Raw genomic sequence first — 57,671 nt, 5'->3', positions numbered from 1 at the left:
CAGATTCGTATGCTAAACCAATCTTTTCTAGCTCTTCTTTAATTCGCGCAATGGTTTTATATTCCTTTAAGCTTGCTTCAGGGTACTGATGGAAGTGTCTACGTAAAATAATGACTTCCTCTTTCACCGCGTCCAATTCCTCTTCCACTCGTTGGTTATCTATCTTCACTGCTGTTGTCATCCTTCATTCCTCCTATTTTGTCCCAAATTCTGTCCAGGCTGGGATATTCGATCCCTTAGATGTTTCTTCAATCACCTTTTCTGTTTCTTCTGTTTGATATGTGGCAACAATTTTCTGATAGACTTTATTTTCTTGGTCCTCTTTACGCGCCACGATAATATTGACATATGGTCGAGCGTTATCATCCACCGGTTCTAAATAAATAGCATCCTTTTTAGGGACGAATCCAGCATCAACTGCTACTCCACTGTTGATGACTGCCAGTGCTACATCATCTAGACTTCTGGCAGTTTGAGAGGCATCGAGTTCATTTATTTTGATATTTTTCTTATTTTCGACAATATCTGAAACAGTTGGCGCTTGTCCGCTATCCTCAGATAAGGTAATAATTCCCGCCGTTTGTAATAAGCGCAATGCTCGTCCACCATTTGTCACATCATTAGGTATCGCCACATTGGCACCTTCCTTCAATTCTGCAACATCTTTCAACTTATTTGAATAGATTCCTAAAGGTGCATTAACGGTATTTCCGATTGAAATGAGATCCGTTCCATGTTCTTCATTATAATTATCTAAGAAAAATTGATGTTGGAATGAGTTTAAGTCAATTGATCCATCAGCTAAGGCCGCATTCGGTTGATTATAATCGCTAAACTGAACGTATTCTAAATCAATTCCTTCAGTTGCCAAACGTTCTTTTACGCTGTCCCAGATATCTGTATCCGCACCAACCACACCTAATTTCACAACTTTGTTTTCCTCTGTTTGTTTTTCTGCCTTAGTATTACTGCTACATCCTGTAAATAATAGCACTGCTAATGCACCAATAATAATTTTCCCTATTTTTTTCATCCTTCATTTCCCCTTTTCGATTTTCTCAGTTGGTATTTTTAGTGCGTTGTCTTTTTAATAAGTAGATTACTGATAAATTGACTAATAAATACTAGCAATAGAATAAGCAGTGTCGCCACAATGGTGACATCCGTTTGAAATCGATTGTAGCCTCTCGTGATGGCCAGATTTCCAAGCCCTCCAGCACCAACAGCACCCGCCATCGCTGTCAATCCAATCACGTTAATAATCGTCACCGCTGAGACTCGAATGATACTAGAGAGACCTTCCACCAGATAAATTCGGAAAATAATGCCAATTGGACTGGTACCCATCGCTTGTGCCGCTTCAATCACGCCAGGGTCCACCTCAAGTAACGCATTCTCAATTTGGCGCGCATAAAACGGGATGATCCCAATCACCAACGGTACTAGGGCCGCATTCACACCAATAATCGTGCCCACTAAAAATCTGGTAAATACGACAAATAGCGGAATCATAATAATGAACGGAATCGAACGTATCGTGTTGATTAATTTATCTAATACGTTATAAATCACGAGATTTTGAAGAATTCCACGTGGCCCAATCGCAACCAACAGGACACCCAATAAGATCCCTAGCACGCCCGCTATCAAAGCCGTCCAGGCTGACATATATAACGTTTCCCCGGTCGCTTTTATAAATTCATCCGGTATCTCACTGACATTTGGTAAATACGTTTTAATAAATTGATCCATTATTTTTCCCTCCTACTAGGTGAATAATTTCAGTCGGCTCATTACGCTTAATAATATTGGTCTTGACCTGTTGACTATGCAAGTAGTCTAGCGCTTTTTTACGCTGATGTGCTTCTCCCTTTAAAATAACAATTAAACTACCAATCGGGGTATTTTGAATAATTTCTACATTGCCGTATAGAATATTGGTCGTCACTTGATACTGGCTATATAATTTTGAAATCAGTGGCTCACTTGTCTGCTCACCGACATAAGAAAATTCCACCAACAGCTCATTTGAATCTAATTCCGCCAAAGTCGGATGACTTAAAATGGTTTCCAACGTCTGGTCAACATGTGTGGCAGTTCGGATAAAATCCTTTGTTAATTCTTCCTGAGGATTACTGAAGATTGAGATACTGGCGCCTTTTTCAATAATTTGCCCACTCTCCATAACAGCCACTTTATTACAAATCTCTTTTACGACTTGCATCTCATGCGTAATTAAGACGATGGTCAAGTCTAATTCTTGATTTAATTTTCGTAATAAATTTAAAATCTGAATCGTCGTTTTTGGATCTAATGCACTGGTTGCTTCATCACATAATAATATTTCTGGATCATTGGCTAACGCTCTAGCAATTGCCACTCGCTGTTTTTGCCCACCAGATAATTGGCTAGGATAGGCTGCTTTTTTGTCACTTAAACCGACTAGCTCTAACAGCTGATTGACTTTCTCAGTTCGTTCCTTCTTTGATTTCCCTGAATATTTTAATGAGAAATCGACATTATCAAAAATTGTTCTTGCATTCATTAAATTAAAATGTTGGAAAATCATGCCAATTTTCTTTCGTTCTCGCCTTAATTCTTTTGCCGTCAATTGACCTAGATCCACTCCGTTGATGACGACCGTTCCATTGGTTGGCTTTTGCAAATAATTAATCACTCGAACTAACGAACTTTTTCCAGCTCCAGAATAACCAACAATGCCATAGACATCTTTCTTATCAATCGTTAATGAAACATTTTTTACTGCGTCTATTTTTTCTTTTTTCTGCTGAAAGACAATATCAATATTTGTTAATTCGATCATGTTCTTCACTCCCGTTTGTTATTCTTTCTATAAAAACAAAAAGCGTCCTCAAGCCGATGATTCTTCATCAGCTTGAGGACGCTTTTCGCGTGTTACCACCTCTATTTAGATACTCCCTCACAGAAATATCCCTCTTCAAGTACTTCATACTCTAGCATGTTAACGAATGCACTCGTCACCGCCTCACAATCAGCTTGCTCGGGATGAATACTCAACGGCCATTTTCCTTAGCGAAAGAAGTACCCATTTGCAGCAAACAGGGCTCTCTTTGAAATCTTTACGCTAAGTACTTTTCCGTATCTACGTATATTATATAAAAATTTGAATAAAAAAAGCCCTTCTATCAGACTGAACTGATAAAAGGACGATTGCTCGCGGTACCACCTTTTTTCGAAAGCCATGGCTTTCCTTAAACCCAACTAACTCATTGGTGCTCTTGATAACGGAGAGCTACCCGAAACTTGCCTACTTATCGACAATTACCCTCAAAGGCCATTTTCCATCTTATCTCAATAACTCTTCTCACCAACCAGAGTCTCTCTTTAAAATTAATAAAATGTACTTTCCTTCTCATCGGAATGTTATATTTCTTATTGTTTTATAATTTACATGAAATGCCGATGCTTGTCAAACATTTTTTTGCATAACTTGAAAAAAATTGGAAATTTAAACTATGAATGATGGACTATATGTATTTGTCGGTTCACTTCAATAGCTGGGAAATCTGATAACTTTTAATTCGTTATTTAAAACAGAATAAAAGAGCATAAAAAAGTCTACTTTTTAAATAGTTGTGGCTAGTTGCGTATCATTTGTTGTAAAAACCGGGGTAAAAAAGGGTTTTTTAAAGGGAAAAGCCACTAGCCAGTGGATTCTTACTATTTTTGTTTCTATTAAAATACGTAAAAACACCGCAACTAGCCACAAGTTGAAAAAAACGCAAAAGACTCTAATTTTCAGAAAAATATGAATTTAACTCAGATGACTTTGATAAATATTCATCATAGAATCCCAATTTCACAAGGTTTCTAGCATTTATATTCTTCAATCTTATGATTTAATGAAGAGAAAACTAACCTCTTTCTATATAGTTGTGGCTAGTTGCGTATTTTGTGAAATAAAAAGCAAAGTAAAATGGCATAGCACCGATTTTGGATAGATGAAAAGTGCTAGGAAGCTTATTAAGAAAAGCTTCCTAGCACTTGTGATAGTTATACACCCTGATATGGAAATAAAAGACTGGCTAAATTAGTCTTTATCACGGGTAATAAAACGAATTTGTCGTTTTTCATCTCTTTTAAGAATCGTTTCTTCATGTAAATATTGGAATTTCAATTCATCCAATGATGGATTTTCTAGCATTGTTTCATAACCGATAAAAATGTCTCGAATATATTTTTTATACGCTTGTTTCTTTTTTAACCGTTTATTCATTAGGCACCTTCCTTTACAGTTTTAATAATAGCAATTGTTGTTGCCTGAGACAACCTCAATTCGAACTTTTTTTCATTCATTCAATTTATTTAACCTTTTATTTGATTGAGCTTCAGCTCAGTAGATAACTTGTGTAATAGTCAGAGACAACCAACCTGTCATTCACATCGTCTAATCCACTAAATTACTCATTCGTTTATTTTGGTTCTAATAAAAAAGTCTGCCACTGATCGGCAGACTTTACTTTTCAATGAAATAAATTGATTTATTTTGGTGCGATGTAATCTACTGAATCTGATTTAGCAAGAGACATTGGAATTACTCGGTAAGAAACAACATCCGGACTTACGACATTTCCTTCAGAAATCAGGATGCCATCTGGTCCAATAGCTTCAACAAATGCTACGTGGCCATAAATAGCACTTGAGCCAGCAACACCTGGGTGGAAGCTAATCGCGTAACCAACTGTTGGTTCACTTGTCACTTCATAACCTAATGCAGCACCTTTAGCGCCCCATTCTCCTCCGTTACCCATATATTCATCAACGGTTTTACGTAATTGTGCAAAACGATTGTAAACATACCAAGTACATTGTCCGACTGGATAAGAGCCAGAAGTATTGTAATTTACCCCATCAAAATCAGCATAAATCATTTTTTCTCTGTAAGCAGTTGGAATTTGATCACGTGCTTGAATAATCATACTTGTCTGCGTACCAGTCTTAGTCGATTCATCCGGTTCATCAAAACGAGTTAGGTTATAAGCAGCAATAATTGAGTTTAGTTTATTGCTATACTGTGTATCTGTCGCATACTTCCCAGTCAAAGCTTCTGTCGCTTGCAAGTAATTTTTAGCCTCTGAGCGCCATACGCCTTTATAGAATTGGCTATTTCCAGAAATACCGCCACGAAGTAATTTGACATAGTCTGAGAGTGAATCACGGTAACTAGAATAACTTCTGAACGCAGATTTAATCTCGTATAAGTTTCCATTTCCATCATCTTCATTTGTCGTATAGACAGCAGATTTCCCATTAAATGAACCTTTAATTCCAAATAAATTGTAATGAGGTGCACTAGCTAATCCACTACTGCCTGAACCACTCTCTAAAATCGCTTGCGCAATCATGACAGAAGCAAAGACATCATATTCAAGACCCAATTTTCTAGCATCTTCGCCAATCACTTCGACAAAGTTCTCAGTCGTTGGATTTTTAGCAAAATTCAAGGTTGCTGCATATGTTTTAACTACTTTTTCACCATAAGTATTTAGACTTAAATTTTTGAGTACATCCACTGCATAAGCAGGCAATGCTTCGCCTTTAGTTTCTTCATCAGTGATGACAACTGTCGCGATTTTTACTTTGTTATCTTCTTCTTTAGCAGCTTCAGTTCCCACAAAAATCACTTTTTGCTCACCAAGATAGATGCCGACTTTAGTGATTTCGCCATCAGATTCCCAGAATAATAAATCGCCTGGTTTCGCTGTAGCTGCAGCAATTTTAGTCCCAAATTCAACTTGTTCTTCAAATGTTTTACCGATTGAAGTTGTAAATAATTCACTATAGATGTAGTCAGTGAATAAAACATTGTCAAATGAGTCTGGTCCTTGCGCATCTTTTTCATAAGGTTTATTCAGCTGTTTTAATGACTCAGCAATAACTGCAGCCATTTTTGTATTATCTAATGAGCTCAATAGAGGTAATTCATAACCATTTAAATCAGAATCAGTTAAGCTATCAACCTGTAACGAACGATCTAATATAGAATTTGTGTCTGAGCCAGTTGCTGTTCCTGATGGATTCGCAGGTGTCTCTTTACTACTACTAGGTGTCGTTGTTGCAGAAGAACTAGGTGTTGTTGTATTCCCCGTTGAACTTGATCCGACCGAGCTTGATTCTGTTGAACTAGAGTTAGTTGAACTAGAACTTGAATCTGTTGTGCTTGATTCAGTCGAGCTTGTATCTGACGAACTAGTTGAGTCTGTAGTTGTGCTTGATTCTGTGCTAGAGTCTGTTGAAGAAGATGAATCAGTCGTTGACGATTCAGTCGTCTCTGTTGATTGCTCAGGCTCACTTGAATTTTCGACGGGCGCTTCAGGTTCTGTTGAAGGATCCTCCGCTGGTACCTCTGGCGCTTCTGATACTGCTGGTGTTTCTGGTACTTCTGGCGTTTCTGGCACAACCGGTTCTGTTGGTTCTACCGGTTCAACTGGATCTACTGCAACCACTTCAGGATCCGCTGGCACTTCAACGTTTGCTGGTACTTCAGCTTGAACCTCAGTTACTGGCTCAGCTTCTGGTGATTCAATTTGTTCTACGCTTGTCGCGTTTATATTATCAGTTATATTCTCAACATTGGCAAAAGCTGGTGCCGATTGAGTAAAAATGATTGCTGCTACACTAAAGACAGCAATGGATTGTTTAAATTTTAGGCTATTTCGCTTACTCATTTAGATAATTCCTCCTTTTTAAAGATACTTCTCCTTTATATATAATAACACAATTTATCCTATCGGAAATAGTTTTTTGTCAAAATCTACAATTTTTCTTTCATAATAATTAAAAACTAGATTTATTACTCATATTAATGATTAGAACACCTAATCCGAGTAATTTTAGTACCTTATAGCACCAATTTAGCGCTCTTTCGCTCCACCCAATACTCTTATTTGCGGAACCATTAGTCACTTATTTTTAGTATCGATTTTGACTTCTCAACTGAGTCAGCCCAATCTTATCTGCCTTTCAAAATAGAATACGCAGAGCGAACTATTTATTCTGAAAAAAACTAGAAAATTGCTTTAAGTGAAAGCGACCTTCTAGTTCCTTACTGTTTATTAATTCTTTATTCGGATAGGACTGATTAATTTATTGTACCGTGCCAAGTTATTATATTTTTCATCAACAGACATAGATTACTCAAAATTCTGTTAACCAACTACAAAAATTCATCAGTAATTTTAGACGAGTTGTGCTTCTTTGTCGTTATTTTTTTCAGCAAGAATTGTATTTAATAATAGAAACTGATCACATTCAAATTGTGTTTTTGAATCAATAAAAGCCAAATAATCCATATAATCTTTTTCAATCCGCTGCTCCAGCTCATTCAACTGACTATGATCGTTATCAAAGGCTTCTTCTGTGAGATAAAATAAACACAGATTTAATTTTCCTTCTTCTTTGATGATCGTCTTCAAACTATCAACGCAATTGCTTGGTGTAATTGCCGACATGAGTCGCTTGATTCTTTTGGCAATGTTCGTGAACTTTTCGACTAAAAAAATTTCTCGTTCAGATGATACCTCACGTGCTCTCTTCTTAAAAAAATAACCTTCTACTTCTAATTCCCATAAATACATGTAGTCACGCTCCCCATAGTAACGACCTCTACGCCTGGCAATGGATCGGATTTCCATCAAATACTTGAAAGCTTATACCCCTATAAGCTGACAATCGATTACAATGCCAAGAAGCTCGCTCATTTTTCTAAAAATTTCAAGTGCTAATCATCCCCAATCATCACTTAAAACAACTTTAGATATCTTAATAGTAGCTGATAAACACTGACTTTGTAAATCTTTTTTTCAATTTAATTGAAAGTATTTTTTTTAATAAACAAATAGAAATAACGGGCTTTTATTGTAAAGAACTATAAAGAGGCCTCAAGACTTGCCTCGACTACTTGTGAGAGCATTTCCCTTCAGACGAAACCGCTAACAAATCACCTCAACTGAAAGAAACCTTCATCGCCACATCACACACACTTTTTTCGGTTGGTTCTACTTAAGAAGATACGTTATACTGAATAACAAACAGTCCAGCTTATTTTAGACTTATTTAAGGAGAGATTTCGATGCAACATCATTGCTACCTATTCATCGGCCCTAGTGGCTCCGGAAAAACAACCTTGGCCAATGCGCTATTTGCAAAGGACCAGAAAATTATATCTTATACGACACGACCTATTCGTCCGGGCGAACAGGAAGGTGTTGATTATTATTTTGTTACAAATGATTGCTTCACCCAGATGATCGCTGATCAAAAATTTGCCGAATATGATTGTTATGGCACGTCCTATTATGGGGTTGCAAAAGAAACCTTAGAAGAAAAGTTAGCCGAAGCTGATTGCTATGATGCATTAACTCCCACTGGTTTCTGGAACTTACGAAAAAAATATGGTTCTTCTGTGATTCCTGTATTTTTAACAGTCTCAAAAGAAACCATAATTGAACGGCTACATTTACGTGAAGAGTCTCGAACAGAGATCGATAAGCGCGTCCTTCTCTTTGAAAATGATTTGAAAGAAAAAGAAGCCATCAAATCGATTCCTGAAGCCATCTTCTTAGATGCTGAGAAGCCTGTCGAAGAATTAAAGAATGACTTCCTAAATCAACTCCCTAAACAATCAAAAATTTAATAAAAAAATGAAGTGCCCGTTACTCCATATGGGAAAATGTCTACAATTGCGCTTTTCCCTTCCATTGAGTAACGGACACTATTTTTTTATACAAGGTATTGATAGGCTTTTCTCTCCCCGTGAGGAATCGGAAATTCTACTTCTCCTTGATACGTAAAACCACTCGCAAAGATTGCTTTTTCCATTGGTTCATTTTTTGGATAGGTGTCAATCCTGATATCGTGGATGCCCATAGCGCTGGCTTCCTGGATCAAACCTGTCAATAACTCTTTGGCTAATCCTCTACCACGGATTGTGCCATCAATTGCCACTCGATGGATGGACAAATAGGCAGTATCTGTGGTCTGCCAGTTTCCTTCAGTAATCGCCGTATAGACTGGATCGATTCCTGAAACTAACGCAGCTGTGCCGACAATCTGGTTATCGACTACCAAGACGTAGCTCTCACCTTTCTCGATATCTTTTAGAATCGCCTCTTCTGTTGGTCCGTAGCCGTTTTGCCATTGCGGTGACCCTTGATGCGCTAAAAATGCCTTTGCTTGCTGAATTATTTTCATTATTTCTGGACAATCTGCTTTTTCTGCTCGTCTCAATGTGATTTCCATCATAAACACCTCTTAGACTAATTTTAGAAAAGTATACCAAATACTCCTATTGAAATATAGAATTTAGTTATTATTCAGCGAGAGAAAATTGGTTTTTTGACCGCTTTTTCCATTTTCGACCCTCTTCTAAATACGCACTTACTAATTCTAAGTGATGCAACAAGCTCCACTTTTTAATGCTTCCTAAGCCAGGGAATTTTCTCATTGTTTGATAGTATAATAGTTCTTGCAAACCTTCAGTAATCAGTAATTGGTCCGCATTTCGTCTAGTCCAAAGTACTAATTTGTCCAGAGCTTCAAAAAACTTGTCTGCTTGATTACCCCAGCCATCATTACTCTCAGAGAAAAAATGCTTTACCCGAATATTTCCGTACGCATCAAAATAGGTTAGATGTATCGTAATAGCTTTACTCGGGAACCCTTTATCGGAATAAATCTGGTCATCAATTGTAAAATCAGCAAATCCAGCATAGCCATCTTCTTTGTAATATAGATGATGATCCGAGTAAAAATCATCCGACTTAACCCAATAATCACTACTACTTGGCAAATGGAAGGCGTCATGTAAAATGATTTTATTTTCTGGAAACCAAATGCGGAAGCGACTCTGATCAGGAATCAACTTTACCCCATCTAGTTCAGCAAATTTCTGGAGCATACTTGGTTGTCGTAACGGCTGATCACTATCAAACACATAGCACGGCATCGCCAATCCGAGAGATTCATAGGCATTCTCGGCGGTAACAATACGTGCTGGCTTGACGGCATTGTCTTGTATGAAATCCCAGGTATGAACAGGCTTTTCAAACCGCTTATACTGACCGACTTGGGGATTTTGAATAACATACAGCGGATGATTCTTTTCTTGAAATAAACGGATCGTCTTCTTGATTGTTGCTGAATCTTTGACCGGTTCAATAATTGGTTGTATTTTTTCTGACAGTACATTTCGGTTTAAGGCTTCATTTAATGCCAATAAATCAAATTGTTTGCCACGTATATAAGGGTAATACATCATCGCTCACTCCAAAGGTTCAGTCGCGCGCCGGCGAACTGTATGTTGGTTTCTCAAAAGTTCATACTCTTTTTGCAAGGCAGATAATTCTTCAGTCAACTCGACAATTGTTTGATTTTCAATCTCAGCTAAAAATGTTTCATACACCGAAGCCTCGCCAGTCACATCTAGATAGGTCGTCCGTACTTTTAATTCTTCATAAATTTCTTCGGTGGAAAAATATCGAGTCCCCTTCTCCATCCGTTTCGCCTTCCTGACTTCTCTAAATAAAGAGGCCATAAACCGATTGGTCAGTGATTCTTCAGCTACTTCCAACTCTTTTCTCTGGGGCTTTTTGGCCACAATAAACGTCCCTGGTGCATCAATTGCTTCTTCAGCGACAAAAGGTTGATACACTAGGACGCCAATCTCGCTAGGAATCTCTAACTTAACCTGCTCATATAACTCTTTCGGTAAGACATAATAATTATAATGTCCCACAAAGGATAATTTTGCTTTTGAACGAAAATCAGCTTTAGAAACTTTCAGCTCATAGCATCGCCATTCCCTTGTTCCATCTGGTTTCATGAAACAGCTCAGTGTGTCCACAATCCCTCTGTCGTCTGGCATAGTCACTTCTTCAACCACAACTGCTCCTAATTCTAGACAATATTCATACAAAGAAATCTCCATCTCACTAGTCAGCTTAGTTTTCATCGCCTTCACCTCGCATACGAACATACTTTCGTTTTTACTGTATCACACTCTGACAAAAAAATACAGGATTCGCTTGTTTCTGATTAATAATTCTAATTATCGTTCCACTTATTCCCTTAATCACTACTCATACTATGCGCTCTCCGATAACAAAAAAAGCTTAGTGATGAGCGAATCTTACGCCTTTCCCTAAGCCTGCTTTCATTCGTCTTTGTATATAGAACTAAGTGTGTACCCCAGCTTACTCTTCAGCCATGTCCATCAGTTGAATTTGTGACCATCTAGCTTGCCAGTTTTTTTGCTGAACACGTTCTTGATAGATTTTCTTGCGTGTCGTGCTAGTTTTAAAATGAGGCGTCGCCGCCACGATAAACTGAAGCAAGTCCGCCACGCCATGTGGTGCAATCAGCTCCACTTGCCCATCCTTCAATCGAATCGCAATAGCTGTGCAAGTTTCCGGAAATTTTGCTAGCGCATCATAGGTACTTTTGTATGGTGCAGTATCGGGATTATGCATATGCATGTAAACTTCATTTTTTAATTCCCAATTAAATTGAGGATGAGCTTTCTTCAACTCACGCTCGAGTTGACTCGTTTCTTCATAACTAATCATGGGATCAAAGAAAATGACATCTACGTCATTCGATTGATCCAACTCCTCTTTCCCTGACAAATAATTCCAAATAAAATTGCGAATCGTCCCCGCACATAACCAGCAATCGGCTAACTGCAACTCTTCGATAATCCCCAATATTTGTTTGAAATGAGGATTCGCCAGCACAAGCTGCTTGATTTCCTCTTCATTTGTAACCAACTTCATTTCTAGATTCCTCTCCAAATCTCAATCATTCACTCATCGTGATTGTTTATCGTTTTTGGTTATGGCCAGCTTATCTAATTCAATAAACGACTAACTGATTTATAAGCCAAATGAAGGCCAAGATTACGCCAAGTTTTTTTAAATTATCCTATTACTGTTCAATTTGTGGTGTTCGAGATTTAGCGACAAACAAATTAATAATCGCACCAATTGTTGCAATGACAGCAATAACGATTAATTTGAGCATACCCGGTTCATCTTCAAAAAAGTACAGATAAGTAGTCAGACCTGTCATATAGAGAAAAGTCACAAGTGCCATACCATTTGCAATTGCAACTCGTGGCTTACTTTGATTCTCCTTAACAACGAATAGATAGGCTTGATGCGAGTAAAGGATCCCTGTAAAACCAAAGAGCAGAGTAAAACTGAAGACAAAAACTGGCGCCCACAACCCATACAAGAATGAACCAATGATAACCATAATTGACAATACGAATAGCGCCAATGAGAGACCAAAAATGATCCTCACTGCTAATTTTTTTAAGGAAAGATCTTTATTATTTATGTTCAACTTCACGCACTCCTAACTTGTTGTAGCACACTTAAGTGCTCGGATAGATTAAAAAATAAATTCTGACGAATCATTTAATTTCTCTATAAAGTATACGTCACTTTTTTTGAATATACATCTGCTCACACAATTCTTTATCAACTTTTAAGATAAAGTGTCGGATATTTGGACCATATTCAATTACGCAGTTGCGGAATTATTCTTAATTATTATAAATCAACAATAAGTCTTAGAACAGTCTCTTTGCTTTTGCGCCATGGGACATTTATCCTCTGTATGAAAAAAACTCCTTTACCAACTTATTCTAAAAGTTGATAAAAGAGTTTCAGTCATTTGTATATGTGACAATCCCCTAAAAATTCTTAACGAATTCCCAAGGCAATTCGTGCATAACGGCTCATTTTGTCAGTTGTCCATGCTGGATACCAAACCAACTTAACTTCCGCTTTTGTGACTTCTGGGACTTCTTTCAATGCATCGTGAATAGATTCTGTCAATATATCTGCTAGTGGACAACCCATTGTCGTCAAGGTCATTTTCACGACCGTTTCACCAGTTTGTTCGAACTCAATTTCATAAATTAAGCCAAGATTCACTATGTCAATCCCTAATTCAGGGTCAATAACTGTTTCTAATGCCATTAAAATACGTTCTTTAATCGCTTCAATTTCGGCTGGACTCCACTCTTGATTTGCTTCGCTCATATTTTCACACTCCTTACCAAGATTCTTACTTATAATACTCTTTTTTCCCCTATTTGTAAATGAGAATATCCTCCGTTTGATTCTCGTTGAGAAAAGTGAGCAGTCACCCATAAAGACTTGTTTTTCAAAACCAACAATTGATTCAAATGAGCAAAAAAGAACAAGCCTCTGACAGAAAGAATAAGAATCCTTCCTCAAAGTTAGGCTTGTTCCACTCTAATCGTTAAATTTTACTTTATAATTATTCTTATCAGTCATCCCTTAGTCAACTGGACAATCCAAATGAATCAAATCGTCAAAGGTTTCTCTGCGAACGACTAATTTTTCCTGGCCATTTTCAACAAAAACGACTGCTGGCTTCGGATTTCGATTATAGTTGCTGGCCATCGAGTAGCCATACGCCCCAGTACTCGTCAGCGCAATAATATCTGCATCTGTCACCTTTGGGAAATCAATTTCTCGTATCAAAACATCGCCTGATTCGCAATATTTCCCAACAATGCTGATTAATTCGGTTGTTTCTGCTGCATCAATTTGACGATTAGCCACCAATGCATCATAGGTAGCATCATATAAGGCCGGACGAATATTGTCGCCCATACCGCCATCGACAGAAACAAACTTGCGGACACCAGGAACTTCCTTTTGAGAGCCAACACTATACAGCGTCATACCCGCTTCAGCAACAATACTGCGGCCGGGCTCGATCCAAATCTCAGGAAGTGGATAGTCTCTTTTCTGACAATTCTCTTTGACTTGATGAATGATTGTTTTAACAAATTCGGCAGGCGAAACAGGTGTATCTGAGTCGGTGTACTGGATACCGAATCCACCCCCGATGTTGAAGACCGATACTGTATAATTAAACGCTGTCTTCCACGTATTCAATAAATCAAAAATAATATCTGTAGCCGCGATGAAGCCTTCCGGTGAAAAAATCTGCGAGCCAATATGACAATGAACTCCTTTTACAATAAAGACATCGTCTGCTAAAAGTTGTTGTAACGCTACTTCCGCTTGGCCACTAGCAACATCAAAGCCAAATTTAGAATCAACCTGCCCAGTCAAAATGTAATCATGCGTTTCCGCGCTAATTCCTGGTGTTACGCGAAAAAGGATTTCCTGCGTTTTTTTCTCAGCATGTAAAATTTCACTCAACAGTTGGATTTCATAAAAATTATCGACAATAATCGTTCCGACACCTTCATCGATAGCCATCTGCAATTCACTCTTTGTTTTGTTGTTTCCATGAAAAGCAATCTCTTTAGGATCCATCCCGCCTTTAATCGCAGTATACAATTCACCACCTGAAACAACATCACAGCTTAATGATTCTTCTTGCAATAGTTTGTAGACGGCTAAACAGCTAAACGCTTTACTCGCGTAGACGACTTTATTCTTAATACCCTCTTCCTTAAATGTTTGTTTAAAGCCTCGAGCCATCTCTCTTATGTGTTGAACATCATAGACAAATAAAGGCGTTCCATATTTTTTTGCTAACTCAACCGTATCAACCCCACCTATTTCTAAATGGTCTTCCCGATTCCATTTTGCTGTCCCAAATAACATACCTTCACTCCTCGCTGTAATTATTTAGCAATAATAGCATATTAATGAAAATTTGACTAGATTTTACTCATTATTAGCGTGTGCGCTTGAGATAGATGGAAGTACGATGAAATAATCAGGTTTCTTATGTTCATCTGATTGCGCGGATCTTCTTAATTTTAAAAAGTTTAAAAAAATTTGCGGCAAATAAAAAATAATCAACTTAGAATAGCGTATCTAGTTTTGAATAGCTCAATTGACACACTAATTTCCACCCCCACGCTGTTAAATTTTGAATTTAAATAGTAAAAACAACTTTATTAACACACAAACTGATGATAGGATAATTTATGTAAGAGAAGTAATGAATAGGAACCTTTAGCCACTAAAAATAGGACAGGAGTTTATTTATGACAATCAAAGCAATTGTATTAGATATTGACGGCACCCTACTAACATCAGAAAAAAAGATTGCTCAATCCACCAAAGATGCGCTAATCAACGCTCAGAAAAAGGGTGTGACGGTCATTCTTGCTTCCGGGCGCCCAACTTCAGGGATGTTCAACTTAGCCAAAGAATTACAAATGGATACGTATGAAGGCTATCTCGTTTCCTACAATGGCGCTATGGCGCTGGATTGCCTGACAAACCAACCCATCTTCAGTCAGCCAATTCCTGACGATTTAGCGAAAGCGATATTGGAACATCTGAAACAGTTTGAATTGATTCCAATGATTAACGATGACACCTATATGTACGTGAATGACGTCTATCAGAACAAGATTACTTTACCTGAGGGACCTTTCAATATCATCGAATATGAATCTAGAGGCGGTCAATTTAAGTTATGTGAAATCAGTGATTTGGCAACATTTCTCGACTTTCCACTCTATAAGATTTTAATTGCTGGTGAAGCAGATTACCTTCAGAAAAATTATCAAGCGATTGAAGAACCTTTTCTAGATACAGCAACAGCAGCTTTCTCTGCACCCTTTTATTTTGAATTTACAATGAAAGGCATCGATAAAGCCAAAGCTTTGAGTGAAGTTGCCAAAAAGCTTTCTATCACCGCTGCAGAAGTGATTGCTTTTGGCGATGGACAAAATGACCGTTCAATCATCGAATATGCTGGAATCGGTGTGGCTATGGGAAATGCAGTTGAAGAGATTAAAGAATTAGCTGATGCAGTCACTTTGTCAAACGATGACGATGGCATAGCTGTCGCTTTGGAAAAATATTTATAAGAATTTAACTACTCACTGGATATTGGTGTAATTGTCTAGATGAATACCTAGCCAGGTAGTCAAACATAACGAAAAAGACAAGCAAGCCTTAAAAATACTAACGAATGGTTTCCTGTCCATTCGTATCTCTCATGCCTCTTGTCTTTTAACTGTACTAAACTTGTTTGATCGGTGTGTCCATTTTTATTTTTGTCTTGCTTCTTACAAAATTCACTGCGTTTGTTCGAAAAATCTACCTGTGATAAATAACTTGGAACTCATTTTTGACGGATCTAGAAAAATTGACTTGGTGAAGGTAAACTTCGTCTCATCATCTCCCGTCTAATTGAAAACAACTTCTAATCAATGAAAAATAGCAATAAATCCATCAAGCCTGATAAGTAGACCCATCCAACAGCTTGGAAGGAGAATGAATGCGTCCACTTACCATTGCAATTTACTGAATCGATCTTATTACGTACACTCATCGTTCAACAGGTATTCCCGCTAGAAAACACCTATTGAACAGCAAAAAAGCATCGTTCAGCGTATGTCTGATCGATACTTGTCATAGCAAAAAGAAGCGTCTTTTCTCCTATATTTTACCTATCCTGAGAAAAGAGTAGAAATCTTCCCTTTTCTTAGGTACAATATAGGAGGTCAATGCTTGCATTGGCTAGGGCAAAATTGATGATCAGTTAGAGCTGATTATTCAAACTTCATTCAATGACCGTGAATCGTTGAATGAGGTGCCTTTTTTTATTTGGATTTATTACTATACCCCTCATTCTAATGAATGAAGACTATAAGTCAAGAACAAAAAGTTAGTGAAATTCAACATTCGTGTTTTCTACCACGCAATTCATTCCATTATTAAAAGTAAATCAAACAAAAAATGAAAAATATGATTCATCAAAGCTGATAGGTACGGTAAAGTTACAAAAAAAAAGAAATTCTTCTATTCAGGAGAATTTCTTTTTTATATTTATTTTCTTTTATTAAATTTCAACTCAGGAAACTGACCTGTTGTGCGATATGTTTTTTGTTCAGCTTCATTTGCAAATCTGCCGATGACGGAATGTGTCGGTAAAATATTAATAAAGGCATACTCATCGATTTCGATAACTATCTGCTCCAAATCATAAAGTTCATAACGTGTCACAACCATCATAATCATTTTTCCTTCAATTTTTGCGTAGCCACCGATTGATGGTAGCAAGGTCATTCCTCGAACCAATTTTTTCGAAATAGCATTAGCTACCTCTTCTGGTTTGACGGTGACAATCATTGCCGTTACTTTTTGATGGCTCGTGTGAATCATATCAACCACTTGTGTCATGCAATAAATCGAGATGATTGTAAATAAGGCACTTTCCCAATTAAATAAGAAGCCTGCTAACATCACGATTAATCCGTTCAATAGGAACATATACTTCCCGACGGTTTTCCCTGTAACTTGTGATAAAATCACTGAAATAATATCCATTCCGCCAGTTGTGAAGCCGTATTTTAAAGATAAGCCTGCACCAAATCCAACGAAGACACCTCCAACAATAGCATTCATTAAGATGTTGTCCGTTACTTGACCGATGGGTACAATGACAGTCATTACTGAAATGCATAGCACATTCACAAAACTTAAGAGTGTCGAAGATTTGCCTAACTTCAGATATCCCAAAATAAAAACAGGTATGTTGAGTAACAGAATGAAAATTCCTGTGTCAAATTGCAGATTCAAATAGGTCTTTAGTAAAGAGGCGATAATCTGTGCGACGCCATTCATTCCAGCCGAAAATACATGAGCTGGGATTAAAAAATAGTTCAACCCGATGGCTGCTGTAATTCCGGTTAGTAAAATAACACATATTTTCTTAATGATTTCATTTTTTTGATAGGTTCCAATTAATTTACTCACTCGCCACACTCCTCAAATAATCCATTGTCAGAATAACAAATTCCCTCATAAATTGGAATAGGAATGCCTTAAATGAGAAGAATCTTAACTTTGAAAATCAACTGGTGGTCTAAAGCCTTTCATGGTATGCTTAATCTAATGAAATTGAATGAATTGGAGGAATTATTTATGGCAAAAGATGCAAGTTTTGATGTCGTTTCCGAAGTAAACGTCGAAGAAGTAAAAAATGCAATACAGATTACTCTAAAAGAATTAACAAATCGGTTTGATTTTAAAGGTTCAACTGTTGAAATCACCTTAGATGGCAACAAGATAACGGTTGTCGGCGATGATGATTTTAAGCTGGAACAAATTAAAGATATTTTGTTTAGCAAGCTCATGAAACGTGGGGTTCCCATCAAGAATATCCACTTCTCAGAAACCGTAAAATCTTTAGGTGGCAAAGCACGTCAAACCGCTGACCTAGTATCAGGAATTGACAAAGATAACGCAAAAAAAATAAATAACAAAATCAAAGATGCAAAACTTAAAGTAAAAACTCAAATACAAGATGATCAAATTCGTGTAACTGGAAAAAACAGAGATGATTTACAAGAAGTTATCCAAACACTAAGAAAGTTAGATTTACCTATCGAATTGCAGTTTACAAACTACAGATAAAAACACAAGTGCTGAGCTTTTCACTCAGTACTTGTGTTTTTTGTTTATTTACAGTTCCCTCTCAAAAAGAGCATTGCTAGCAACAAATATCGAGGAGTTCCTGCATTCAGTCATAAGTTATTGATTTATCCTTTGACTGTCTTGTTTTTGCCAAAAGCTATCGATCGTTTTTTTCAATTGATCCGCAGTAAAAGCCGTTTCGTATTGTCTCCAATGAGGTGGAAATAGTTCTTGGTAACGAGGTGTTTTGAATCGTCGATCGAGTAACAGCACTACCCCAACATCAGTCGCATCACGTATGACACGTCCGGCTGCTTGAAGAACTTTATTCATGCCTGGTAGCTGGTAAGCATAGGAAAAACCATTACTTTCGGTCTCGTCATAATATTCTTTAATCAATTCTTGTTCATGGTTCATTTGTGGCAAACCGACTCCAACAATGGCTGAACCAATCAAACGAGTCCCTTTTAAATCAATTCCTTCAGAGAATATCCCGCCTAATACACAAAACCCGATAAGTGTTTTTTCAGGATTCATTTTGAATTTATTCAGAAATGCTTCTCGTTCTTGTTCATTCATATTAGTATCTTGAATAACTAGTTGAACATCTGGATAAGCCTGTCTAAAGCCTTCTGCAATTGTATCTAGGTACTGATATGAAGGGAAAAAAGCAAAATAATTACCTGTCTTCGCTTGAACCAAATCACCAATTGCAGCAATCACCGCTGCTTCACTTGACTGCCTTTTTTGATAAGTGGTTTCGATATAATTGGCAACCACAATTTGTTGGTTTTCCTCTGGAAAGGGACTCGGCAAGCGATACGCTAAGCTTTCTTTTCCGCCTAATACCCTTTGATAATAAGGCAGTGGTGAAAAACTTGCTGAAAACAATAGACTGGCCTTTCCTTTATTTAATGAAGACTCTAAAAAGTCTGAGGGATCAATACAAAATTGGCGTACGTATAAATCGCCTTGTTTTCTTTCAATCGTTGTTTCGTAATGGTCGTCATAATATTCGCTCATTTTAAGAAAACCTAACACATCAAAGTAAAAAGACAAGACTTTAGGCTGAGCACTATCTTCAGGGAATTCAGCGAGCCACTCTTTCATCTTTTCGCTCAGCTTATAGAGTTGATTAATCAAACTCTCAGCGGGTTGCTTTTGATGATGGTAGGTCCAATTATCCTCTTCAGCAATTTTCTCAATCGCCAAAAACTCTTTAGAGACTTTTTTTAATGCACGCTGAATTTTTTTGTGTTCTTTTCCCAGTTCTCGCATCACTTCTTGACAGTGATTTTTAGTAATCGTCGCAGAGTACATTTCACGAGAACGATTAACTAAGTTATGGGCTTCATCAATCAGAAAAATATTTTCTTCATTCTCTTCTTGCTCAAAGAAGCGTCGTAAGTAGACTTTCGGATCGAATAAATAATTATAGTCCCCAATAATCACGTCACACCATAGACTGATGTCCAACGAAAGTTCAAATGGACACAAGGTATGTTTTTTGGCATACGCTTCGATTATCTCGCGATTCATCTGGTTTTCATGATTCAAGATATCCCAAAGCCCTTCATTTAGGCGGTCGTAGTAGCCATTCGCATAAATACAATGTTCGGGAGTGCAATTGCGTTCAGTCAAAAAACAAATTTTGTCTTTTGCAGTCAGGGTGACACTCTTAGTCTCGGCGCCAACCTCGCTGAGTGCAACTAGCGCATCTTCCGCTACTTGTCTTGTAATTGTTTTGGCAGTTAGATAAAAGACGCGTTCCCCTTCCTCCTCGCCGATTGCTTTAAGCGTAGGAAAAAGCGTCGAGATTGTCTTCCCTGTACCTGTCGGCGCTTCAGCAAATAATTTCTGTTTGGTGCGAATCGTCTTATAGGCCGCTACCGCTAATTCTCGCTGTCCTGTCCGATATTGATCATAAGGGAATTTTAATGCCATCAAAGAAGCATTTCTGACTGTCCGCCAGTTTTCCCGAAAAATCATCCATTCTTTATATTCGGAAACTAATTGATCAAAAAACTCTTTTAAGTCTTCTGCCGTAAAATGTCTGGTTGTTCGTGTTACTTTTTCTTCTATTGTTTGAAAATAAGTCAATTGTACGGTTAGCTCATCCAATTCGTTTTGACTCATATAAATATGCCCATAAACCATTGCTTGGTAATAAAATAAGTCGATTTGTTCAGGCTCTAAATCTTCAAATCTCGGCTCTGACGTTTTTATTTCGTCGATATACCACTGACCCTCTTGTTCAAAAATGCCATCTGCTCGACCTTCAATTGTTAAGGTTAGATCATCAAAAATGACTTCCGTCTTTAAAAAGACTTCTTTTTGGTAGGCCTCACCTGCTTCTTTTTGCAGTTTACGATGAATTCTGGCTCCTTCAAGGGCTGTATGATTGCTGTTGTTTTTTCCAGAATCGATACTGCCTTTTCTTAGAATGAATTCAACTAACTGTCTGACTGCAATTTTTGATTGTTTCATGGGGCCTCCTTCCTAACAAACGAACGTTCGCCTTCACTAAAGTTTAATTATAGAACAGTTACTAGAGATTTAAAAGAAGGAAGCGTCCTTTTTCTCATTGAAAAAGTCGGCTCCCTGTTGTGGTATATAAGTAGTAGCTAATAGAACAAAAAAAATTCCCTGCGGATAAACAGGGAAAAAGGATAAAGAATTAGGATTTCTTTGGATAAGTTCACTATAGACTAGTTTTCTTAGAAACTCATGAAAACCTGATAGTCTTCTGTTTAGAATTCCCTCCATATTTTCATAGAATTTGATTATTCAGAAAATTCCCCGCTTTCTTTGTTCCAGCCTATTTATTGAGGTATACTATAGTAGTAAAGAAATTTTGAGTTACGTTTAAGGAGGACCTTTATGAATATCAAACGAATAATGACCGGACCTATCCAAGAAAACTGTTACCTCATTTCAAATGAGCAAGCAGTCTTAATTATTGACCCAGGCGAGGACGCCCAAAAGATTATTTCTGAAATCACGACTATTGGTCAACAGCCAGTCGCCATTTTATTAACACATACCCACTATGACCATATAGGAGCTGTTGAAGAATTGCGTCACCATTATCAGGTGCCCGTATATGTTAGTCCTTTAGAACAAGCTTGGCTAGGCGACCCAATGATGAATCTTTCTGGCTTAGGCAGACATGACGATATCAATAATATTATTGTCCAACCTGCGGAATATGAGTTTGAGCTGAAGGACTATCTACTTGGAAATATGCGTTTTACAGTAGTCCCAACACCAGGGCATTCTATTGGCAGTGTCAGCTTTATTTTTGATGACTTTGTTGTTTCTGGCGATGCTTTATTTAGAGGCAGCATCGGACGCACAGATCTTCCTACTGGTAATCTGGAACAGCTACTGACAAGTATTCAAACACAGCTCTTCCCTCTTCCTGATGAATTCCCAGTCTATCCAGGTCACGGAGATGCAACAACGATTGAACGGGAACGAAACACCAATCCCTTTTTTAACTAAATTATTTTTTGAGGAGTGTAGCAAATGACAGAAACAACTTTATACGTCGTCAGACATGGCAAAACAATGTTTAATACCATTGAAAGAGTTCAAGGTTGGTGTGATACACCATTAACTAAAGAAGGCCAAGAGGGTATTCATTTTTTAGGTTTAGGCCTACGAGAAGTCCCTTTTGCTGAAGCCTATTCCAGTGATAGTGGTCGAGCAATTGAAACAAGCCGTATTATCTTGGGGGAACATGCCAATGGACGTGAGATTCCTTATTCAATTGATAATCGCATTCGCGAATGGTGTTTTGGTTCCTTAGAAGGTGGCTACGACAAGGAAATGTGGGGTGTTGTTCCCCGTGTACTTAATTTTCAAAACTACGATGATATGATTGCAACTGACGTGACCTTCAAGCAGATTGCTGAGGCTATTCTAGCTGTCGACACTGCTGAATGGGCAGAACCCTATGATGTCTTGAAGAATCGTGTCTGGTCTGGTTTTGAAGATATTGCGCATCGTAGAGAAAAAGAAGGCGGCGGGAATGTATTAGTCGTTTCCCATGGTCTCACAATTGCCTTCTTATTAAACCTTATTGACGCGAAACAACCCATTCGTGCCGGCTTACAAAACGGTAGTGTCACGAAACTTACTTATAAAGAAGGTAAATTCTCTATACAAGAGATTAATAATGTTGACTACATTGAAAATGGGAAACAATTATCAAAAACAATTCTAAGTTAGTCTCAATATTCTAGTGAACTTGTCTAAATCCCCTTTCTAGGAAGCAAGTGTTTCTTAGAAAACGTGTCATTTAGGCAAGTTTTTTATGTGTCTGATAATAAATGATTCATTGTGTAAAAAATTTCAAGTTTTTTATAAAGAATCGCGGTCATATCAAAAATAGTTTGGTTTTCCTTTTAATAACAGGTATACTAAACTTGTATTTTTTTGTCTGAAAGGAATGAAATTATGTTACTAGAAAATATTTGGAAAGCAATTGTTTTAGGGATTGTTGAAGGAATCACCGAGTGGCTACCAATCAGTAGTACAGGCCACCTAATTTTAGTCGATGAATTTATTAAGATGAATGTCAGTGCTGATTTTACCAAGATGTTTAATGTCGTCGTTCAGCTGGGGGCTATCATGGCCGTTGTTGTGTTATATTTCGACAAATTGAACCCCTTCTCTCCTAAGAAATCAACCATCGAAAAAAATGATACATGGACCTTGTGGTTTAAAGTCGTTGTTGCCTGTGTGCCAGCGATTATTATCGGACTTCCCTTGGATGATTTTTTAGAAGCACATTTCCATAAATTTTTACCAGTTTCACTGATGCTAATTATTTATGGGGTTGCCTTTATCGTTGTTGAAAGAAGAAACAAAAATGCTGCACCGAAATGTACGTCACTGAATGATTTTACTTATAAAGCTGCTTTGGTTGTTGGGTTCTTCCAAGTTTTAGCTCTTATTCCTGGGACTTCTCGCTCTGGGGCAACGATTCTAGGAGCAATTTTGATTGGTGCTTCTCGTTTTGTGGCAACCGAGTTCTCTTTCTTCCTAGGGATTCCAGTGATGTTTGGTGCTAGCGCTCTTAAAATTTTCAAATTCATTAAAGCCGGAAATTCATTTGATTTTCAGCAGGTATTCTTGTTATTACTAGGAATGATTGTTGCTTTTGTCGTTTCGATTATAGCCATTAAATTCTTATTGAACTATCTTAAACGAAATGATTTCACTGTATTTGGGTGGTATCGAATTATTTTAGGTGTGATTCTTATCGGTTATTGGCTAATTACTTTATAATTAATTTAAATGGAGTACAGAGTAAAATCTGTACTTCTTTTTTTGCACTTTTATTGATAATGACTATCATTAGTATTTATCGAATTACTCAGAAAAATCAATTGATAATCACTATCGTTCTCAATTAGAATATTTCATTATCATTTAGATTTACAATATGCTATGCTTACTTCATAAGGAGTGATTCCCATGAGTAAATCTGAAAAACAAGCTTTGTTCTCGACCTTATCGTGCTTATTATTTATGATTCTAGCCTTCATTTTTGAAAAAAACAATTTCTTCATTTATCCCCTTATCTACGGTTTTGCTATTTTTTCTGGTGGTTGGAAACAAACATTTGAAGGATTATCTGAACTATTTACTGAGCGGACATTGAGTGTTGACTTATTAATGGCTCTGGCTGCAATCGGCGCTTGCTTAATTGGCAATTGGTTTGAAGGTGCGATGCTGACCTTTATCTTTTGTCTCAGTGGTGCATTAGAAGAATATACAACGAATAAAAGTCGCAAAGAAATTACTTCTTTGATGCAAATGAAACCAACTGTTGCTCAAAAGTTACTTCCCGACGGGCAAACAATTGAAGTTGAAGTTTCTGAGCTCGCTATTATGGATAAAGTCCTCGTTCCCAAAGGAGCCACGATCCCGATCGATGGAGTGATTCATAGTGGTCAGAGTAGTATCGATGAAGCTGCCATCAGTGGCGAGTCGATTCCTGTCGAAAAATCAATCGGTGCCGAAGTCTTTGGCGGAACACTAAACACAGGAAATCCCCTCGTTGTCGAGGTAACGAAGACAAGTGAAGATACCCTTTTCGCCAAAATTATCCAACTGGTAGAAGAAGCGCAAGCTATCCCTACTAAAACGGCCTCATTTATCGAAAAAATTGAAAATGTCTATGTAAAAATTGTGCTAATAGTCGTTCCTTTATCAATTCTGATCCCCTTTTATTTTTTAGATTGGACTTGGGCAGAGAGTTTTTATCGCGGGATGGTCTTACTAGTCGTCGCTTCTCCTTGCGCGCTTGTAGCATCGGCTACGCCTGCAACGCTTGCGGCAATCTCGAATGGGGCTAGAAATGGCGTCTTATTTAAAGGGGGCAGTTTCTTAGAAAATCTTGCTCAATTAAAAGCAATTGCCTTTGACAAAACTGGCACTTTAACCGAAGGAAAACCGGTTGTGACGAACAGTCACTTCCTTCAGGACGAAGAAGCGTGTATCGCGATGGTGGTTGCTATGGAAAAAAATAGCAGCCATCCTTTAGCGGAAGCCTTGACTCGACAGTTCAGAGTTGATTTGTCGCAAGAATTAGCTTCACTGGAGATTGAAGAAATTGCTGGATTTGGTTTACAAGCAACGGTTAATAATCATTGTTGGAAAATTGGAAAACATGCCTATAGCCCAACGGATACCTCTGTAACAGCTGAGACAAAACAGCACATTAAACAATTAGAAGCAGAAGGAAAAACTGTTATTTTCTTAGCAAAAGATGATCAATTAATGGCATTTTTTGGCTTACTGGATGTCGCAAAACCCGAAGCAGCGTCTGTCATTGCTTATTTTAACAGCCAAGGGGTTCATACAACCATGATGACAGGCGATCATAAAGGTACAGCACAAGCGATTGCCAAAGAAACCGGGATCGAGACTTATTATGCAGATTGCCTACCCCAAGAAAAAACACAGCGAATCCAAGCTGAAAAAGAAATCTATTCGGTTAATGCGATGGTTGGCGATGGCATCAATGATGCACCAGCTCTCGCTACCGCTTCAATCGGTATTGCGATGGGTGAAGGCACGGATATTGCGATGGATGTTGCTGATATCGTGCTAATCAATAATGATTTATCTAAGCTTCAGATGAGCCACATGCTCTCGCTCAAACTAAAAAGAGTCGTCACTCAAAATATTATCTTCTCCGTCGGTGTGATTATTCTACTAATTTTTTCTAACTTTTTTCAATTTATTAACTTACCGATGGGCGTCATTGGTCATGAAGGCAGCACCATTTTAGTTATTTTAAATGGCTTGCGGTTATTGATAACACTTCCTGTTGAGACGGATCAAAAACGAAAATCACCAAAAGATAAACTTCCGACTGATTGTAGCACCTGCCCTCTCTATCAAGTGGCTCATAGTTAATAGATGAAATAGAAAGACAAGTCTCCTGGAACCTTGATTAACGGATTTTAGGAGACTTGTCTTTCTATTTTGGTTCAATCCACACAAAAGCCAGCGTCGTTAGACGCTGGCTTTTTGTTGGGCATGTACCCAGATTCACTCAGTCTTTTCAGACGAGTTGCTTATTTTTTAGCTCTTCTACGTTGTTCTAAAAGTGCCACTAACGCGATCAAGCTAACACCTAGATAGCTGACGAATGGGTTAATTTCTTCCCCAGTCTTCGGCAATTTCTTCTTAGGCTGTTCTTTCTTCGGTGCTTTTGGTGTTGCCGGTGTTACTGGTTTCGCTGGTGCTTTTGGTTCTGTTGGATCTTTTGGATCAGGTTGCTTGATTTCAGGTGTATGTTTATTCGTGATTGTCTGGTTAGTTTCATCCAGTTTTGTCACAGTTGCCACATAGCCTTTGACTTCGCTAATTTCTTCAACGGTGTACTCGATTACTTTACCGTCTGCTTCTTTAGCTAATTCAGTCCAGCTTGCTGTCCAATTATTTTCTTCAGACAAGGTCACGATTGGTTCAACTGGTTGCCCATTTGCGAGTAATTGAACCTCAATACTCTTCGCACGTAGCTTGTCTTGGTCGTTGCTATCATCCCAAACTTTGTTGACAGTCAGACTCGTTGTTTCTGGTGTGTAGTGGTTAACTACATCAAAACCATCATAAGTTGGTGTATAGTTTTCGACGGTTTCTTCACTGATTGTATAGACGATTGGTCGTTCATCAGCTAATTCTTGTAGATTGTCAAAGCTGTAAGCCCAGTCAGTTTCTGCTGTTACTTCACGGCTATCAACTTTCACGCCATCTGCTAACAGATTAATCGTGATGCTCGCTGGACGAGCGCCCGCTTTGTTGTCTTCATCATCCCACGTTTTTTGACCGATAATTTGAATCACACGATCATCCACTTTTGGTGTGTGGTGGTTAGTAATTACAACATTCGCTGGATCACTGGCATCAACAGTTGCCGTGTAACCTTCTACTTCGCTGACTTCTTCTACTGTGTAAGCAATCGCTTTGCCGTCTGCTTTTTCAGCTAATTCAGTCCATGTGTGCTTCCAATTCATTTCGGCATCAAGCGTTACTGGCTCGCCAGTTGCTTTGCCATCTGCGAACAATTGAACCTGAATCGTTGTTGGACGTAAACCATCTTTGTCCTCGCCATCCGCCCAGACTTTATTTACAGTCACGCCAGTTTGACCTGGTGTGTAGCTATTTGTGATATCAAAGCCTTCGTAAGTTGTCGTGTAATTTGCCACGGCTTCTTCAGAAACTGTGTAGACAATTGCTTGTCCTTTCGCAAATCCTGGAAGGTCTGTGAAGCTATAGTTCCAGTTTCCTTCTTTATCAGCTTTGACTTCTTGGCTTGCGACTTTCTCGCCATCCGCCAATAAGTTCACAGTGATTGCTTCTGGGCGAACGCCGTCTTGATTGTCAGCGTCGTTCCAAGTTTTAGAACCTGTTACTTCAGTTGTTGCTGGTGTGTGACTGTTCGTAATCACTACGTTCGTTGGATTACTTGCATCAATCGCCTTCTTATAACCTGTCACATTTCCAACTTCTTCGACTGTGTAAACAATCGCTTTTCCATCAGCTTTTTCAGCTAAGTCAGTCCATGTATGTGTCCAGCTGTTGGCTGCATTCAAGATAACTGCTTCTCCCTGTTTTTCACCGTCTGCGAACAATTGAACTGAGATGTTCTCAGGACGTAAACCGTCTTGATTGTTTTCATCAGCCCAGACTTTATTTACAGTTACGCCAGTTTGACCTGGTGTATAGCTGTTTGTGATATCAAAGCCTGCGTAAGTTGTCGTGTAATTTGCCACGGCTTCTTCAGAAACGCTGTAGACAATTGCTTGTCCATTGGCAAATTTCGGAAGATTAGTGAAGCTATAGTTCCAATTGCCTTCTTTATCAGCTTTGACTTCTTGGCTTGCGACTTTCTCGCCATCCGCCAATAAGTTCACAGTGATTGCTTCTGGGCGAACGCCGTCTTGATTATCAGCGTCGTTCCAAGTTTTAGAACCTGTTACTTCAGTTGTTGCTGGTGTGTGACTGTTCGTAATCACTACGTTTGCTGGATCTTTTGCATCAACTGTTGTTGTGTAGCCTGTAACATTGGCGACTTCTTCAACTGTGTAAGCAATCGTTTGACCATCGGCTTTCACAGCCAAACCAGTCCATTCATGCTGCCATAAGTTTCCTTCATTCAAGGTAACTGCTTCGCCTTTTTCAGCTCCATCAGCGAATAATTGAACTTGGATACTTGCTGGACGTAGACCGTCTTGGTTATTGTTATCTGCCCAAGCTTTTGTAACAGAAATACTTGTTTTTCCTGGTGTATAGCTATTCTTAATATCATTTCCAGTGTAACTTGTTGAGTAATTCGGTACCGCTTCTTCAGTAATTGTATAGTTAATTTCTTGACCTGCTTTAAATTTATCTAGATTTGTAAATTCATAGCGCCAATTACCTGCTTCATCAGCGGTTACTTCTTTACTAGCGACTTTCTCGCCGTCAGCAAGTAAATTCACGGTAATGCTATTTGGACGAACGCCATCTTGATTATCCGCGTCATCCCAAGTTTTCACACCATCTACAGCAACTTTTTCTGGTGTATGCGTATTAGTAATCACAACATTGCCAGGGCCAGTCACTTGAGACGTTGTATAACCTGCGACAGTGCCAACTTCCTTGACCGTATAGTCAATCGTTTGTCCGCTAGCTTTGACAGCCAAGTTAGCCCAAGTGTGTGCCCATAAATTATCTTCATTCAACGTAATTGGTGCACCGGTTGCAACGCCATCCGCATACAATTGAACGTTAATACTTGCTGGACGTAAGCCATCTTGGTCATCGCCATCTGCCCAAACTTTATTGACAGTAATAGCTGTTTGACCCGGTGTATAGCTATTCGTAATGTCAGTGCCGGTATAGCTAGTTGAGTAGTTAGCTACCGCATCTTCGGTAATGGTGTACGTAATTTCTTGGCCAGCTTCAAACTTATCTAAACCAGTAAATTCGTAATTCCACTCCCCGTTTTCATCTGCAGTCACTTCTTGACTAGTTACCAGTTCACCATTTGCAAATAGATTCACTTGAATGTTATCTGGACGAACGCCATCTTGATTGTCCGCGTCATTCCAAATTTTCTTACCAGTTACTTCTGTTTGTTCTGGTGTGTGACTGTTCGTAATCACTACATTCGCTGGATCATTTGCATCAACAGTTGTTGTGTAACCAGCTACTGTGCCAACTTCTCTGACAGTATAAACAATTGTTTGACCATTCGATTTTTCATCCAAATTAGTCCAATCATGATGCCATGAGTTATCGTCACTCAATGTAACTGGTACGCCGGTTGCGACGTCATCTGCATACAATTGAACATCAATACTTGTTGGACGTAACCCATCTTGATTATCATTATCTGCCCAAGCCTTGGTCACAGAAAGACTTGTTTGGCCTGGTGTATAACTATTTTCAATAGTATAACCTGTGTAGCTAGTTGAGTACCCTGGTACCGCATCTTCAGTAATGGTGTAGTTAATTTCTTGACCATTATTAAATTTCGGTAAGTCTTTAAATTGGTAAGCCCAGCTAGTTGCTTCTGATACGACTTTATCAGCAATCTTCAACCCATCAGCTAATAAATTCACGGTGATACTGTCTGGTCTTACGCCATCTTGATTATCAGCGTCAGTCCAAGTTTTCGATCCATCAACATCGACTTCTTCCGGTGTGTGCGTATTCGTAATCACTACGCTTCCAGGATTAGTTGCTGTCGTAGTCGTATACCCTGGTACTTCACCGACTTCTTCGACTGTATAAACAATCGGTTGACCGGCTGCTTTTTCATCCAGAGTATCCCATGTGTATGTCCAAGTAGGTGCCGTTAATGTTTCTGGCGCGCCTTGAGCTACGCCGTTCGCATACAATTGAACCTGAATACTTGTTGGACGAAGCCCATCCTGGTTATCCATATCTGCCCAAACTTTTTCGACAGTCACAGCCGTTTTACCAGGCGTATAACTGTTTTTAATATTCGTACCATTGTAGCTAGTTGAGTAATCTGGTACTGCTGTTTCGGTAATTGTATAGTTAATTTCTTGGCCATTTTTAAATTTATCTAGATCTGTAAATTCATAGGTCCAATTACCCTCATTATCTGCTTCCACCACTTGACTACCAGCTGGTGCGCCATTTGCAAATAAATTCACGGTAATACTTGTCGGACGTTTGCCATCTTGATCGTTGGCATCATCCCATGTTTTCGTTCCACTAACAGTCGTTTTAGCTGGTGTATGGCTATTAGTAATCTTCACATCAGCCAGATTATTTTGATCAATTGATGTGGTATAACCTGTTACACTATCCACTTCTTTGACTGTATAAACGATTGGTTGACCCGCCGATTTTTCAGCAAGATGTTCCCATTTGTTTGTCCAATTTGGTGCCGCTAAAGTAATAGGTGCCCCCTTAGCTACGCCATCCGCATACAATTGAACCTCAATGCTGGTTGGACGAAGGCCATCCTGATTCTCATTATCATCCCAGACTTTACTTACAATAACTGCCGTTTCACCCGGTGTATAGCTATTGGTAATATCAAATCCAGTGTAATTCACTGAGTAATCTGGCACAGCTTCTTCACTAATTGTATAAGTGATTTCTGTCCCATTCTTGAATTTTGGTAAGTTTGTAAATTCATATTTCCATTCACCAGACTGATTAGCTGACACTACTTTACTTTTTTCTATAACTCCATCAGCTAATAAATTAACGGTAATACTTGTTGGACGTTTGCCATCTTGATCGTCAGCATCGTTCCACGTTTTCTTACCTGAGACAGTTATTTCCGCCGGTGTATGGCTATTAGTAATCTTCACCTCAGCTGGATTTGTTGCATCCGTTAATGAAGTATAGCCAGTTACGCTACCCACTTCTTTAACGGTATAGTCAATCGTTTGACCCGCTGCTTTTTCATCCAAGTTCTCCCAGGTATGTTTCCATAAACCAGCTTCAGTTAACGTTACTGGCGCATCTTTTGCTACGCCATTCGCAAATAATTGAACATCGATACTTGACGGACGCAGACCATCTTGATCATTCGCGTCATCCCATAACTTAGTCACTTGAACATTCGTTTGCCCTGGCGTATAACTGTTCGTAATATTATAGCCATTGTAAGTCACGGAATAATTTGGTACCGCCACTTCACTAATTGTATAAGCAATTTCTTGACCATTTTTATATTTTGGTAGGTTAGTAAATGAGTACTGCCAATTTTCTTCTGCAGTTACGTTTTTACTCGTCTCTTCCACACCATCAGCTAATAATTTAACTGTAATGCTAGTTGGTCGCACGCCATCTTGATCATTGGCATCTACCCACGTTTTCGTTCCAGTTACGCTAGTTTGTTCAGGAGTATGACTGTTAGTAATCGTAAATTTACCTGGATCACCTTCAGTAACCACCGTCGTGTACCCTGTGATGCTGCCAACTTCGGCAACTGTATAAGTAATCGTTTGGCCAGCTGCTTTTTCTGGTAAATTATCCCAAGAAGCTTTCCAGTGATTACCTTCATTTAAGGTAAGTGGTGTACCTGTAGCCGTGCCGTTCGCATATAACTGAACCGCAATGCTGTTTGGACGCAAGCCATCTTGATTATTGCCGTCATTCCAAACCTTCTTCACTTCAACCTTCGTTTGTTTCGGTGTATAGCTATTGGTAATATTGTAACCATTCATTGTCGTTGTGTAGCTTGGTACTGCGTCTTCAGTAACTGTGTAATCAATTACTCGACCATTTTTATATTTTGGCAGATTGGTAAATGAGTACGCCCAATTACCATCGCCATCAGCAGTAACTTCTTGATCCTTAACCTTTTCATCATCCGCAAATAGATTCACCATAATGCTATCTGGGCGAATGTTGTCCTGGTTATTGCCGTCGTTCCATGTTTTCGTACCACTGACAGAGATAGTCTCTGGCGTATGCGTATTTGTTACCGTCGCATCGCCAGTCTGATTATCTGTCGTGATCGCACTCGTGTAGCCTGCGACTGTACCAACTTCTTCGACAGTATAATTAATCGCAGTACCCTGATTGGCTTCAGGTAATTCTTTCCATGTATGTGACCAATTGTTTCCATCATTCAAGGTTACTGACGAACCTTTCAAAACTCCATCCGCATACAATTGAACTTGGACACTAGTTGGGCGTAAACCATCTTGATTGTTTCCATCGTTCCAAACCTTGGTCACCGTTTTCTGTAGTTGACGATGATTCACGACATTCGCAACAAATCCTTTGGAGTCAGACTCTTTGATTTCAAATTCATCCGTTGTTGTTGTCGCCCCAATCGGTGTCGTAACTTTGGTAGTTGCTTGATAGAATTCACTATCTGGGTCAGTAAAATCAACTAACTCGACTAAGCGATAGATGCCCGGATTTAATTTCTTGTATTCGACTAATCCTGAGCTATCTGTTGCTCGAATAGCTGTACCGCCATCAATCGGTGTGTAGTCAACAAAAACCCCCGCACCATTTTTTACTTGTAGTTTAAATTCGATACCAGGTAAGATTGTGCCTAATGCATCTTTTTTAAGAATCCGGATACTGCCTTTTTCACCTGTTTGAACGCCGGCAGTTACATCTTCATAACGAACACCTGCATCATTTGATTTAACGTCGCCGCCATTCCACTCAAATTCAGCTATATTCTTATAAATGTCGGTGCCGCCTTTAACGTCCACTCGGAAATTCAAGCGGAAGGCTGGTGCTTGAAAATCAATCGCCTCTAGGAATTCAAGCAATCGCTCTCTTCCAGCAACTGTTAATTTCCCATCATTATATAACTTATCGATTCCCGTTAAAGCCACATCTTTTTTATACTTAATTTGATTTGAAGTAGATGGCAGTGAACCAAAGTTCAAGATTATTGTTTCGATTCCCGCACTATCTTTATAAATTCCATAAGTAAGCTGTGGACTTGCTTGCACACGTCCTTTGAACGCCTCTTTTGATTCGCCAACATTCTGGTTAATTTTCGAGAAGCCTGGGTGCGTAATCGGTGCACTCGTGCCCATTTGAATTTGCCCCATTGTGAATGTACCGTCTCCGTTATCATACATCGTCTTGATACTCGAAGTGAGGACAAAAGACCCTTCTACAAATGACGTTCCCTCAGCTAATTCATCGACAAGCAATAAATTATCTTTAGCTGGAAAAATTCCCGTCTCATAATATTCTCTCATCGATTTATAGTTGATGTCTAAGTTCCAACCAAGTTGATTCAAGCTACCACCAGAAACGAGTCCACCCTTCATGGCATCGGAAGCAACTGGCCAAGGATCATCTGGAATTTCAACAACTGGTGATGGCACGATATCAACTTCCATCATATCCTCACCATTAATAATGATATGTGAATTATCGCCAACTTTATTGGCTGCACCAATCGCTTCAACTGTTCCGTTTTTCAATAAATCCTTAGATTCAATTTTGTCATTAAAGATGACCTTAAAACGATTATCATCAATTTGCCATTGACCAATAACCACGCCATCTGAAATCAAATCTTGAAGATTGGTATTTTTAAACGAAAAGTTTTCAATGGATAACGGAATTTTTATAATATCGCCCGCAACCGCATTTAATTCAGGAATTGACCAGTCTACTTCAAACTTAACTGAATCCCCCAACATGATTGATCCGCCCGCAGGAACTGGTGTCCAATCGTTTTGTCCGATAGGTTTCTTATAAACCTTCAAGCCTTCAATTGAAACACTAGAAGTCAAATCTGCAGCAAATGTCGCTTTGCCATTCTTTGTTTCTTTTTTCGTTTCTTTCTCTTCCTTAGACTCTTCAGTTGAATTCTCAGTAGAAGATTTCGTAGTTTTTTCTACTGTAGCTTCTGTGGATGCTACCGGTGCTTCTTCTGAAGAAACTGCTGGCGCACTTGATTCCACTGTTGGTTGCTCATAGAAGAGTGTCCGTGTTAATTGGTCCTCAAAGGAAATTGTCTCTTGGTTCGCATTGTTTGGATTCACCGTTTGAGCATCTAGTTTTAGTGTGCCACTAAAGTTTTTAATTTCAACCTTATCGCTACTAGTCAGCTCCTCATTATTCTCAGTGTAACCAGCAAATGTAAATATCAACTGCTTGTTTCTAACCTGATATGTACCTAAATCATTTCCCAGATTTCCTGCTTGGTCCGGAATAGCCAGGTTAGCAGGTAATTGTTTCGAAACGATCAATTGTTGACTGACTTTACTCGATGTGGCTAGTTCCCAATCTAGCACAATCTTTATATTGTCATTTTGTTTGATCGTATTTGCTTCTGTAACCTCATTTCCTGTATTATCAACTAATTTGACATTCTTATACCTCACGCCGTTATCATTTACTACAGCGAAAGCATTGACAGGAACTACACTTGACAAAATACCCAGCAAGCCTATAATAGTCAAAATTTTTCTCAATCTATCCATTCATTCTCCTCCTATCACTATAAACAGAAAAAGATGTTAGAAAGCTGCTATAAAATCGACTATAGAACAAGAAAATGAGATTTATTGCTGAATAAAATTTCGAAAATCATTCATCACACTGGTATTCAGCAATAAATAATTTTTTCTGTATAGCATTTAAGCACTTTCATTTCCTCCTAATATTATTAACTTTAAAATTGATCCCCTGACAAATCCAATTTATCCATATCTTGAATTTCTCACAATTTGCAAGCGTTACATAACGTAGCTTATTTTAAAAGCTAACGTCTACAATTAGAAGGACACCTAACTTCTTTTATGTGACTTTTCAAATCTTTTGCACGTAGCCAAAAGCATCTCAAAGCCGTCCTTCATTCTTCTATTACTGATAAACTCAATACTATGTATCGCGAATTTACGCTATGTTAAATCTACCTAATCATTATCAGATATATTCGCTTATCAAAGGCAATAGAATAGCCATCCCATTCCTACTTGCTCTAATCATCCCACTATATTTATAAATCTTGGGCCACCTCCTTACCGGATTGAAAGACACATCATCCTCTAGCAAACTCCCCGTCTGTTCACTAGTCTTTGTTCAAATTGTTCATCGGGTTAAATAACGTACGAGATTTTAAAAGCAATACAGAAAAATCAAAAAAATTCGAAAGTACCAATTTCGAAACACTTAAAAAAACCCGCGTAAAATAACTGTATTTCTATTATGAACAAAGAAAAAAATATGCATCTATCACCTATTATGTTACGTTTTTTATGTGTTTCTGTCAAGAATAATAACTGGCTTTATATAACATAAAATAACAGGTGTAACTTTTTGAATTTTTATTCTATCCAGCTTTAGATATACACATTGGTTCACGCCCACTTCAACAATTATAAAACAACTTGAGTGAAACAAATACACGAATTTTCAGCTTGCTAGACTAAGCCCTTGATAATAAAGATTATTCTTTATGGGGACATTTTAATTGGCAGGTTCACTTCTTGCTGTGCTTATACAATCGACCTTTTTATTTCCCTTGTACAAGAAGTCGAGCCTTTAATCCACTCTTCATTTTTCGGTATAAAAATTCAGCAACAACTGCTACCTAACAGAAAGAATTTCAAATATGCTCATCTAGCTCAAAGCTCGCACAATAAATTAAATAGCTCTTGCGAAAATAAGTCTTTAAAAAAACTGATGGATTACTTTTTCCTTCTATAGCAACGATTCCCTCTCATTCATTTCCTTGTGGTTTCTAATTTTCACTTACCAATTATTCTTTAGACAGATAGCCTATGATTAGCTTCATCAAGAATAGAAAAAGCCTCCATTAAAACTTCGATTCCAACCACTTTAAAAAAACTCTTTAAAAACTTTTTTGATTCTCCTATTCAACACTAGCAGTAGTCGCTTTAGCAAACATCTGTTTTCGATATAATAGCTCCCAGTCTATATTCACGACAAAAAGAGTGATGAACAAGCTAAAATCTAGCTTCTTCATCACTCAAAAATATCCGGTTTTTTAAAAGTCTCAAAAGTTGAACTAGGTGTTTTTGATAACAAGACCATCAATCAAATCTACCACTAGCTCGCTACGGTTCATCGTCAACTCTAGTTGGTCATACACGTTCTTCCATTTAATAATTTCGATAGGATTTGTTTCAGTGGTAAACAGCGTTCTTAGTAGTTCACTATACAAATGATCTGCCTTAGCTTCGACATCGTTGACTTCTTGAATCATTTTTTTGAGCGTCTTAGAATTTTTGAACTTCGCAAATTCTTTTGTTGCAGTTAATACACCTTCTGTGGCATCTACAACTAAATGAACAAATTTGTCCGTTTCTGGGCGCATTTCAGTTATCGCCAAATTACCGAATAAATAGCATAAGCCATTGATTCCATCTAAAATATCATCTAACTTATCTGTCACTTCAACAATATCTTCGCGGTCAATCGGTGTAATAAAGGCATCATATAACTCATTCATTACATCACGAACCAATTGATCGCCCTCTTTTTCCAGCATATGTATCTTTTCAGCTTGTTCGATCGCATGTGCTTCCGTGTAATTCTCTACCAACTGTAATAAATACGTACTCGCTTTATGGGTATTAGCTGCAATGTGCTCTAATGCAACAAAATAATCGTATTGTTTTTTTCTAGCCATGTTCTCTTCCTCCTAAAATAGGGCAATAAATAGTTTTGCCATTATGAATGCAATAAGTCCGCAGCCGGGAAATGTCATTACCCAAGCGAACATCATTTCCTTAACAATTCGCCAATCAACGCTCGATAAACGGCGAGAAGCGCCAACACCCATGATAGCCGTTGTTTTTGTATGGGTTGTAGAAACTGGGATCCCGAATACTGAAGCTAAAAACAAACAAATTGCTGCACTCAAATCCGCAGAAAATCCTTGATATTTCTCTAGCTTAACCATGTCCATCCCCACAGATTTAATGATTTTCATTCCGCCAACTGAGGTACCAAAGCCCATCGTCAAGGAACATAGAGCCATCACCCAAATAGGGATAACAAACCCATTACCTGTTTTTTCCGCGAGATCATTATAAAATAAGCCTAACATGAAGACACCCATGAATTTTTGCCCATCTTGTGCACCATGTAAAAAGGCATTTGCTCCAGCAGCGATTGCTTGACCTATCGTAAAGAATTTATTCGCTTTTCTTCTAGGAGTAGATTTAAATATAGCTACCAGTAGTTTTGTAATGAGGTAGCCACCGCCAAAGCCCATGATAGTTGATACAACAAGCCCTATAAGGACTTTCAACCATTCACCACCATTTACCGCACCAATACCCCCTAAGGCCATAGCTGAGCCTGTAAGCCCGGCAATTAATGCATGTGACTCACTTGTCGGTATTCCAAAGTACCATGCTGCTACAGACCAAACCACAATGGAAAATAAGGCAGAAGCTAATGCTACCTGGGCAGAATCTCCTTCAAATCGAACAATATTTGAAATAGTTTCAGCCACCTGCGCATTAAATACAGTCATTACTAGCGCGCCAAGGAAATTCATCACTACCGCCATACCAATCGCGACATTCGGTCGTAAGACTCTTGTTGAGACGGCGGTAGCGATTGCATTTGGTGCGTCCGTCCAACCATTTACAAAAATCACACCCATAACGAGTGTAACGGTTACTACTAAAGCAATACTCACAAAAAAACTCCCTCCAATCTATTTTTTCCATTTCATCATAACATAATTTCAAATTTATGAATTCTGTTTCACTCTCATTCTAGCAAATTTTATCCGTTAATTTCTAACTTTTCACGACTAAATCCCCCTTAATTCAAATTAATTCGTGTTAAGGAAAAAAACTTGTCATCTTTTATTGCAAACACCGCGTGCTTTAGGTATAATAATTACTGTTGAATTATGTGCCCAGGTACATAAGAACTTAAGCTATCGGAGGTGAAATAAATGCCAAATATTGAATCTGCAATCAAACGCGTTCGTACTAACGAAACTGCAAATGCTAAAAATTCATCTCAATCAAGCTCTATGCGTACTGCTATCAAAAAATTTGAAGAAGCAGTTGCTGCTGGTGCTGAAAACGTAGATGCGTTATATAAAGAAGCTTCTAAAGCAATCGATATGGCTGAGTCAAAAGGATTAATCCATAAAAACAAAGCTAATCGCGACAAATCTCGTTTAAGCAAAAAAATCGCTAAATAATAAAGGAGTCGGCTATTGTTAGCCGATTTTTTTATACCCTTTTTTTAGCTACTCGTCCTTGTTCCCCGCTATATTCTCAGATTTGTAGCTATTTGGAGTTAATTTTGCTCAAATAAAAAAAGACCGAATAAAACATGACTGATTTATCGGCCTTTACACATTGATTTCCTTTAAATTTGGTGAGATCTTATCTTACGTCACGACTGAGGACTAGCGGTTCAAGTGACTCGCTGTCTTAAGGACAAATAATTGGAATAACAACTCTTTATCCATTTTTCCGCTCTTAATTTGATAATCCATCTCTACTAACTCATCAAACAACGTAACCATCGTCCTTAAATCAAATGATCGAACCTGTTGCATGGCTAATTTTACACGATAAGAGTGAATGTTTAATGTCTCGGCGATATTTGCTTGTTGGTACCCAATCTTCATTAAGAGCTTCGCTTGTAATAATAAGCGCAGTTGGCTTAATAATATGGCGTTAATCTTGATAGTTTCTTCCCCTTGCAAATGGAGATCGTCGTACAATCGGAGAGCTGCATCCGCTTGCCCCTTTAAAACATAATTGGTCATATCGAATATATTATGTTCCAGACTCTTAGGGACCAAGGCGTTGACAGTTTGTACAGTGACCACTTTCTCGCCATCAAAAAACAGTAATAACTTCTCTAATTCGCGCATCATTTTCGAAAGATCAATATCTGTTAAACGTAAAAATAAATCAAATGCATCTTTTTCTATCTTAACACCCGCTAGCTCTACTTGTTGTTGGATATATCTTCTAGCAGCTTGCTCTGATAAAGGTTTTGCTTCAATCAATGTAGCCACTTTTTTCAACTGCTTAGTTACTTTTTTTCGTTCATCTAGCTTTTCATAATTAGCGAAAAAAACAAGTACCGTTGATTCAACAGGATTTTTCAAATATTCGATTAATAAGTCAGTATTTTGTTCGATTGAATTGGCTTTTTTTTCTCCTGTCAAAAAATACGGCGTTTCAACAAAAATCAAACGATAATCACCAAAAAAAGGCACTGTTTCAGCTTCGCCAACTACTTCTTCTAACGAGCTTGTTGCCATATCAAAATTCATAAAGTTTAAATCATCATCTGCTTCAACTTTGAATTTATTTAAAAATTCTTGTCGAACTTGTCTCTGCAGAAAGTCTTCTGTTCCTAAGACCAGATAAACTGGCTTGAACTCTTGCTGTCTGAGGGTTTGTATAGCTGTTTGTACATCCATTGTGCTACCTCACTTTCTCCATAATCCTATCATGTGCAGTTGAGAAAATCTAGTCCTCATTGATTAAGTGACGAAATTCTTCTCGCTTCACTCCCGTCCACCATTGATAATAAATCATTCCTTGTAGATCCGTTCGAAAAATAGTCGTTGATTGTGTGGCTAAGCGTGTCAAGACCTCTTGATTTGGATGGCCAAATCGATTATCCTTACCGCAAGAAATGACACCAATTTTCGGTTGAATTTGTTGAATAAACGCTTCACTCGAAGAATTCTTACTTCCGTGATGACCGACTTTTAACACATCAATTTTGAGCGTAGGATAATTCGACAATAGCTCCTGCTCCCCTGTTTTTCCTAGATCACCTGTGAACAAAAAGCGGTGATGATTTAATTGTAGGCCTAAGACAAGTGAATTTTCATTCCCACCATCTGTCGCAACAGCTGGTGATAACACTGAGAAATCAAAATCCCCTTCAATTTTCTGACCCATTTTCAGTTCTGTAATTTTTGTCCCAGCTTTTTTGAATAATTCCACTCCACGTTTTATTTTAGGTTTTATTTGAATGCCAATTGGAATAACCAACTCTTTAATTTTAAATTTTTGAGCAATCACTAGCCATTCCCCCATGTGATCTTCATCGCCATGGGTTAAAATTAATTTATCAATCGTTGATACTCCTTGGCTTTTTAAGAAGGGAATCACATTATATTCTGAAGAACTTTTTTGCGGCCGTTCTTGCCAAGCTTCTTTTTTAAAACCTAACTTTCCCCCGGTATCTAATAAAATAATTTCTTCATGAAAAGGGGATTGAAAATAAATACTATCCCCTTGTCCAACATCTACAAAAGCAATCATCCCTTGAGGGTTCAGATATTTTGCAAAAAACGGCGTTAGAAAAATAAAAAAGCATAAAATGAACGGTCGCCAATTCTTTTGGCAGAAGAACTGCCATGAAAAGAGACCCACAAGTATCAATGGAATAATCTGCCATAATTGTAATTTCCCACTACGGATGGTCTCGTTTCCGACAAATTTAATGCCTGTTTCAAGCAACGTCAGACTGTGCTCAAATAATAGCAATGGTATCGTGAACCATTTGGGAACAAAACTAGCACAAAAAGCTAATACTACACTGGGTAGTAAGTACCATTTGAAGATTGGACTTATAAAATAAGTAAGCACCCCAGAAAGAAGTGGAATTTCATAAAAAGTGCCTAGAACGATAGGCAGACTTAAGAAACCAATACCCATAGAGGAAATAAGTTTTTTGGCGGATATCCACTTGGCGGGAAAATCTTCCATTATTGTCATAATAAAAGTAACGCCCATTGTCAACTGACCCGCTGTTTGAAAAAATAGATACGGCTGAAGAATTAATAGGAATAAACAAGTCAAACTCCAATAGTCCAAATTTGAAAGTCTGATTTGTTGTTTTTTCATAAAAAATTTTAGCATAAATGTTGTAATTGCTCGCAAAACACTTAAGCCAAAACCAGAAAGAATTAATAGAAAAAAACTGGCTATCATTAGTAGACTAAAGCTTTGATTAGGGACTAAGCCACCTCTTCTAAGGAGAAAATAGAGACAGCCTAGGTACACTTGAACATGCATTCCTGATAAACTAAATAAGTGAAGTAAGCCACTCGTAGAAAAAATGGTTTGTATTTCTTGAAATTGCTCATTTTTATAATTAAATAGTAGTGCATTAACGTAACTTGCCACTTTTTTTGATAAACCACCAGCTGCTTGTTGAATGCCAGTCGCTCTGAAATAGCGGAACCAGTCATTGAACGTTCTTTTAATCGTTTGTCGCTTATAAGTAGTGATTTGGAGCTTTCCTGAAAGCCCTGTAATCTGCTGGAAACGACGCTCGTCAAAGCCATTTAAGTTTCTCTGCGGTTCTCCTTCAGTCAGCTCACCGGAGACCAGTAAGCCAGTATAATCTTTCCCGTGGTCGAGCCAAGTCTCCTTCTCTTCAACGGATTCGAGAAAATAACTCACTTTAACTCGACTCCCTTGGCTACTGGCCTCAAAGCTCACAAGATCTCCGCTGATTTTCAATGTATCTGGCAATAATTTAATTAGTAGCTCTTGCTCCCCGAATCTGAGCTTCGGCTGTTGAGCGATTCTTTGACCGGCGATGAGAAATGAGAAAAAGCCGCAAAAAAGACAAAGCAGAACAAGTTTTGAGTCTTTTTTGCAGCTTAAAATAAAGATAATTAGTCCACTAAATAGGCGAATATTGATACTTGTCGTCAAGACAAAGATACCTGAGAAACTGGCAACACCTGCCGGAAAAATCCAACGATTTCGGACAGACAGCCCATACGCTCTAAAGATTTTCAGTCAGAGCCTCACCTAATTGGAGTTTAGAAAAATATTTTTCATCTAACTTCACTTGATGGACGTTAGCCCCCACCTGCTTGATCAGACTTATCGCATACTCATTATTATGATAATCATGAAGATAATGAATCGTTTTAACCCCTGCTTGTAAAATGGCCTTTGTACAAGCAAGACAAGGAAAATGGGTAACATAAATTTCAGAGCCATCTGTTGGAATGCCAAATTTTGCGCATTGCAATAACGCATTCATCTCAGCATGAATCGTGCGCAAACAATGACCATCCACTACATAACAATCTTCATCGATACAATGAACATCGCCCGATACTGAGCCATTATAGCCACCAGCTATAATCCGTTTATCTCTTACTAAGGTGGCACCCACCTCTAATCTCGTACACGTGCTTCTCAAAGATAGTAGTACAGCTTGTGCCATAAAATATTGATTCCAAGGGATTCTGTCCATCATAATTCTCCTTATTCTCCTTTTTTAAACGTTTCTTATATTGTAATCGAGTTTGCTAATTTTTCAACTGTCTTTTCACCAATTCCTGAAACTTTTGTTAATTCATTAATTGTTTTAAAATGGCCATTTTCTTCACGATAGCTAATAATTTCATCCGCTTTCTTCTCGCCAATTCCAGTAAGCGTCTGTAATTGAGTCCGATCTGCTGTATTTAGATTGACTTTTTCTCCTGTATCCTTCGTTCTATCCTCTGCTGTTTTTCCGCTAGCTGTCGCAGAGTCACTGGTTTCTTGTGCAACTTGTTCGCCTTTTTTGGGAATATAAATTAACTGTTGATCGGTTACTTTAGCCGATAAATTAATTTGTCGATCATCCGCTTCTTTTGTATAGCCACCCGCCTGCCCTACGACATCTTGTAATCGATCCCCCTCAGTAATTTGATAGACGCCAGGCATCTGTACCGCTCCCTTAATATTGACATAGGAAGGCCCCATTGATGTCTCTGACGTTTTCTCAGCCTCCTGTATTGTTTCTTCAGCCGTGGGACTCGATTGGAAGCTTTCTTGACTAAATGGATCCTCAGTTTTATCTTGTAAATTTTGCGTTAGTAGATGGTACACTCCTCCTCCAATGATTAGCACTATAATAATTGAAATAACCAGTAAACGATAATTTTCGACAAGTCGTTTTTTCATGTTTTTTTACTCCTCTAAAATAAACTACGCAAAACTTTTGTTTTTCTGTCAGAATAATTTGTTTTCCATCGTATAATTAATAAAAAGGGCGGTGAGAAGATGTCTGATGAAGAAATAATTAGTTTGCTTCAACAAAAAGAGTATTCAGGATTAGAGAATTTAATCGATGTCTATGGCTATTCGATTATTACGACGATTCGAGCAATCTTGAATCAGTCCATCGAACGAAATCATTTAAAAGATGTTGAAAATGAAGTGTTCTATAAAATATGGACAAATGCGCAACGCTTCGATCCCACTAAGAGTTCGTTAAAAACTTGGCTTTTAACGATTACTAAACATTGTAGCATCGATAAAAAAAGAGAAATTGTGCGTACTTCTCGAATACAACCAGTGGAACGTTTACCTGAGCAAGCTAAGACTTTTAATCCGTTCGAAAAAGAACACTTTCTAGATTTAGTTTCGTCATTAAACCCAGAGGATCAGCTTATTTTTCTGAAATATTATTATTATCAAGAATCTCCTGAGGAAATTGCGCAAGAATTTCATCTCACCAAAGAGACGATTTATGCTCGGCTTTCTCGCGGTAGGAAAAAGATTAAACAGACGATAGGAGGAGAAAACACATGAATTCAACTTTCAAAGATATTTTTTACCACTTAGATGACCAACTAACAAATACAGCAGACGATTTATCCGACCAATCGAAAAAGCAATTGTTTAATCAAGTAAAATTTTACATTTTCATACAAGAGTTTTTAGAAAAAATAACCCCTTTACTTGAAGAGGAGGAAGAAATTAAAGGCTATCTCCCCTTCTCTCCAGGACCAAATTCTTCTATAGGAAATGTTGGCTTCATGGGGATGGCCTATGCACGAACAGAAGAAGCGCGCAATTATGTAAAAACATTCAATGATGTTCGGGGAAATCGCTTAATGATTTTTACCGACAAACGAATGATTTTCATGACAATTGTTGAATTTTTAGAGGATCAAACCTATTATAGCTATCCCTATGAAGCGATTGAATCCATTCGTATCAAACAACACACGGTGAGCTATTTTGATTGGGAAAAACGCTTTGCTCCCAAGCGCGTGAAAATTCATTGGTATACCTTTGATTTCCAATCTGGAACGAATATTTTTACAGAAACACTCGATGAAAAAGACTATCAGTTATTGATGGAAAAGATTAAAACGATTGAACCACTTCAAAAAATTCTAATCACAGATAAAGTTCAACGTTCCTCGACTTTTGACTATCTATTTAGCAACATCAATTTACAGTTGAAACTTTTTATCGCAGTCTTAATTTTAGCTGGATTGCTCCTACTTATCATCGGCTGGATATTGCCGCTCTTGAGTTTTGCAAGTGCTCCGATTTTTGAAAGTAGTCAACATTTTGCTCGGCTCCTACTCCACTCAGTCACCATCATATAAATAAAAAAGACGATCAGACTGTTGTGACTGTCAAAAGTTAGCCTAAAATGGTTACCTTTTGATGTTCTACAGAAATGATCGTCTTTCTTTGATTAATTGCTCTTTATCATGCGCAATACTCCCTGTTATTCTAGTTTCTTCCAACATAAGCGTACTACTATGCAACCAATTATTTTACTCCTTGATTGGTTGATTATAACCTTTTTCACCATAAGGCTGTAGCTTTTCTAACCATTCTTTTTTGATCTTTTTTAATTCCTCTTTCATATTTTTGACCTCATCTGTTTTCTTTTCCCACAAGACTTCATAGGAGAAATTTTCCTCTTTATAATTGAGCCAGTCTTCTTGCAACGGTGTGTTTCGATAAAAATTATTGTCTAAATTTAATTTGTAAAAATGCCAGCGATTTTTGATATTTGGCACAGCTTCAATGAATATTTTTCCATTCTTTTCATTTTTTATTTGGATAATCCCGTAATAGGTTGGCATTGTTTTGTATTCTTCCAATAGTTGTTTTTTTCGTTCTTGATTCATCTTGCATTCTCCTTAATCTAGTCGGTAATAATCCGCGCCATCTGGTGTTCTTGTGAAAAATCCATAGTCTATTAAATATCGTTTAATTAATAAGTAATCAAAATAGATTGCTTTTAATTGTTCGTCAACTTCTTTTCCTGAATAATGGGTATGCATTGTAAATTCTTCTACTATTCGATTAAGAATACCAATAATATTTTTTTGCCCTTTAGGGAAGACAGTCAAAACCAGAGCTCCAGTTGAAAATTCAAAATATTTACGAACAATTTCAGCATACTCTGTTTCTGTTAGCAAAAAGCGATCGTCGACAATGCCAGCTGCATCTGGTACTGGCAACAAATTATCCTCTGGTAGGGATTTTTCTGAAAAAATTGCCTCGAATTGGGCTAAATAGACCTTGGCTTGTTTGGCTTTTTCCCGAAAGGTAAACTTTTGGTGTCGGATCGTTGAAGGGCTCACTTCAAATTTCTCAGCAATTTCTTGATCCTTTTCTCCGGAACCAAAGTGTAATAAAAGTTCTTTCTGCTTAGTAGTTAGTGTATTATACTTACTATCTAATGCCACTAAGGCTTGTTGGCTTCCCTTATGAACAGTCACTAAATGTTCCTTCATACGAGCAATCGCCTCGTTAGGTTGTTTTTCATAAGGGTATTCTGTCTGACAATAATTGCAAGCTATTAGATTGGGGCTTATCTGATAGCCTTGACCTAATTCATTTAATCCTATCTGCAAAAGATCCATTTCTTCACCTCGTATTCATTATAATGTGTTTATCGAAATTGTCAACAACTCTGATTAACGTTTGCTAAATTAATAAACATTATTTCTTCAAATCATTAAAAAAACACTCAAACTGAATATCATCAGATTGAGTGTTTATCTATTTATAGATTTATCTAAGCATCATTATTTTTTTGTTCAGCTAAGTAATCTAAGGCATCTTGAACTGTTTTTACTGGGACAATTTTCATCTTAGTGTCTAATTTTTTTGCTGCAGCTTTTGCTTCTTCATAATTCGTACGAATCGTTGGGTCTATTTTCTTCATTTCAGCCGTAATTTCATCGTCAGGGGCAAAAAAGATTTCTACGCCACTTTCATCTGCCGTCGCAACCTTTTTGTCGATACCACCAATTCGGCCGACTATACCTTCTGAATTAATCGTCCCTGTTCCAGCAATTGATTTTCCTAAACGTAGATTTTTTCCCGTAAGCTGTTCGTAGATTTCCAATGTAAACATTAAGCCGGCAGAAGGACCGCCAATGGAGCCTGAATCAATCGTCACTTTTGTATCCGAAGAAATTTCTGTATGATCGACTAAACCAATCCCAATCCCCGCTTTTTTATCCGCTTTTAGCTCTATCAGCTTTCCTGAAGCTGTTTTTTCTTTTCCTTCATGCAAGTATGTGACAGTCATTTTTTGACCCACCTTTTGACTTTTCACATATTTCATAAATTCTTCACTACTCTCAAAACGTTGCCCATCCGCTTGGGTTACTGTATCACCCACAGCTATTTTCCCGTAAAAGCTTGAATTTTCTTCAACAGAGAGAACATAAACACCTTTGTAGACCATCTCATATGGCTTATCCGCTAACTTCATAGCTTGTTCGATTGCAGCATTTTGCGACGATTGCATATAATATAGCTGCATTTGATTGTATTCTTCATCTGTCGAATTTCCATACAATTCTTGTTTGCTGACCAAATCTTGAAAAGGCGATATCTTTGACTTGAGCGCAGTGAAGACTGTTGCTTGTCGAATGCCCACTGCTGTTAATGAAAATGAACCAGATTTTAGATCTTTCCGTCCATCCACTGAAATCAATTCTTTTAAATCAATCGTCGAACCAGGCGCCTCAATATAATATGGAATAGGAACAACAATAGCCGCAGCAAATAAAATCACTAGTAAAAATGCGAGCAAAGAACGAATTGATGCTCGTTTATCTTGTTTGCCCTTTTTTATTTGTCTATTCATTTTGCATCACGCTTTTCGAGAATTGCTTGATTAATAACCGGCGGCAAATAGCTTTCTACATCGCCACCAAATTGAATAACTTCCTTTAATATACTTGAACTAATATGATTATACTCTGGGGAAGCCAATAAAAAAACGGTTTCTAATTCAGCATTAAGATGGCGGTTCATTTGAGCAATATCCTTCTCGTACTCATAATCCTTAACACTTCGAATTCCTCTTAAAAGAAATTTTGCGCCTAAAGAACGGGCCACATCCGCTGTTAATTCATGCTCTTGGACAAGGACACGGACATTTGTTAAATGAGCTACTGCGGTTTCAATCAGCTGAACTTTTTCTTCCGCAGAGAAAAAGCTTTTCTTACTAGTATTGACGAAAACGCCCACGATGACCTCGTCAAAAAGTGCCGCTCCACGTGTAATGGTATCTAGATGTCCATTGGTGAGCGGATCAAAGCTTCCTGGAAACAATGCAATCTTTTTCATGCTTCAGCCTCATTTCTATAAATAGTTACAGCGGTAATTCCGTAGGTTTGACGGCGAATCTGCTTCAGCGTCCCTAGCTCTTCTGATAAACTAACTGCTTTATCTGCTTCACAAATAATCTCACAAGCCGGATTCAGTAACCCGAGTTGGAGCATTTTCAGAATCTGTTCCTCTATTTTTTGTTGTGCATACGGTGGATCTAAGAAGACATAATCGAACGTATAATTATTTTCTTTTAACCAACCTAATGCTTTATCAGCATCCATTTTTACCGTCAAAAAACGGTTGGGTTCTTTAGTAATCTCGATATTGTCTTTGATTATTTTCATGGCTTGAAAGTTTCGCTCTACACAAACAGCCAAATCGATCCCTCGAGAAACGGACTCAATCGCTAAGCCACCACTACCTGAAAATAAATCCAGAGCTTGTCCCCCATCAAAATAGGGTCCAATCATATTAAACATGGATTCTTTGACTTTATCTGTAGTCGGTCGTGTATTTTCACCCTCTAAGCTTTTTAATCGTCGGCCACGATACTCACCAGAAATTACTCGCATAAAATCCCTTCTTTCCCTTATCGTCAGTTAAGTATACCAAAAAGCACAAAGAAAAAGATGAAAAATGTTTGAAAAAATCAGACATTTTTCATCTTATTTAAACATCTTCTGCCAAACGGATATCAGGTGTTAAGTCCTCTTCTTCCTCTTCGACAAGTTGATAGGCTGCTCTCGTCCCTATTCTATCGGCAAAATTCATTTCAACATCTGGACGATAAGAACGTTCAACTTTTCTGACGAAATGAAGTTTTTTGATTTTTTCTTCGGAATAATCAAATGTTTCTTCATTTAAATAAAGAACCACATATTTCATTTTCCGAGACACATAATGAACCAGCCCAAAACGTTTTAAATTTTTTAACTGTTTCAAACTATATACCCAAACAATAATGCCTCGCCGTTTCTGTACAGTAAATTGATTTTCTTCAGCTTGCATGACAACTTCCTCCGCAACCAGAATGTCCACCTGTTAGGAAAAATGGATTTCCAGCATCTACTTTAATTTCTTCTGAGACTGTATTGGCTACAGTCAAGCCAATACTATCTAAAATATCTTGAAGCTGTGTCTCAGCTACTCGATAAGCAGCTACCTGTTCATTTATATCTAATTCTCGTTTGCTTTTTCTTAGAGCTCTCTGCGTTTCTCGATAGCCAGGGGCATGTAGTCCATAATCAGCGATACGTTCAAATGCTTCTTTGTTCTTTAAAAAATCTTTTTGAAGTCTCATAGCTTCTTGACTAGTAGCTAGCGCTTGTTTTGCTTCAAAAAAATTTTTACATGTTTGACTTTGTAGCAATTGCGCGACAATCTCTTCACATTGATCCTCCAGAGCAAACAATTGTTCATTTATAATCATTCAGAAACCACTATCCTTTGTGTCATTTTCATCTAGTCTTTGCATTAAGACTACCATATTTTCTTTTGAAAAGGAAATCCCTAATTGTTCCGTCTCTGTATGCATAAATCTCGTATGCAGAAATGGATCACTATACCAGTACAATAATGAAAATGTCGGATCAAAGATAGGCGCAGATAAAATTCCCGTCTGAGGGTTATCAGTCGTTCGTTTTACGAGTGTCGCTAATTCTTCACTACTCATTGAAAATGCAATCTGACTACTCTCTCCTGACTCTATCTGTTGCCAATAATGGACTCTTTGCTCATCTAAAATTTCATCTATGTGTGCTAAAAAATCTGTTTGGACTGCTTTTACTAGTTGTTGTTGTTGAAAGGCTGACTCATACGCGGGCAATTGGTCTAGCTTGCGTAAAAAATTGATTGTTTCAAAGCTCTCTGCTTCTTTTCTATCATTTATCGCTTGCCAGTCTGTATCATCGCCTTGAGCTGTCAATCTTGGTGGGGTATTCATTTCAATCTGATAAGGTCGTAAGGTTAATAGCTCCTGCTGACTCAAATAAGTGACACCAAATAATTCACCATCATTTTGATCAAAAAATAAAATAGCAAATGTTTGATTATCAAAAGCAATTAATGGGCGGTAATTCATATCTTCCTCCATCAATTCAATGTTTACTGTATCATCTTTATAATCAAAACTGAAATTAGGATAAATCATGGTCAATTCAGAAAGCTTGCCCATCGTCATTTTATAGGAAAAAGGACGAATATTTTCTTTTGTATCGCCAATTGCTTTGATAGCTGAAACTTTACCGTCTGTAATATTTGCTTCAATAATGGCTGTTTGTTTCTCTGACTTATATCGACGAACTTCATAGTGAAAACCTGTTGAGTAAGTCCCTTCTGGTTGTCCTAGGACTTTCTCTAACTCACTTACTTCTTTATTTATGTACGAAGAAAAGCCCTCAGCGGGCAATTCTTCGTACTTTAAAGTTGTATTATGAAGTGGGGTCACTGTTTCACTACCTGTTCGGACCGCTTTTTCCGAATTATTCTTAAAAACGATCGGTTCAAAATAGAAAACTAATAAGACAGTCATGAAGATACTCATAAATAATCCGACTCGTTTCATGTATCATTCCCACCTATAGTGCATCCTTATTTTTCTTTCACTTCAATTAATAAATCGCCTGATTGAATAGCTTCGCCTTCTGTCACGTAAATATGGTCGACAACACCCTCAAAACGGGCCTCCACAGAGGTTTCCATCTTCATGGCCTCTGTCACAAGTAAAGTATCTCCACGTTGCACACGGTCGCCTTTATTCACAAGCACTTGTAGAACAGATCCAGACATTGTGGCACCAATTTGTTCTTTATTGGTTGGTTCTGCTTTGCGTTTCGTTTTCACAGAACTGATAATTGAATTGTCTTTAACGACGATTTCTCGACGTTGCCCATTCAAGTTAAAGAAGAGCACACGATTGCCCTCAATATCCGGCTCGCCAATTTCATCTAAACGTAAAATCAAGATTTTTCCGCGTTCAATCTGCACATTGATAGACTCACCTAAGCGAATGCCTTGGAAGAAGGTTGGCGTATCCAATAAAGTCACGTCGCCAAATTGATCATAGGCTTTTTGATAATCTAAAAATACTTGTGGGTACATTAGATAACTTAGGACTTCTTCTTTTTTCGGTTCAAAACCGATCAGTTCAGCTAACTCTTGTTTGACTTTTTCAAAGTCAACAGGCTCAGCTAATTCACCTGGGCGATTTGTAAAGGCCGTTCTGCCCTTCAAGATAATGCGTTGTAATTCTTCTGGGAAGCCACCAACTGGTTGCCCCAATTCTCCTTGGAAGAAAGTCACAACAGATTCAGGGAAGCTTAGGTGTTCACCTTTTTCAAAAATATCGGCTTCTGTCAGCTCATTTTGTACCATGAAGAGCGCCATGTCACCGACTACTTTAGAGGAAGGAGTCACTTTAACAATATCACCAAACATAATATTGACCGTGTGATACATTTTTTTGATTTCATCCCATTTAGCACCTAGACCGACTGCTTTGGCTTGCTGCTGCAAGTTTGAATATTGACCACCAGGCATTTCATGCATGTAGACTTCTGTTTGTGGAGCATTTAAACCATTCTCAAATGGTTTGTAATACATCCGCACGTCTTCCCAATAATGATTAATCTTTTGGACATTATCAATATTGATATCTGGTACGCGTGCGCCATTTACTAAAGCATAATATAAGCTACTCATGCTTGGTTGGCTAGTATTGCCACTCATTGCACTCGTTGCGACGTCGACAATATCGACACCGGCTTTTGTTGCAGCTGAGTAAGTGATAATCCCATTGCCGCTTGTATCATGAGTATGCAAATGAATCGGTAAATCGGTCGTTTCTTTTAGCTCACTAATCAAACGATAAGCCGCTTGTGGCTTCAACAATCCAGCCATATCTTTAATCGCAATAATATGAGCACCTAATTGTTCCAATTCTTTGGCCATATCTTTATAATATTGGACATTGTATTTAGCTCTTGATGGATCATTAATATCACCGGTATAACAAATGGCAGCTTCAGCAATTTTCCCAGTATCACGGACTGCTTGAATACTTTTTTCCATCTGTGGTAGCCAATTTAAGCTATCAAAAATACGGAAAACATCAATCCCTTGTGCAGCTGCTTCGTTAATGAATTCAACCAACACATTGTCCGGATAGTTAGAGTAACCGACAGCATTTGAGCCTCTGAACAGCATTTGGAACAACGTATTAGGCATTAAGCGACGAAGTTTTCTCAAACGTTGCCATGGATCTTCATTTAGGAAACGATAGGCCACATCAAAGGTCGCTCCGCCCCACATTTCTGTCGAGAATAATTCTGGCAGACCTTCGCCTGTCAAACGAGCAATTCCTTTAAAATCTTGTGTCCGTACACGAGTTGCTAATAAGCTTTGGTGCGCATCTCTAAAGGTTGTATCTGTTAACAGTAAATCTTCCTGGTTTTTGATCCAGTCAACCACTGCTTCAGCACCTTTAGTATCTAGAACTTCTTTGGCTGTAATAAAGCCAGGGCGTCGCTCGATGTCTTCTGGTATACGAGGATCTTCATAATAACGTTTTTGGGCTTTTTCAATCCCAGGGAACCCGTTGACAGTAATTTCGCCAATGTACTTCATCGTTTTATTCCCGCGATCTCGAACTCTCGGGAACTCGAATAATTGAGGTGTGTTATCAATAAAGGTTGTTTTCGCATCGCCTGAATAAAAGTCCGGATGGCTAATCACATTTTGTAAGAAAGCAATGTTTGTTTTCACGCCACGAATTCTGAATTCAGTCAAACAACGCTGCATTTTTTGGATAGCCTTCTCGAAATTAATCCCGTGCGTACAAACTTTTACTAATAAGGAATCAAAATAAGGCGTTACAACGGCACCAGAGTAAGCATTTCCGACATCTAAACGAACACCGAAACCACCTGGTGAACGATAGGTATCAATCTTACCTGTATCTGGCATAAAGTTGTTCAAAGGATCCTCTGTTGTAATACGGCACTGAATAGCTGCCCCTTTCAACTCAATATCCTTTTGATGAGGTAAGCCAATTTCTTTATGCAAATCTTTCCCTTGAGCAATCATTAATTGACTCGTTACAATATCGATATCTGTAATCATCTCTGTAATTGTGTGTTCAACTTGCACACGCGGATTGACTTCGATAAAGTAAAATTTATCACCTTCAACTAAAAATTCCACTGTTCCAGCATTGACATAGCCAACGTGTTTCATCAGCTGAACCGCTGCCTGACATATTTCTTCACGTTGTTCATCATTCATCGAAACACACGGAGCTACTTCGACAACTTTTTGGTGGCGTCTCTGAACTGAACAATCTCGTTCAAATAAATGAATAACGTTACCATGTGTATCCCCAAGTATTTGGACTTCGATATGTTTTGGATTGCCAATATATTTTTCGACATAGACTTCATCGCTACCAAACGCAGCTTTTGCTTCACTTTTTGCTCGATCATAACCATCGCGCGCTTCTTTTTCATCATGGGCAACACGCATGCCACGACCACCACCACCTAAAGCGGCTTTAATCATAATTGGGTAGTCATGAGATTTCGCAAAGGCCAAGACTTCATCAATTGAGTCAACAGGTCCATCTGTCCCAGGAATTGAAGCAATTCCTGCTGCAACTGCGGCCTCTTTTGCCTTGATTTTGTCACCAAAAATATCTAAATGATGTTGTGTAGGACCTACGAAGATAAGTCCTTCTTCTTCACAACGACGAGCGAATTCCAGATTTTCAGATAAGAAACCATAGCCTGGATGAATAGCATCAACTTCTGCTTTTTTAGCAATCTTGATGATGTCCTCAATATCTAAATACGCATCAATCGGCTTTTTCCCTTTTCCGACAATATACGCTTCATCGGCTTTAAAACGGTGCACTGAATACTCATCTTCTGCTGCATAAATCGCCACTGTTTTGATATTTAGCTCTGTACAAGCACGAAATACACGAATGGCGATTTCGCCACGATTTGCTACTAAAACTTTTTTCATCTATCCCACTCCTACCATTTTTCTTCATTTTTTATCTGTTTGTCTCGGATGATACGAGAGCAAATGCTTACGTTTTTCATTTGCACTTACATTTAACACTAAACCAATCCCGACAGAAAGAACAAGCAAGCTCGATCCCCCTTGACTCAGGAATGGGAAAGTAATCCCAGTCAGTGGAATAATCCCGGTAATTCCACCTAAATTGATAAATATTTGAATCAGTAGCATGCTACCAACGCCATAACATATCAGCGAATTGAACGCATCACGCGAACGAATCCCAACTAAAATAATGCGGGTAATCATAAAGATTAAAAGACCTAATATCAGCATTGCAACGATCAAACCTAATTCTTCCATCACTATCGCAAAAATATAATCGGTATGAGCGAACGATAAAAAGCCTTTCTTTTCTATACTATTTCCTAATCCTCTTCCAAATAAGCCACCATTAAACATCGCATAATAACCATTCACCATGTGATGCCCGTCACCATATTCATCAATAAAAGGATTTTGATAGACAGCAAAGCGCTTGTAGATATATTGTCTATTTTCTGGTAGTAAAACTTTACCAAATAACGTAATTGCTTGAATCGCTAGAAAGCTCAGCGTGATTCCTAATGCCCCAACTTTTAAGGACCAAGTAAAATCAATGCCACTTGCTAATAACATAACCATCACAAGCAAAGTCAGCACCGCAGCATTCCCAAAGTCCGGCATAATCGCTACGCCAGAAATTAAAATCAGCATTAACAACATCGGCCGTTTGACCGTTTGCATGAAATCTGTTGTAATACTATCTTGTCTCTTTGACAAAATCAACGCGAGATACCAAATTAAAACAATCTTTAGTAACTCAGCTGGTTGAATTGAAAAAGCACCGAGCTGTATCCAGCCCTTGGCTCCATTGACAGCTGGAAAAAATAAATAGGCTACAACTAATAACACAGCTGTCACAGCAATCGCCAATCTGACGAGTCCCTCATTCTTAAAAACATCTGTCTTCATCTTATACATGATACTAATAACGATTAGACTCAGGACCCAAAATATCGTTTGGCTAGTCACATAGGCTGCCGGATTCAAACCTTTTGATAAAAGAAAATAGGAAGAAGAACTATAGACCATAATTAATCCTATTACACATACAATTAAATACGGAATAAAAATACTATAGTCCATTAAATGACGTTTTTTTATCTTTTCTGGCAAAGGTTAAACCTCCTTGCCTTGTTCGGTGTTTTCTTGTGTTTCTGTATAAACTTCTGTATATAAACGATTCAGTTCTTGTTCTAAATCACTCATTAATTGATGGCCTGCTTCTTTTGTAATCATGCCTAAACGGACGGCAAAAGTCACCTGTCTTGAAAAACCATACATCTGTGTGTCTACAACCTCTTCGAATGCTTTGCATTGCGAGATACATAAACTATTTTTTTGATTGCGGATAAGCATTTTGATTCGATCCGCATCTTGATTTAATAAACTTAGTGCAAATTCTGGAGAAATAGCTTCCATTTGCGCCTAACCCCCCATCTTAATTCTATTATTATAGCACAATTTATCGTTTTTTGAATAAAAAAACAGAAGTTTTCATTTATTTATTAAAAATGTATGAACTTAAAATTCCGCGTATATACTCGCGTTTTTATTGGCTATATAATGAAGAAAACGCTGAGTTATCTCATCGTTTTCTAATTTAAATAAAAATGATTTATTCTTCTGCTTCAGCCGGCTGATAATTTTGTAGACATGCCAAAAATTGTTCCCCATATTTATCTAATTTGTTCTGTCCAACACCTTTAATTTGAAGTAAATCTAGTCGTGAAGTAGGAATTTGTGTACTCATATCTTTGAGTGTAGCATCAGAAAAGACAACATAAGGCGGCACATTGGTTTCCTCAGCTATCATTGTTCTGATCTCTCTAAGCTGCTCAAATAATTCATTATTTTGTTCTAGTTTACGTGCTTGTCGTTGTTCTTTTCGATAAACAGTTTGTTGTCCTTTTAATACATCGATACCCTTTTCTGTGACTAAGAGTGTTGGATACTGCCCCTTTGAGGGAGCTAAAAGTCCTTCAGCAGTCAAAAAATCGATCAGACTAGTAACTTCTTTTTGCGATGAGCCTTTCATGAGCCCATATGTTGATAATTTAGCAAAGCCAAACTGGTCAATTTTTTGATCTTTCGAACCAGTTAAAACTTTTGTAACTAGGCCTTTACCAAAGCGTTCATCCATCCGTTTGACGCAGGAAAGAACCATCTGAGCTTCTTTGGTGATTTCAACTCTTGCCCGATTATCTAAACAGTTACTACATCTGCCACACGGGGCACTCTCTTGCCCAAAATAGCGCAAAATAAATTGCTGTAAACAGCCTTCTGTATTCGAATATTGGCTCATTTCACGGAGCTTTGTATATTCATTTTGCTTTAATTCGTGTGAACGTTGCGATTGCTCGATGAAATATTGATGGACCTGTAAATCTTGGGGAGCAAATAGTAAAATCGCATCACTAGGAAGGCCATCACGCCCTGCTCTTCCAGCTTCTTGATAGTATGCTTCCATCGTTCCAGGAATTTGCGCATGGATGACAAAACGAACATTACTTTTATTAATCCCCATACCAAATGCATTCGTTGCAACAATCGTTTGAATACGATCATATAAGAAATCCTCTTGGAATTTTGTCCGTTCAACGTCTTTTAACCCTGCATGGTAATAACCAATAGATAGACCTTCCGACTTCAACAAATGATAAATCCGTTCCACTTCTTTTCTAGTATTGGCGTAAATAATTCCTGCCTGGCCTTTATTTAATTTCAAATACTCTAAAAGATACATTTCCTTTTTTTGGTCAGTTATTACTTGGAAGCTAAGATTTTCTCTAGCAAACCCAGTTGCTACTTGATTTTGTTGGGGAATGCACAACAATTGCTTGATATCCTCCGCAACGAGCGGCGTAGCAGTAGCAGTCAATGCAACTACCGTAGGTCTGTTTGGTAAATGATTTAAATAGTCAGCCATCTCAAGATAACTTGGTCGAAAATCATGGCCCCAATGAGAAATACAATGCGCTTCATCCACTGCAATTAAATCAACCGGTAAGCTATTTAATAGTTCTTGAAACTCAGGCATGACAAACCGTTCAGGAGCAATATATAGTAATTTAAAGGCGCCTTGCCGTAGCCCTCTTATTCGATCTAAAACACCCGAATAATCTAAAGAGCTATTAATATAAGTTGCTGAAATCCCCAACTGATTGGCGGCATCCACTTGATCCTTCATTAAAGAGATTAATGGTGAGACTACAATTGTTAAACGAGCAAAAGCGCTCGCTGGAAGCTGATAACAAATAGATTTCCCACTCCCTGTGGGCATAATCCCCAATACATCTTGTTGTTCTTCTATATAATGAATGACTTCTCTTTGACCTGCACGAAACTCCGTGTAACCAAAAACGTCCTTCAAGACTTGGTTTATCATTTCCATCTATTTTCTCCTCCAGTCAACTTTTTTATTCTAGCATTTTTTGACGTATACTCGCAACTGCTCTCTGTGAAACACTAGCCATTTATGAAACTTTTTTGCTTATTACATTTATCCTAGAATTAGAGAAAGGTGGTTTAACAAGCTTCTTTTATTAGCTTTCGTGTATCTTTTCCACAAATAGATTTCCACAGAACACCCGTTCCCAATCCACGTCATGTGCAAATGAATGAACCGTTCATTATATAACTACGTAAAAAAATCATTAATCAAGGAAAGATAATCATCTTCGGAAAGCTAAGCCATGTTCCATGTCGCTGAAATCTTTAATCTACCTAAGATAGTATTTTTACTTTAGACAAGCTGCTCAAACTGGCTAGTCAAATATCATACTTATCCGATTTTATAATTCATAAACTGTTATTTAACTTGGGCTAGAGAGATAAAATATTCACTTTTTTTGCTACTAGTCTTCATTCGCACACTTTTCACAGTAAAAAATGAAGTAAAAAGAATGATTTCATCAGAAAAACCTACTAAGCAATGGATTCTTGCTATTTGATGCTTTTCCAAAAACCTCGAAAACTGTGCGAATAGCCACTAGTGGAAAAAAACAGCTAAACCCCTATGCGAATGAGGAAAAGGACTAGATATAGATTCTATTTCAGATTTTTTTATAAAAAATCACCCGTAGAATCCCCTATCTATAGGATTCTCACTCCCCTGTACATTTCAATTCGAACATTATAGCGAGGAGAAATGTCCAGTATACTCTCACTAGTCTTCATTCGCACAGATTTCACGGTAAAAAAAGAAGTAAAAGAATGATTTCATCAGAAAAACCTACTAGACAATGGATTTGGTATGCTACCCCTATCT

At 38.0% G+C, this 57,671-nt stretch carries 45 protein-coding genes and 2 other annotated features (1 of these 47 running past the window's edge); of the genes, 10 read left to right on the top strand and 35 right to left on the bottom strand.

What is annotated here, in order from left to right; all coding sequences use genetic code 11:
• From BAU15_RS09415 to BAU15_RS09385, 7 genes are all read right to left on the bottom strand, one after another.
• A protein-coding gene (locus BAU15_RS09415) for an amidohydrolase (RefSeq protein ID WP_161842499.1) crosses the window boundary here: on the bottom strand, positions 1 to 181 show its beginning. It extends 1,019 nt beyond the left edge of the window; the window shows 181 of its 1,200 coding nt (coding positions 1-181); its start codon is at positions 179 to 181; its stop codon lies off the left edge, out of view.
• A 12-nt stretch (positions 182 to 193) separates the two neighbouring features.
• Positions 194 to 1,033: a MetQ/NlpA family ABC transporter substrate-binding protein gene (locus BAU15_RS09410; protein ID WP_161842498.1), complete on the bottom strand. Its 840-nt coding sequence runs from the start codon at positions 1,031 to 1,033 to the stop codon at positions 194 to 196.
• A 38-nt stretch (positions 1,034 to 1,071) separates the two neighbouring features.
• Complete coding sequence (locus tag BAU15_RS09405; RefSeq protein WP_161842497.1) at positions 1,072 to 1,752, bottom strand: methionine ABC transporter permease; 681 nt, start codon at positions 1,750 to 1,752, stop codon at positions 1,072 to 1,074.
• Positions 1,736 to 2,824, bottom strand: a complete 1,089-nt coding sequence (locus BAU15_RS09400; protein ID WP_161842496.1) for a methionine ABC transporter ATP-binding protein — start codon at positions 2,822 to 2,824, stop codon at positions 1,736 to 1,738. Before BAU15_RS09400 ends, BAU15_RS09405 begins: the two co-directional genes overlap by 17 nt.
• A 71-nt stretch (positions 2,825 to 2,895) precedes the next feature.
• Positions 2,896 to 3,136: a binding site (T-box leader), on the bottom strand.
• 45 nt (positions 3,137 to 3,181) lie between these two features.
• Positions 3,182 to 3,407: a binding site (T-box leader), on the bottom strand.
• A gap of 665 nt (positions 3,408 to 4,072) precedes the next feature.
• The gene (locus tag BAU15_RS09395; protein ID WP_161842495.1) at positions 4,073 to 4,258 is read right to left on the bottom strand and encodes a hypothetical protein; all 186 of its coding nucleotides are present in this window, start codon (positions 4,256 to 4,258) and stop codon (positions 4,073 to 4,075) included.
• 265 nt (positions 4,259 to 4,523) lie between these two features.
• The gene (locus BAU15_RS09390; protein ID WP_161842494.1) at positions 4,524 to 6,710 is read right to left on the bottom strand and encodes a glucosaminidase domain-containing protein; all 2,187 of its coding nucleotides are present in this window, start codon (positions 6,708 to 6,710) and stop codon (positions 4,524 to 4,526) included.
• 510 nt (positions 6,711 to 7,220) lie between these two features.
• Positions 7,221 to 7,619 (bottom strand): hypothetical protein, encoded by a 399-nt coding sequence (locus tag BAU15_RS09385; protein ID WP_161842493.1) that lies wholly within the window; start codon positions 7,617 to 7,619, stop codon positions 7,221 to 7,223.
• Between the two features lie 494 nt (positions 7,620 to 8,113).
• On the opposite strand from BAU15_RS09385, the gene BAU15_RS09380 reads away from it, so the two are divergent.
• Positions 8,114 to 8,677, top strand: coding sequence for a guanylate kinase (locus BAU15_RS09380; protein WP_161842492.1), 564 nt, complete (start codon positions 8,114 to 8,116; stop codon positions 8,675 to 8,677).
• Between the two features lie 86 nt (positions 8,678 to 8,763).
• Here the strand turns inward: BAU15_RS09380 and BAU15_RS09375 are convergent, their stop codons facing one another.
• The 7 genes from BAU15_RS09375 to lysA all read right to left on the bottom strand — a co-directional run bounded on the left by BAU15_RS09375 (position 8,764) and on the right by lysA (position 14,657).
• Positions 8,764 to 9,276, bottom strand: a complete 513-nt coding sequence (locus BAU15_RS09375) for a GNAT family N-acetyltransferase (protein ID WP_202622728.1) — start codon at positions 9,274 to 9,276, stop codon at positions 8,764 to 8,766.
• A 76-nt stretch (positions 9,277 to 9,352) separates the two neighbouring features.
• Positions 9,353 to 10,297 carry a sce7725 family protein gene (locus tag BAU15_RS09370; RefSeq protein ID WP_161842501.1) on the bottom strand — a complete coding sequence of 315 codons (945 nt, stop codon included), beginning with the start codon at positions 10,295 to 10,297 and terminating at the stop codon, positions 9,353 to 9,355.
• Between the two features lie 6 nt (positions 10,298 to 10,303).
• Positions 10,304 to 10,993, bottom strand: coding sequence for a hypothetical protein (locus BAU15_RS09365; RefSeq protein ID WP_161842491.1), 690 nt, complete (start codon positions 10,991 to 10,993; stop codon positions 10,304 to 10,306).
• Between the two features lie 241 nt (positions 10,994 to 11,234).
• Complete coding sequence (locus BAU15_RS09360; RefSeq protein WP_161842490.1) at positions 11,235 to 11,813, bottom strand: nucleotidyltransferase family protein; 579 nt, start codon at positions 11,811 to 11,813, stop codon at positions 11,235 to 11,237.
• Between the two features lie 151 nt (positions 11,814 to 11,964).
• A complete protein-coding gene (locus tag BAU15_RS09355; RefSeq protein ID WP_161842489.1) occupies positions 11,965 to 12,384 on the bottom strand; it encodes a hypothetical protein in 420 nt (139 codons plus the stop codon).
• Between the two features lie 362 nt (positions 12,385 to 12,746).
• The gene (locus BAU15_RS09350) at positions 12,747 to 13,088 is read right to left on the bottom strand and encodes a metal-sulfur cluster assembly factor (RefSeq protein ID WP_161842488.1); all 342 of its coding nucleotides are present in this window, start codon (positions 13,086 to 13,088) and stop codon (positions 12,747 to 12,749) included.
• Positions 13,089 to 13,349: 261 nt separating this feature from the next.
• The gene (gene lysA / locus BAU15_RS09345; RefSeq protein ID WP_161842487.1) at positions 13,350 to 14,657 is read right to left on the bottom strand and encodes a diaminopimelate decarboxylase; all 1,308 of its coding nucleotides are present in this window, start codon (positions 14,655 to 14,657) and stop codon (positions 13,350 to 13,352) included.
• Between the two features lie 389 nt (positions 14,658 to 15,046).
• Here lysA and BAU15_RS09340 point away from each other — a divergent pair, with 389 nt between their 5' ends.
• Positions 15,047 to 15,880, top strand: coding sequence for a Cof-type HAD-IIB family hydrolase (locus BAU15_RS09340; RefSeq protein ID WP_161842486.1), 834 nt, complete (start codon positions 15,047 to 15,049; stop codon positions 15,878 to 15,880).
• Between the two features lie 964 nt (positions 15,881 to 16,844).
• Here the strand turns inward: BAU15_RS09340 and BAU15_RS09335 are convergent.
• Positions 16,845 to 17,774, bottom strand: coding sequence for a YitT family protein (locus BAU15_RS09335; protein ID WP_161842485.1), 930 nt, complete (start codon positions 17,772 to 17,774; stop codon positions 16,845 to 16,847).
• A 168-nt stretch (positions 17,775 to 17,942) separates the two neighbouring features.
• Between BAU15_RS09335 and BAU15_RS09330 the strand changes: the two genes are divergently transcribed.
• Complete coding sequence (locus BAU15_RS09330; protein WP_161842484.1) at positions 17,943 to 18,434, top strand: YajQ family cyclic di-GMP-binding protein; 492 nt, start codon at positions 17,943 to 17,945, stop codon at positions 18,432 to 18,434.
• A 117-nt stretch (positions 18,435 to 18,551) separates the two neighbouring features.
• Here BAU15_RS09330 and BAU15_RS09325 read toward each other — a convergent pair whose 3' ends face one another.
• On the bottom strand, positions 18,552 to 20,921 hold the full coding sequence (locus BAU15_RS09325) for an ATP-dependent DNA helicase (RefSeq protein WP_161842483.1): 2,370 nt from the start codon (positions 20,919 to 20,921) through the stop codon (positions 18,552 to 18,554).
• A gap of 393 nt (positions 20,922 to 21,314) precedes the next feature.
• Between BAU15_RS09325 and BAU15_RS09320 the strand changes: the two genes are divergently transcribed.
• The 4 genes from BAU15_RS09320 (at position 21,315) to BAU15_RS09305 (ending at position 25,868) form a co-directional block, all read left to right on the top strand.
• Complete coding sequence (locus tag BAU15_RS09320) at positions 21,315 to 21,938, top strand: MBL fold metallo-hydrolase (protein WP_161842482.1); 624 nt, start codon at positions 21,315 to 21,317, stop codon at positions 21,936 to 21,938.
• Positions 21,939 to 21,962: 24 nt separating this feature from the next.
• Positions 21,963 to 22,667: a histidine phosphatase family protein gene (locus BAU15_RS09315; protein WP_161842481.1), complete on the top strand. Its 705-nt coding sequence runs from the start codon at positions 21,963 to 21,965 to the stop codon at positions 22,665 to 22,667.
• A 228-nt stretch (positions 22,668 to 22,895) separates the two neighbouring features.
• A complete protein-coding gene (locus tag BAU15_RS09310) occupies positions 22,896 to 23,729 on the top strand; it encodes an undecaprenyl-diphosphate phosphatase (protein WP_161842480.1) in 834 nt (277 codons plus the stop codon).
• A 189-nt stretch (positions 23,730 to 23,918) separates the two neighbouring features.
• A complete protein-coding gene (locus BAU15_RS09305) occupies positions 23,919 to 25,868 on the top strand; it encodes a heavy metal translocating P-type ATPase (RefSeq protein WP_161842479.1) in 1,950 nt (649 codons plus the stop codon).
• A gap of 161 nt (positions 25,869 to 26,029) precedes the next feature.
• On the opposite strand, the gene BAU15_RS09300 is transcribed toward BAU15_RS09305, so the two are convergent.
• From BAU15_RS09300 to BAU15_RS09290, 3 genes are all read right to left on the bottom strand, one after another.
• Positions 26,030 to 34,399: a Cna B-type domain-containing protein gene (locus BAU15_RS09300; RefSeq protein ID WP_161842478.1), complete on the bottom strand. Its 8,370-nt coding sequence runs from the start codon at positions 34,397 to 34,399 to the stop codon at positions 26,030 to 26,032.
• Positions 34,400 to 35,949: 1,550 nt separating this feature from the next.
• Positions 35,950 to 36,573, bottom strand: coding sequence for a DUF47 domain-containing protein (locus BAU15_RS09295; RefSeq protein ID WP_161842477.1), 624 nt, complete (start codon positions 36,571 to 36,573; stop codon positions 35,950 to 35,952).
• A gap of 12 nt (positions 36,574 to 36,585) precedes the next feature.
• The gene (locus tag BAU15_RS09290) at positions 36,586 to 37,557 is read right to left on the bottom strand and encodes an inorganic phosphate transporter (protein ID WP_161842500.1); all 972 of its coding nucleotides are present in this window, start codon (positions 37,555 to 37,557) and stop codon (positions 36,586 to 36,588) included.
• A gap of 300 nt (positions 37,558 to 37,857) precedes the next feature.
• On the opposite strand from BAU15_RS09290, the gene rpsT reads away from it, so the two are divergent.
• Complete coding sequence (rpsT, locus tag BAU15_RS09285) at positions 37,858 to 38,112, top strand: 30S ribosomal protein S20 (protein WP_161842476.1); 255 nt, start codon at positions 37,858 to 37,860, stop codon at positions 38,110 to 38,112.
• Between the two features lie 210 nt (positions 38,113 to 38,322).
• Here the strand turns inward: rpsT and holA are convergent, their stop codons facing one another.
• The 4 genes from holA to BAU15_RS09265 all read right to left on the bottom strand — a co-directional run bounded on the left by holA (position 38,323) and on the right by BAU15_RS09265 (position 42,862).
• On the bottom strand, positions 38,323 to 39,354 hold the full coding sequence (gene holA / locus BAU15_RS09280) for a DNA polymerase III subunit delta (RefSeq protein ID WP_161842475.1): 1,032 nt from the start codon (positions 39,352 to 39,354) through the stop codon (positions 38,323 to 38,325).
• Positions 39,355 to 39,403: 49 nt separating this feature from the next.
• The gene (locus tag BAU15_RS09275) at positions 39,404 to 41,356 is read right to left on the bottom strand and encodes a DNA internalization-related competence protein ComEC/Rec2 (protein ID WP_161842474.1); all 1,953 of its coding nucleotides are present in this window, start codon (positions 41,354 to 41,356) and stop codon (positions 39,404 to 39,406) included.
• Between the two features lie 331 nt (positions 41,357 to 41,687).
• Complete coding sequence (locus tag BAU15_RS09270) at positions 41,688 to 42,173, bottom strand: ComE operon protein 2 (RefSeq protein ID WP_202622727.1); 486 nt, start codon at positions 42,171 to 42,173, stop codon at positions 41,688 to 41,690.
• Positions 42,174 to 42,202: 29 nt separating this feature from the next.
• The gene (locus BAU15_RS09265) at positions 42,203 to 42,862 is read right to left on the bottom strand and encodes a helix-hairpin-helix domain-containing protein (RefSeq protein ID WP_161842472.1); all 660 of its coding nucleotides are present in this window, start codon (positions 42,860 to 42,862) and stop codon (positions 42,203 to 42,205) included.
• A gap of 99 nt (positions 42,863 to 42,961) precedes the next feature.
• On the opposite strand from BAU15_RS09265, the gene BAU15_RS09260 reads away from it, so the two are divergent.
• Together BAU15_RS09260 and BAU15_RS09255 are read left to right on the top strand one after the other, a co-directional pair.
• Positions 42,962 to 43,492, top strand: coding sequence for a sigma-70 family RNA polymerase sigma factor (locus BAU15_RS09260; RefSeq protein ID WP_161842471.1), 531 nt, complete (start codon positions 42,962 to 42,964; stop codon positions 43,490 to 43,492).
• Positions 43,489 to 44,301, top strand: coding sequence for a hypothetical protein (locus BAU15_RS09255; RefSeq protein WP_161842470.1), 813 nt, complete (start codon positions 43,489 to 43,491; stop codon positions 44,299 to 44,301). The genes BAU15_RS09260 and BAU15_RS09255 overlap by 4 nt, the downstream gene beginning before the upstream one ends.
• Positions 44,302 to 44,475: 174 nt before the next feature.
• Here the strand turns inward: BAU15_RS09255 and BAU15_RS09250 are convergent, their stop codons facing one another.
• From BAU15_RS09250 to recQ, 12 genes are all read right to left on the bottom strand, one after another.
• Positions 44,476 to 44,835, bottom strand: a complete 360-nt coding sequence (locus tag BAU15_RS09250; protein WP_161842469.1) for a GIY-YIG nuclease family protein — start codon at positions 44,833 to 44,835, stop codon at positions 44,476 to 44,478.
• Positions 44,836 to 44,847: 12 nt separating this feature from the next.
• Positions 44,848 to 45,576 carry a DUF2087 domain-containing protein gene (locus tag BAU15_RS09245; RefSeq protein WP_161842468.1) on the bottom strand — a complete coding sequence of 243 codons (729 nt, stop codon included), beginning with the start codon at positions 45,574 to 45,576 and terminating at the stop codon, positions 44,848 to 44,850.
• A 155-nt stretch (positions 45,577 to 45,731) separates the two neighbouring features.
• The gene (locus BAU15_RS09240) at positions 45,732 to 46,814 is read right to left on the bottom strand and encodes a SepM family pheromone-processing serine protease (protein WP_161842467.1); all 1,083 of its coding nucleotides are present in this window, start codon (positions 46,812 to 46,814) and stop codon (positions 45,732 to 45,734) included.
• Positions 46,811 to 47,299, bottom strand: a complete 489-nt coding sequence (gene coaD, locus BAU15_RS09235) for a pantetheine-phosphate adenylyltransferase (protein ID WP_161842466.1) — start codon at positions 47,297 to 47,299, stop codon at positions 46,811 to 46,813. Before coaD ends, BAU15_RS09240 begins: the two co-directional genes overlap by 4 nt.
• Complete coding sequence (gene rsmD, locus BAU15_RS09230) at positions 47,296 to 47,856, bottom strand: 16S rRNA (guanine(966)-N(2))-methyltransferase RsmD (protein WP_161842465.1); 561 nt, start codon at positions 47,854 to 47,856, stop codon at positions 47,296 to 47,298. Before rsmD ends, coaD begins: the two co-directional genes overlap by 4 nt.
• A 97-nt stretch (positions 47,857 to 47,953) precedes the next feature.
• On the bottom strand, positions 47,954 to 48,292 hold the full coding sequence (locus tag BAU15_RS09225; RefSeq protein WP_161842464.1) for a YlbG family protein: 339 nt from the start codon (positions 48,290 to 48,292) through the stop codon (positions 47,954 to 47,956).
• Positions 48,282 to 48,713, bottom strand: coding sequence for a YlbF/YmcA family competence regulator (locus tag BAU15_RS09220; protein ID WP_161842463.1), 432 nt, complete (start codon positions 48,711 to 48,713; stop codon positions 48,282 to 48,284). Before BAU15_RS09220 ends, BAU15_RS09225 begins: the two co-directional genes overlap by 11 nt.
• The gene (locus tag BAU15_RS09215; protein ID WP_161842462.1) at positions 48,714 to 49,847 is read right to left on the bottom strand and encodes a CAP-associated domain-containing protein; all 1,134 of its coding nucleotides are present in this window, start codon (positions 49,845 to 49,847) and stop codon (positions 48,714 to 48,716) included.
• A gap of 26 nt (positions 49,848 to 49,873) precedes the next feature.
• Positions 49,874 to 53,302 (bottom strand): pyruvate carboxylase, encoded by a 3,429-nt coding sequence (locus BAU15_RS09210; protein ID WP_161842461.1) that lies wholly within the window; start codon positions 53,300 to 53,302, stop codon positions 49,874 to 49,876.
• Between the two features lie 24 nt (positions 53,303 to 53,326).
• Positions 53,327 to 54,517 carry an FtsW/RodA/SpoVE family cell cycle protein gene (locus tag BAU15_RS09205; protein WP_161842460.1) on the bottom strand — a complete coding sequence of 397 codons (1,191 nt, stop codon included), beginning with the start codon at positions 54,515 to 54,517 and terminating at the stop codon, positions 53,327 to 53,329.
• Positions 54,518 to 54,520: 3 nt separating this feature from the next.
• A complete protein-coding gene (locus BAU15_RS09200) occupies positions 54,521 to 54,823 on the bottom strand; it encodes an Fpa/YlaN family protein (RefSeq protein WP_161842459.1) in 303 nt (100 codons plus the stop codon).
• A 196-nt stretch (positions 54,824 to 55,019) separates the two neighbouring features.
• Positions 55,020 to 56,795: a DNA helicase RecQ gene (recQ, locus tag BAU15_RS09195; protein ID WP_161842458.1), complete on the bottom strand. Its 1,776-nt coding sequence runs from the start codon at positions 56,793 to 56,795 to the stop codon at positions 55,020 to 55,022.
• Positions 56,796 to 57,671 lie beyond the last annotated feature (876 nt).

This window comes from Candidatus Enterococcus huntleyi (assembly GCF_009933175.1).
Taxonomy (GTDB): Bacteria; Bacillota; Bacilli; order Lactobacillales; family Enterococcaceae; genus Enterococcus_K; species Enterococcus_K huntleyi.
The sequence above is the reverse complement of the archived record's forward strand: the minus strand, read 5'-3'. Positions and strand labels throughout refer to the sequence as shown.

What these genes read in the sequence shown, in the direction of transcription:
- BAU15_RS09290 (WP_161842500.1), bottom strand. Translation starts at nt 37,557, where the DNA reads ATGGGTGTGATTTTTGTAAATGGTTGGACGGACGCACCAAATGCAATC.
- BAU15_RS09240 (WP_161842467.1), bottom strand. Translation starts at nt 46,814, where the DNA reads ATGAATAGACAAATAAAAAAGGGCAAACAAGATAAACGAGCATCAATT.
- BAU15_RS09390 (WP_161842494.1), bottom strand. Translation starts at nt 6,710, where the DNA reads ATGAGTAAGCGAAATAGCCTAAAATTTAAACAATCCATTGCTGTCTTT.
- lysA (WP_161842487.1), bottom strand. Translation starts at nt 14,657, where the DNA reads ATGTTATTTGGGACAGCAAAATGGAATCGGGAAGACCATTTAGAAATA.
- BAU15_RS09225 (WP_161842464.1), bottom strand. Translation starts at nt 48,292, where the DNA reads ATGCAAGCTGAAGAAAATCAATTTACTGTACAGAAACGGCGAGGCATT.
- BAU15_RS09405 (WP_161842497.1), bottom strand. Translation starts at nt 1,752, where the DNA reads ATGGATCAATTTATTAAAACGTATTTACCAAATGTCAGTGAGATACCG.
- rsmD (WP_161842465.1), bottom strand. Translation starts at nt 47,856, where the DNA reads ATGCGAGTAATTTCTGGTGAGTATCGTGGCCGACGATTAAAAAGCTTA.
- BAU15_RS09245 (WP_161842468.1), bottom strand. Translation starts at nt 45,576, where the DNA reads ATGGATCTTTTGCAGATAGGATTAAATGAATTAGGTCAAGGCTATCAG.
- BAU15_RS09315 (WP_161842481.1), top strand. Translation starts at nt 21,963, where the DNA reads ATGACAGAAACAACTTTATACGTCGTCAGACATGGCAAAACAATGTTT.
- BAU15_RS09220 (WP_161842463.1), bottom strand. Translation starts at nt 48,713, where the DNA reads ATGATTATAAATGAACAATTGTTTGCTCTGGAGGATCAATGTGAAGAG.
- BAU15_RS09305 (WP_161842479.1), top strand. Translation starts at nt 23,919, where the DNA reads ATGAGTAAATCTGAAAAACAAGCTTTGTTCTCGACCTTATCGTGCTTA.
- BAU15_RS09210 (WP_161842461.1), bottom strand. Translation starts at nt 53,302, where the DNA reads ATGAAAAAAGTTTTAGTAGCAAATCGTGGCGAAATCGCCATTCGTGTA.
- BAU15_RS09350 (WP_161842488.1), bottom strand. Translation starts at nt 13,088, where the DNA reads ATGAGCGAAGCAAATCAAGAGTGGAGTCCAGCCGAAATTGAAGCGATT.
- BAU15_RS09385 (WP_161842493.1), bottom strand. Translation starts at nt 7,619, where the DNA reads ATGTATTTATGGGAATTAGAAGTAGAAGGTTATTTTTTTAAGAAGAGA.
- BAU15_RS09380 (WP_161842492.1), top strand. Translation starts at nt 8,114, where the DNA reads ATGCAACATCATTGCTACCTATTCATCGGCCCTAGTGGCTCCGGAAAA.
- BAU15_RS09360 (WP_161842490.1), bottom strand. Translation starts at nt 11,813, where the DNA reads ATGAAGTTGGTTACAAATGAAGAGGAAATCAAGCAGCTTGTGCTGGCG.
- BAU15_RS09295 (WP_161842477.1), bottom strand. Translation starts at nt 36,573, where the DNA reads ATGGCTAGAAAAAAACAATACGATTATTTTGTTGCATTAGAGCACATT.
- recQ (WP_161842458.1), bottom strand. Translation starts at nt 56,795, where the DNA reads ATGGAAATGATAAACCAAGTCTTGAAGGACGTTTTTGGTTACACGGAG.
- BAU15_RS09330 (WP_161842484.1), top strand. Translation starts at nt 17,943, where the DNA reads ATGGCAAAAGATGCAAGTTTTGATGTCGTTTCCGAAGTAAACGTCGAA.
- BAU15_RS09200 (WP_161842459.1), bottom strand. Translation starts at nt 54,823, where the DNA reads ATGGAAGCTATTTCTCCAGAATTTGCACTAAGTTTATTAAATCAAGAT.
- BAU15_RS09325 (WP_161842483.1), bottom strand. Translation starts at nt 20,921, where the DNA reads ATGAAACAATCAAAAATTGCAGTCAGACAGTTAGTTGAATTCATTCTA.
- BAU15_RS09255 (WP_161842470.1), top strand. Translation starts at nt 43,489, where the DNA reads ATGAATTCAACTTTCAAAGATATTTTTTACCACTTAGATGACCAACTA.
- BAU15_RS09410 (WP_161842498.1), bottom strand. Translation starts at nt 1,033, where the DNA reads ATGAAAAAAATAGGGAAAATTATTATTGGTGCATTAGCAGTGCTATTA.
- BAU15_RS09400 (WP_161842496.1), bottom strand. Translation starts at nt 2,824, where the DNA reads ATGATCGAATTAACAAATATTGATATTGTCTTTCAGCAGAAAAAAGAA.
- BAU15_RS09265 (WP_161842472.1), bottom strand. Translation starts at nt 42,862, where the DNA reads ATGAAAAAACGACTTGTCGAAAATTATCGTTTACTGGTTATTTCAATT.
- BAU15_RS09250 (WP_161842469.1), bottom strand. Translation starts at nt 44,835, where the DNA reads ATGAATCAAGAACGAAAAAAACAACTATTGGAAGAATACAAAACAATG.
- coaD (WP_161842466.1), bottom strand. Translation starts at nt 47,299, where the DNA reads ATGAAAAAGATTGCATTGTTTCCAGGAAGCTTTGATCCGCTCACCAAT.
- BAU15_RS09395 (WP_161842495.1), bottom strand. Translation starts at nt 4,258, where the DNA reads ATGAATAAACGGTTAAAAAAGAAACAAGCGTATAAAAAATATATTCGA.
- BAU15_RS09365 (WP_161842491.1), bottom strand. Translation starts at nt 10,993, where the DNA reads ATGAAAACTAAGCTGACTAGTGAGATGGAGATTTCTTTGTATGAATAT.
- rpsT (WP_161842476.1), top strand. Translation starts at nt 37,858, where the DNA reads ATGCCAAATATTGAATCTGCAATCAAACGCGTTCGTACTAACGAAACT.
- BAU15_RS09370 (WP_161842501.1), bottom strand. Translation starts at nt 10,297, where the DNA reads ATGTATTACCCTTATATACGTGGCAAACAATTTGATTTATTGGCATTA.
- BAU15_RS09340 (WP_161842486.1), top strand. Translation starts at nt 15,047, where the DNA reads ATGACAATCAAAGCAATTGTATTAGATATTGACGGCACCCTACTAACA.
- BAU15_RS09300 (WP_161842478.1), bottom strand. Translation starts at nt 34,399, where the DNA reads ATGGATAGATTGAGAAAAATTTTGACTATTATAGGCTTGCTGGGTATT.
- holA (WP_161842475.1), bottom strand. Translation starts at nt 39,354, where the DNA reads ATGGATGTACAAACAGCTATACAAACCCTCAGACAGCAAGAGTTCAAG.
- BAU15_RS09260 (WP_161842471.1), top strand. Translation starts at nt 42,962, where the DNA reads ATGTCTGATGAAGAAATAATTAGTTTGCTTCAACAAAAAGAGTATTCA.
- BAU15_RS09320 (WP_161842482.1), top strand. Translation starts at nt 21,315, where the DNA reads ATGAATATCAAACGAATAATGACCGGACCTATCCAAGAAAACTGTTAC.
- BAU15_RS09310 (WP_161842480.1), top strand. Translation starts at nt 22,896, where the DNA reads ATGTTACTAGAAAATATTTGGAAAGCAATTGTTTTAGGGATTGTTGAA.
- BAU15_RS09215 (WP_161842462.1), bottom strand. Translation starts at nt 49,847, where the DNA reads ATGAAACGAGTCGGATTATTTATGAGTATCTTCATGACTGTCTTATTA.